Raw genomic sequence first — 55,825 nt, forward strand, 5'->3', positions numbered from 1 at the left:
GTTGGCGATGACCTGCCACGTCGTCCCGAGGACCGAGTCGCCGCTCTTGAACGCCTGGACCTCCTTGGTGTAGTCGGACCAGTACTCGCCGACGAGCCCGTGCTGGGTCTTCAGCAGCTCGACGGCCGCGTCGAACTGCTTCTGGTCGAGCGCGTACGGGTCCTTGATGCCGAGCTCGGGCTTGGCCGTCTTCAGGTAGAGGGCGGCGTCGGCGATGTAGATCGGCGAGTCGTAGGCGGTGATCTTCCCCTTGTACGGGGAGTTCGCGTCGAACACCGCGCCCCACGAGTCGGGGACCGTCTTGACCTTGTCGGTGCGCCACATGAGCAGGTTGGCGCCGCGGCCGTGCGGGATGCCGTAGGCGACGTTGTTCACCGAGTTCCACGGCTTCATCTTCAGCCCGGCGAAGATGTCGGCGTAGTTCGGCACGAGCCCGGTGTTGACCGGCGCGACCGTCCCGGAGGCGATCAGCCGCAGCGAGGCGTCGCCGGAGGCGGAGACCGCGTCGTACTCACCGGTCTTCATCAGGGTCACCATCTCGTCGGACGTGCCGGCGACCTTGGTGTTGACCTTGCAGCCGGTCTGCTTCTCGAACGGGGTGACCCAGTCGACCTTGGGGTCGTTGGAGCCGTCCTCGGCGTACCCGGCCCAGGCGACCAGGTTGACCTGGCCCTCGCCCTGGCCGAGCGACTTCTGCATCGCGACCTTGGGGACCGGGAAGCCGCCCTGCCCTGCTCCGCTCGCCTTGTCGCCCGAGTCGCCGCCGCAGGCGGCGGCCGCCAGTCCGATCGCCAGCGTCGCCGCAGCGGCGGCCGCCATGCGCGTGGACCACATGGGGAACTCCTTATTTTCGGGGGTTTTTTCGGGGGTTTTCTGGGGTGGTTCAGGGGGTGGGGGCCGGCGTGGAGCCGGCCCCCGACACGTGGAACTCGTGGGCCTCGTGCCAGCTGATCCGGACGCGCGCGCCGCGCCGGCCCATGACGTCCATGGAGGAGGTCCGCAGGTTCTGCTCCAGCGCGACGACCCGTTCCCCCGACTCCAGGTCGATCACGAAGCGGGTGACCGCGCCCGCGTAGACGACCTCGGCGACCGTGCCGAGCGCGTGCCGGTCCCCCGCGTCCGGCCCGTCCGCGGCGCCGTCCCCGTGGACGTGGAGCTTCTCCGGGCGCACGCAGACGTCGCCGATGCGGTTGGTCGTCCCGACGAAGCCGGCCACGAACTCGGTGGCGGGCCGCTCGTACACCTCGGCCGGCGTGCCGACCTGCTGGACCCGGCCGCCGTCGAGGACCGCGACCCGGTCGCTGAGGGTCAGCGCCTCCTCCTGGTCGTGGGTGACGAACACGAAGGTGATGCCGGCCCTGCGCTGGATGCTCTTCAGCTCGACCTGCATCTCCTCGCGCAGCTTCAGGTCCAGCGCGCCGAGCGGCTCGTCCAGCAGCAGCACCTTCGGCTCGTTCACGAGGGCCCGGGCGAGCGCGACCCGCTGGCGCTGGCCGCCCGACAGCTCGGCGGGCCGCCTCGCGTGCATCGCGTCGAGCCGGACGCTGCGCAGCGCCTCCAGGGCCCGCTCGCGGCGCTTGGCCTTCGGCACCCGCCGCACCTTCAGGCCGTACTCGACGTTGCGGAGCACGTCCAGGTGCGGGAAGAGCGCGTAGTCCTGGAAGACGGTGTTGACGTCACGGTCGAACGGCGCGAGTCCGGTCACGTCCCTGCCGCCGAGTTCGATCGTTCCAGAGGTCGGCCGCTCGAAGCCCGCGATGAGCCGCAGCACGGTCGTCTTCCCCGACCCGGACGGGCCGAGCATGGAGAAGAACTCGCCGTCCCCGATGTCGAGGTCGACGCCCGCCACCGCCTCGACGGGGCCGAATGTCTTGCGCAGATCGCGGATCCTCACCGCTGAAGCCGGCATGACCGAAAACATATGGATTCATAGGTTTAAGTTCAAGTGATGTTCCGGTATCACTGTGTCGACACCGGGAGGGGGCCCATGGACAGCGCGCACCTCGTCGTGTTCGCTCCCGTCGACAACACCGCGCGGGTGCACGCCGTCGTGCGACGCCTGAGCGACGCGATCGCGCTCGGCCTCCTCGCGGACGGCGAGCAGCTGCCCAGTGAGACCGACCTGTCGGCTTATCTCGGTGTTTCGACGGTCACACTACGCGAAGCGCTGATGGCCTTGCGTCAGCAAGGCCTCATCGAGACCCGCCGGGGGCGCGGCGGCGGCAGCTTCGTCCGGGCTCCTGCCAGGGCATTCGACCTCGGCGAGCGGTTGCGTTCGCTCAGCGCGGAAGAGCTCCGCGATCTCGGCGACCACTACGCCGCCGTCGCCGGCGCCGCCGCCCGGCTCGCCGCCGCACGGTCGCTGCCCGGCGACGTCCGGCGGCTGCGGCGGTCGCTGGAGGAGATGGCCGGGGCGGACCCCGGCGCCGGGATGTGCCGGCTGGACGGCCGCTTCCACCTGGAGATCGCCGCCGCCTCCCAGTCCGGCCGGCTCACCCGGGAGGAGATCCGGCTCCAGGCCGAGATCGGGCCGCTGATCTGGGCCGCGCACGACCTGCCCGAACGGCGCGGGCCCGTCGAGGCCGAGCACGCCCGGCTCGTCGAGGCGATCGAGGCCGCCGACGGCGCCGGAGCGCGCGATGTAGCTGAAAGCCACGTCTCGAATGCGGTAGAACGTCTGATTGAACGACGGCTCGCACTCTGAGACCCCGAGGGGGACCCATGCCCGCCGAGCCACCGGCCGTCGGCGCGGCGGCGGCCCACGTCCGCGCGACCCTGGACGGCGTCTTCACCACCGTGGCCCAGGTGCGCGACGCGACGGCGCGCTGCCTCGATGACGTCCGCCGCGCCGGGCGCGCCCCTGCCCGCGCCGACCTCGCCGCGCTGCGCCCGCTGCTGATCTCCCATCTCGGCCCGCTCGTCTGCGGCCTGGGGTTCATCGCCGCGCCGGGCCTGCTCGCCGACGCCGCCTGGTACATGGAGTGGTGGCAGACCGGCCCGGCCGGACGGCCGTCCCAGCTGCTGCGCGACCTGAACCCCGAGAGCAGCGTCCTGTACGACTACACCGACTGGGAGTGGTTCACGGGACCGCGGAGCGGCGCCGAGAAGACCGTCTGCGGCCCCTACGTCGACTACCTGTGCAGCGACGAGTACGTCCTGACCCTGTCGGCGCCGGTGCGCGCCGGCGGGGAGTTCGCGGGCGTCGCGGCCGCCGACGTGTTCGCCCGGACGTTCGAGAACGAGGTCGTCCCGGCGCTGCGGGAGATCCCCGCGCCCGCGTTCGTCGTCAACGCCCCCGGCCGCGTGATGGCCTCCAACACCGCCAACTGGCCGCCGGGCGCCGTGTACCGCGAAGCGCCCGGCTACGCCGCCCGCCCCTGCGGAGGCGGCATCGACCGCATCGCCCTCGTCGTCGGCGCCTAGTCTGTGTGCTCACAGTCCCGGCCCACTTCGCTCGCCTGGCGGCTCGCTACGTGACCGGCACTGAGCGAACGCGGCATCGCTTCGCGATCTGGCCGGCTCCGCTCGCCTCCGGCCTCGCTCCACCGGCCAGCTCACGCGTTCGCGAGCATGACCGAGGCCACTTCTAGACAGGCCCTGGCCGCAGAGTCAGTCGGCGTCGGGGAGGCCGAGAGAGAAGGCCTGCTCCAGGTCGTGCTGGGAGTAGGTGCGGAACGCGATGTGGGTCTCGGTGCCGGCGATGCCGGGGACCTTGTTGATGCGGCCCGGGATCACGTCGTTGAGCTCCTCGTGGCGGCGCACCCGGACCATCACCATGAGGTCGTGGTCGCCGGTGATGGAGTACACCTCGCTGACGCCGTCCAGCGCGGCGATCGTCTCGGCCACCTCGTGGATGCGCGCGACGTCGGCCTTGACGAACACGATCGCAGTGACCACTGCACCCCTCCCCCACAGAAACGGACGCTCCGACCCTATCGGGGGCCCGGCGGCGCGAGCGCGAGGGGAGGCCCGGTGGGGGCGGGGACCCGCGCCGGGCGGGCCGCGGGACGGTCAGCCGCGGCTCAGCGCGGCCAGGCGGTGGGCCGGACCGGCGCGGCGGGCCAGGAGCGCGAACACCACACCCGCCACGAAGCCGTAGATGTGCGCGGTGTAGGCGACATTGCTCTTCTGGTCGCCCAGGGACAGCCACTGCAGCACGAACCAGTAGCCGAGCACCACCCACACCGGCAGGCGGATGAAGATGACCGGCGGCACCCAGCTGACGACGCGGCCCCGCGGGTTGAGGATCACGTAGGCGCCCATCACCCCGGCGATGGCACCGGACGCGCCGATGAGCGGGACGGTGGAGTCGGGCGACGTCCACGCGAACCCGTACACGGCGACGAGCCCGAACACCAGGTAGGCGAGCAGGTAGCGCCATCGCCCGAGCCGGTCTTCCACGCCCATGCCGACGACGAACAGAAAGACCAGGTTGCCGAGCAGGTGCATGGCGCTGGAGTGCAGGAACATCGAGGTGAACGCTGCAGTCCAGGGCGCCTTGCGGAACTTCGAGGGCCCGCAGTCGTGCACGACCCCGGCCGGCAGCGGCTGCTGGTCGCCGGTGGTCAGCTCCTTCGGCACGGCGCCGTACTCGAACGTGAACTGAGTGGCCCTGCACTCGCGGACCGAGCCCTTGCCGTACCAGGCGGCGAAGTTCGACATCGGGGTGAGGAGGAAGACCACCACGTTGACGGCGATCAGCAGGTAGGTGACCCAGGGGACGCGCCGCGCAGGCTGACTGTCGTAGAGAGGCAGTGCCATGCGGGGTCGTCCTCCGGTTGCCGGGTGTACACGGTCACCTTAGTGGGCGGCGGGGCCCGCGATGGGCCCCCTCGGGCCGCTCGTAGCTCCGGTCGTAGGCCTTGTCGATCCACTCGCGCAGCCCCTCGGCGCCGTGCAGCGGGCACGTCCACGGGCCGTCGACCTCGACCAGGCGGACGCCGGGCAGGTCGAGCCAGCGCAGGACGCACTCCATCTCCTCGGCGGTCGCGCCCTGCGAGGGGGGCGCGCCGAGCGCGACGCCGCCGGGCGCCTCGCCGGAGGGCGGGAAGACCGTCTCGGCCGTCGCGATGAGCGCGTCGACGTAGGGCCGGGGCCGGGCGTTCGCGGGGACGGTTCCGGCGGCGGCGAGCCGGCCGTACCGCACGACCGACAGCTCCCACCCGCCGTCGAAGGCGGGACGGGCGGCCACGAGCTGGGGCAGCCGCGCCAGCGCCGCGAGCCGCTGCCCGCGCGCGGCGGCCCGGACGAACGCCGCGAGCCGGTCGCGCTGGGCGGCGGCCTCCTCGTAGCGCAGCTCGGAGGCCAGCCGGTCGATGCGGACCTGCGCGGCGGCCACGACGGGCCGGACGTCGCCCTCCATGATCGAGCGGGCCGTCCCGGTGTGCACGGCGTAGGCGTCGGCGGACTCGCGGCCGTCGCACGGCGCGCCGCACCGGCCGAGGTCGGCGAGCGCGCACGAGCGCGCCTTGCCGCGCTCGATCAGCCGGAGCGTCAGCCGCTGCGTGCACTGCCGCAGCGGGACGGCCTCGTGCAGCGCGGCGCGGGCCTCCTCGGCCTGCCGCCGCGAGGAGATCGGCCCGAGGTAGCGGGCGCCGTCGGCGCGGCACTCCCGCACGATGGACAGCCGCGGGAAGGGCTCCACGGTCAGCTTCAGCCAGATGGCCCGCTCGGGCCACTTGGAGCGGCGGTTGTAGCGCGGCTTGTGCTCGGCGATCAGCCGGAGCTCGCGGACCTCGGCCTCCAGCCCCGTGGCGCACACGATGGTGCGGACGTTCTCGGCGAGGCCGACCATCTCCCGGACGCGCCAGCGCGTCTCCGAGCCGGTGAAGTAGCTGCGCACGCGCGAGCGCAGGTCGCCGCTCTTGCCCACGTAGAGCACCTCGCCGGCGTGGTCCTCGAACAGGTAGACGCCGGGGGTGGAGGGGACGTCGTCGGCGAGGTGCCGCTTGCGGCGCTGCTCGGGGGTGGGCGCCTTGGCGAAGCCGCGCATCTCCTCAAGCGAGGTGACGCCGAACGAGCCGAGCCGCTCGATCAGGCCGTGCAGCACCTCCACGGTGGCGCGGGCGTCGGCGAGGGCCCGGTGCGTCGGCTCGTTGGACGTCCGGAAGAAGCGGGCCAGCGTGCCGAGCTTGCAGTTGGGAACCTCGTCGCGCGACAGCACGCGCCGCGCCAGGTCGACGGTGTCGACGACCGCGAACGCGGGCCAGGCGTAGCCGTTGGCGGCGCACGCGGCCTTGAGGAAGCCGATGTCGAACGAGGCGTTGTGCGCGACGAGGACGCAGCCGCGCGCGAACTCCAGGAACGCCGGCAGCACCGACTCGATCCGCGGCGCGGCCGTCACCATCGCCGTGGTGATGCCGGTGAGCGCGGTGATGAACGGCGGGACCGGACCGCCCGGGTCGACCAGCGTGCCGAGTTCGCCGAGTTCCTCTCCGCCGCGCACCTTCACCGCGCCGATCTCGGTGATGGCCGAGTCGGCCGCCGAGCCGCCGGTGGTCTCCAGGTCGACCACCACGAAGGTGACGTCGCGGAGCGGAGTGCCGAGGTCGTCCAGGGTGCCCTGGACGCCGTGCCCCTGAACGCCGTCCCCCGGGGCTCCGCGCCCCTGGACCCCGCGCCCTTGGACACCGTGCGCAGCCGTCATGTGCGCGACCGTAGAGGACCCCACCGACAGAACTTCGGGCCGCTAGGGTTGGGGGGCGCCGGGACGTCCCGCCGGGCGGGGGCCGCGAGGACGGGCGGGAGGCATCCCGCCGAGGGCCGGGCGCGATCCGTCCGATCGCACGTCCGCCCTGGTTAGGGCGGGTTGCGCTCGGGAACACACAGCCCACCGGCGGCGCAGCCCGGAAGGAGCGGGGTCATCGACAGCGGTCCCGGAGCGACCCCCGGCGACGGGGCGCCCGCGCAGAAGCCGACCCGCCCGCTGCCCGAGGCGGTGCGGCAGGGCGTGGTGGAGGTCGCCGCCGAGCTGATCGGGTCGCTGCCCCCGGACGAGGTCCCCGTGCCGCTGCGCCGGTTCGCCCGGTTCGAGCGCCGCAAGCGCGCCAGGCTCGCGGGCCAGCACATCGCGGCGGTGCTGGAGAAGGACGGGGAGTTCCGGCGCCGGGTCGCCGTGCCGCTGCGGGAGGCACAGGCCGACCTGGTGGAGGCGGTCGAGGACGGGAACGTCCCGCCCGCGGCCGACCCGGTGCGCGTCGCGGTGCTGGCCTACCTGCTGCGCCCGGAGGGCTGGACCGCGCTGGTGGAGTCGGCGCGCGAGGAGCTGGCGCGCTCGGCGACCGCCTCGGAGGAGCAGGAGGCCGAGCGCCGCGTCGCCGCGCTGAAGGCCGAGCTGGCCGCGACCCGCGACGCCCGCGGCGCCGAGCTGGCCAAGCTGCGCGCCGAGTTGCGCGAGACCAAGACCGAGGTCTCGGAGCTGCGCCGCAAGCTGCACGACGCGCGCACCCGGTACCGGGCCGCGGAGGAGCACGCCCACGCGGTCGCGGCGGAGGCCGATCGCGAGCTCGCCGCCGCGCGCGAGTCGACCGCCGCGTCGGAGAAGGAGCTGCGCAGGTTGCGCGCCCGGGCCGCACGGGCGGAGGAGGCGGCGGAGGCCGCCAAGCGGGCCGCGCGCGAGGGGCGCAACGTCGACGACGTGCGGCTGCGGATGCTGCTGGACGCGCTCGTCGACGCGGCGCAGGGCGTCCGCCGGGAGCTGGCCCTGCCCTCCACCATCGGCCGCCCCGCCGACGCGGTCGGCGGGCTGGAGCCGGACCGGCTGGCGCACCGCGCGCTGCCCGGCCGGGCGCTGTCCGACAGCGATCCGCAGCTGCTGGACCGGCTGCTGACGCTTCCGCAGGTTCACCTGGTGGTGGACGGCTACAACGTCACGAAGACCGGGTACGGGGAGCTGCCGCTCGCCGACCAGCGCAGCCGGCTGCTGTCGGGGCTCGGCGGGCTGGCCGCGCAGACACGCGCCGAGGTGACGTGCGTGTTCGACGGCGCGGAGCTGGAGGCGCCGGTCGCCATCGCGGCGCCGCGCGGGGTGCGGGTGCTGTTCAGTCGCCCGGGCCAGACGGCGGACGAGCTGATCGGCGAGCTCGTGCGGGCCGAGCCGCCGGGCCGGTCGGTGGTCGTGGTGTCGTCGGACCGGGAGGTCGCCGACGCCGCGCGGCGCGCCAGCGCGCGCCCGTGCCCGTCCTCTCTGCTGCTGCGGAGGCTGGGCCGTTCCTAAGGCTCCCATAAGGCTCCGATAAGGCAAGCCTCGCCGTACGTGATCATGGCGTCACTAAAAGTGGACAATATCCATAGATGTCAATCAAAGAGTGATGAATCGGTTGTGACGGCTGTTGCCCCTCGCTAGTGTCGTCCGCTGACGTCGTGGACGAGAGGGGCGAAACTGACCGTGGCCAATGATCACATCGGGGCACCGGCGCAGCGGCCTGGCCGCAGGGCAGGCTCTGCGGGCAGAGGCGTCTCCCGTCGCCTGGCGGCCGTCGCCGGCCTGACCGTGACGGTCTCCCTGACCTGCTCCCCGGTGGTGGCGCACGCCGAGCCCAAGCCGACCCGGGCGCAGGCCCAGAAGACGCTCGACAAGCTCAACGAGAAGATGGACCAGAAGGTCGAGCAGTTCAACCAGAACCGCGAGAAGCTCAAGGTCGCCAAGAAGAAGTTCGACTCGGCGACCAAGGCGAGCAAGCAGGAGCAGGCCAGCTTCGAGGAGCAGCGGTCCAAGATCGCTACGATGGCGGCCACCGCCTACAAGAACGGTGACTCGACCGACGTCACCGGCTTCGTGGGCAGCAACGACCCGCAGTCGATCCTCGACCAGGCGGCCGTCTTCTCGCACCTGTCGCAGGAGCGCAGCTCCCAGCTCACCCAGTTCCTCGCGACCGCCCAGCGGCTCCGCCGGGAGCAGGCTCAGGCGAAGTCCGCCTACGACGAGGTGAAGTCGAAGCAGGACGAGCTGAAGAAGCAGAAGCAGGAACTCGACAAGCAGGTGCAGAAGCAGAAGTCGCTCGTGCGCCGGCTCGGCGGGGGCACGACCAAGACCCCGGGCGGTGGCGGCAACACCGGCGGCACCTACAACGGCCCGGCGAGCGGGCCGGCGCGCTCGGCGCTCGACTTCGCCTACGCGCAGCTCGGCAAGCCCTACTCCTACGGCGCCGAGGGGCCGAGCTCCTACGACTGCTCCGGCCTGACCATGAAGTCCTGGGCCGCCGCGGGCGTCGGCATCACCCGCACCACCAACTCGCAGTACGCCGCGACCAAGCGGGTGGCCAAGGAGAACCTGCAGCCGGGCGACCTGGTGTTCTTCAGCAACCTCGGCCACGTCGGCCTCTACGTGGGCGGCGGCAAGATGATCCACGCCCCGCACACCGGCGACGTCGTCAGGATCGCCGACATCACCTCCGGCTACTACCTGAGCAACTACTACGGCGCCGGACGCCCCTGACACACGGCCCTGACGGTCCCCCTCGGGCGGGCTTGACGGACCCTCGTCGACAACGGACCAGGCTTGACCTGGTCCGTTGTTGATTTTGGGGGGGTTTGCCTTCTTTTGGGGTTTTGGTACGTTGTCACCACTCACGGCGCCCTCCAGACGCCGTGGCCCCGCGGCGCCCACCAGGCGCCCCGGCCCCACGCGGCGCATCCAGCACCCGCGTGACGGCGGCGCGAGCCACGCGCCGCTCCCCCCAGGGCGGCACGCCCCACGTGCCGTCCCGCGGCGCCCGAAGGCGCCGCACGGTCTCGAAGCAGACCAGGCCGACCCCGTCCACCGGGCGCACGCCCGCAGCGTGCATGGCGCTGAGCGCGCAGCCGCGGTGGCGTACACGGGGCAGGCCCCGGGCGGTCCCCGGAGACGGGACGCCGTCCGCCCACAACATCAGGCGCCGCTCGTTCGCACGCGGGAGACAGGTCCCGCGCCGGGCCCCATCTCGCCCCCAGGATCGCAGCGGCAGCGCCGAATCCGCCTCAGCGCGGAGCCGGGGACCCACACCGCCGGAGTCCGGAGAACCTCTCCGGACGGGCATTCCGGCACCCGGGGTGAATCGGCGCGTCTCTCCCGGCAGTCCGGTGAGAGCCGCCGTAGGGCCACTTCCACGCCCGAACCCGTCAGCTAACCCGGTAGGCGTCTGGAAGACAAGGAGTGAATCCCGCAGCGTTACCTGGGGCGTGGCCGCCACGCGGTCACGCCCCCACCCCCCTTTACTCCGCGGGCGCCATCGCCCGCCGAGATTCCCATCCGAACCGGCGTGCCCGCTCTCGGGCGCGTCACCGCCGAGTCCGCGGACCGCCGTGCCCCTGTGCGCGGCCCGTCGCGGAACCGGGGACCCACTGCGTCCTTTCGGGGTGAATCGGCCTGCCTTCGCGGGCCGTAGGGCGGCTTCCACGCCCGAACCCGTCAGCTAACCCGGTAGGCGGCATGGAAGTCGAGGAGATCCCCCCGTGCCACGCGCGCACTGCAAGAAGACCCCCGGCAGGCACCGCAAGCCGAACTCCCTGTCCCTCGCATGGCGGACGACCGGCGGCGTCGTCGTCGGCGCCGCCGTGCTCGGCACCGCCGCGGCCACCGCGAACGCGTCGGTCCTGCCGTTCGGTTCCACCCCGGTGAGCTCCGCCGCCGCCGACCTGGCCCCCGGCCTGACGGCGCGCGGCGCCCCGTCCGGGCGCACGTCCGGGCGCACGTCCGGGCCCGCGTCCGGGAAGGCGCCCAAACCCACCGCCTCGAAGGCCCCGGCCGCCAAGAGGGACGCCCGTCCCGAGCAGCCGCGGGCGAAGACCTCCGAGAAGGCCGCCGCGAAGTCGCGGCCCACCGCCGCGCAGGCCATCAGGCTCGCCCGCTCGCAGGTGGGCATCGAGGAGGACGGCGGCGGCGAGACCAAGTTCCAGGAGTGGTATATGACCACGTCCCGCGCGCGGGAGACGCTCGCGCGCGACGGCGGCTCCCTCGACGGCTACGGCGACGCGAACTGGTGCGACATGTTCGTCTCCTGGGTGGGCGAGCAGATCGGCTTCAGCGAGCAGGTCGGCAGCGATGCCTGGACCGTCGCCCACGCCCGCTGGTTCCAGGAGCACGGCCGCTGGGGCACCGAGCCGAGGCCCGGCGCGATCGTCTTCTTCGCCTGGGACGGCGGCGAGTCCGTCGACGACATCGAGCACGTCGGCATGGTGGTCGAGAAGGTCGACGACGGCACGATCGAGACCGTCGAGGGCAACGCCGACAACGCCGTCCGTGTGAAGGAACGTTCCACAGACGTCGTCGTCGGCTACGGCTACCCGGACTACCGGTCGTGACGGCGCCCACCGCCCCGCGTCCTGCATAGGATCGCGCCCATGGAGGAAGGCCCCGGGCAGGACGCCCCCGTGACGCGGCGCAGGGTCCTCGCCCTCGGCGCGGGCGGGGCCGCCGTCCTCCTCGCCGGGGGCGCCGGCCTGGCCGGCTCGCGCTCCGGCGGCGGGGCGCCGGGCTCCGGAGCCCCCACCTCCCCGGCCGCCGGGACGTTCAGCCCGGACACGGCCGCCGCCGTGCTCGCCAACCGCGCCCGCGCCGTCCGCGACGGCGACCGCATGGCGTTCCTCGCCACGGTGGGCAGCGCCCCCGCCGCCTTCCAGGACGCCCAGTCCCGCGTGTACGGGAACCTCCGGAAGCTTCCCCTGGAAGGCTGGCGGGAGCGCCTCGTCGACACCGAGGCCATGGACGGCGCGACCGCCGTCGTCCGCGTCGAGGTGCGCTACCGGCTGCGCGGCTTCGACCGGGGCGACGTGGCCCGCACCCGCTACCTCACGCTGGCCCCCCGGGCCGGGACGTGGACGATCGTCGGCGACGGGACGTCCCGCGGCCTCGCCGACGACACCGACATCTGGGACTGCGGCCCCCTGGCGGTGGTCAGGGGGCGCTCCGGCCTCGTCATCGGCGACGGCGCCGGCCTCGGCGGCATCGCCGAACGGCTGGACGCCGCCGTCCCGGTCGTCACGTCCGTGGTCGGCAAGGCGTGGGCGCAGCGGGTCGTCGCGCTCGTCCCCGCCGACGCGACCCTCGCCTCCGCGCTCGCCGGCCCCGGGCAGAGCCTCGGCCAGATCGCCGCGCTCGCCACCGTGGCGCCCGCCGCCGGGGCCGGCCACGGCGAGGACCGCGTCATCGTCTCCCCCGGCACCTTCGGCCGCCTCAACGAGCTCGGCCGCGACGTCGTGCTCACCCACGAGCTGACCCACGTCGCCACCGGCGGCGCCCGCGACCGGCGCACCCCGCTGTGGCTGATCGAGGGCTTCGCGGACTACGTCGGCTACCGGCGCGTCAAGATCAGCACCCGGACGGCGGCGGGCGAGCTGCACCGCGAGGTCTCCGCCGGGCGCGCGCCGTCCGCGCTCCCCGCCGCCGACGCCTTCGCCGGCGGCTCCCCCCGCCTCTCCCAGGCCTACCAGGAGGCCTGGCTCGCCTGCCGGATGGTCGCCGACCGGTACGGTGAGGCGGCGCTGGTGCGGCTCTACCGGGCCGCCGGGCGCGCCCCGGAGGCCGCGGCGCTGCGCGACGTGCTCGGCCTCACCCGGGAGCGCTTCACCGCACTGTGGCGCGACTACGTGAAGGAGGAGCTCGCATGAGCGAGGCGGAGACCGACGAGGGACGGGCCGAGGGCGCCGCCGCCCGGACGCCCGGCGCCGCCCCCGCGCGGCGGCCCCGGATCGCCGCCGCCGTCAGCGCCGCCGTGCTCTTCGCCGGGGTCGCGACCGTCCTCGCGAAGACCACGCCGTGGAACCCGCTGCCCGGGCACGTCCCCGGCGGCCGCGTGACACCCGATCCCGCGCTGGACTTCACCCCCGCCGAGATCGCCCGCTCCCGCGCGTTCGACTCGGCCGTCAACCCGCCCGCCTACACCGGGCTCCTCGTCGGCCTCGCCCTGATCCTGGTCCTGGGCCTCACGCCGCTGGGCGCCCGGTTCCTCGGCTGGGCCACCGCGAAGACCCGCCGCCGGCCGCTTCGGATCATCCTCGGGACCATGGCCCTGACCACGCTGCTGCGCGTCGCGGGGCTCCCGTTCGACGTCTGGGGCGAGTCCGTGCTGCGCCGGTACGGGCTGTCCACGCAGAGCTGGCCCTCGTGGCTCGTCGACCAGGCGAAGTCCCTCGCCCTCACGTGGGTCATCTACACGATCGCCCTGCTGCTCCTCTTCACCCTCACACGCCGCTTCCCGCGCTACTGGTGGACCGGCGCCGCCGCGGGCGGGTTCGTCCTCGTCGTCTTCGCCTCGTTCGTCTACCCGCTCGCCGTGGAGCCGGTGTTCAACAAGTTCCACTCGCTGCCGGCGGGGCCGCTGCGAAGCGACCTGCTGGCGATGGCCCGGCGGGACGGCGTGCCCGTCAAGGACGTCCTCGTCGCGGACGCCTCCCGCCGCACGACGTCGCTGAACGCCTACGTGTCGGGGTTCGGCTCCACGCGCCGCATCGTCCTCTACGACACGCTTCTGAAGTCGCCGCCCGCCCAGGTCGAGTCCATCGTCGGGCACGAGCTCGGCCACGCCAAGCGCGACGACGTGCTGTGGGGCACGCTCGTGGGCGCGCTCGGCGTGGCCGGAGCCCTGTGCCTGCTGTACCTGCTGACGACGTCCCCGCGCCTGCTGCGGCGCGCCGGGCTCGATCCCGACGCGACCGGCTCCGGCGCCACCGGACGTGACGCGCGCAGCGGCGGCGGGGCGGCCGACCCGAGGTCCATCGCGCTCCTCCTCGCGCTCGTGACGGCCGGGACGACGCTCGCCGCCCCCGTCCAGAACCTCGTGAGCCGCCGCATCGAGGCCCGCGCCGACGCGCACGCGCTGAACCTCACCCGCGACCCGGCGACGTTCGTGTCGATGCAGCACGCGCTGTCGGTGCGCAACATCTCCGACCTGGACCCCGACGCCGCGGAGTACCTGCTGTGGCTCACGCACCCCTCGGGCCCCGACCGGATCGCCATGGCCCGCGACTGGGCGCGCCTGCACCGCGTCCAGGTGCCGCCGCCGCTCCGGTAGCCGCCGCTCAGTTGCCCTCGGCCCGCTGCTTCTCGGGTGCCTTGGGCTTGGCGCCCCGCTGGGCCGACAGGGTCGCCGCGTCCACGTGCGCGGCCGTCGTGACCGACCGCTTCAGGGCGCTGCCCTTCACCCAGTCCTGCCACTTCACCTGCCAGTACCCCCAGCCGTTCTCCGCGTCCAGCTCCCGGTCGCTGCCGGTCACCGTGATGGGGTCGCCCCGCTGGGAGAGGTTGTAGAACCACTTCGCGTTGGACGGGCTGACGTTGATGCAGCCGTGGCTGACGTTCTCGCTGCCCTGGGAGCCCACCGACCACGGGGCGCTGTGGACGTACTCGCCGCTGTCGGAGATCCGCACCGACTTGTAGACGGTGAGGCTGTAGTACCCGGCGCAGCCGGGGCCGCAGCCGTCCCACTCCGACGTCATGATGGTCGGGTCCTCCTTGCCCATGGCGAGGTGGACGCCGTTGGTGGTGGTGTACTTGCGCTCCCCGCCCTTCCCCATGCTCGTCGGGATCGTGCGGGCCTTCTTGCCGTTGATCCTCACGACCATCTTGTGGCTGTCCTCGCCGGCCGTGGAGACGTGCGAGTCGCCGACCTTGAAGTCGACGCCGTAGTCCTTCCCGCCGTACACGCCCTGCCCGGTGCGCACGCCGCTGAGGTGCGCCCGGAACGACACCTTCGTGTGGGCCGGCCAGTAGCTCCTCGTCCGGAACACCGCCTCCTGGCTGCCGAACCAGCTCCAGCCGCCCTCGACGGTCTTGTCGGCGGTGACCTCCAGGGCCCGCTCGACCGCCGCCCGGTCCTTCACCGCGCGGGCGAAGTGCACGATGATCGGGATGCCGACGCCGACGGTCTCCTTGTTGAACGGCGCCTCGATCGTGACGTCGTTGGTCTTCTTCACCTCGGCCGTGGAGAAGCCGCTGCGGACCGTACGGGTCCGGCCGTCCCGGCCGAGGGCGGTGGCCTGGACGGTGTACTCCGTGCCCGGCTTCAGCGTCCACCGGGACCGCCACCGCGTCCTGTCGGCGTTCAGGTCCCCCTCGACCGCGCCGGCCCTCGTCGCCACCGTCACGTTCTCGATCGTGCCCTGCCGCGCCTCGACGGCGATGGGGCTGTCCGGCCGCAGCTTCCCGCCCCCGTCCGGCGACACCGCGAGCTTCACCTCGTCCTTGCCCTGCGGTCCGGCGCCCCCCGAGCACGCCGCGGCACCCGCGCCGACGAGCACACCGCCGACGACGAGCGCGGCGGTACGCCGCCCCCGGTCTCCCGGCCTTGAGCCACTCACCCGCATGTGGACCCCCCGGTCGTCCCACTGGGCGATCTGTCGGTTCCAGCCCGGTCGCTGGAAAGGCGCCCAGTATGTTCGAAAGGGCCGGTACCCGCTAGAAAGCGGACACCGGCCCTTGATGGGGTTCTTTTACTGATCAGTGGGCGAAATGACCCCGGTAGTACTCGAACACCAGACCGACGGACGTGAGAATGGCGGCAGCGGCACCGAGGATCACCAGCCACCAGCCGAACACCACACCCAGCGCCACGGCCGTGGCCGACAGCGCGACGAACAGCGGCCACCAGCTGTGCGGGCTGAAGAAGCCCAGCTCGCCCGCCGCGTCCGCGATCTCGCCTTCCGGGTCGTCCTCGTACAGCGGCCCCGCGTTGGCGCGCTCGAGGCGCCGGACCGTGAAGTGGACGTAGAACCCGATGAGCCCGGCGAGGCCGACCGCGAGCGCGAGCGCCGTCGTGCCCGTCCAGTCGTTGGACCAGAGCCAGTACACGACGTCGGTGGCGAGGAAGAAGACCGCGCACCCGTAGAACATGAACGCCTGGACGCGCATCGGCTACTCCCCCTTCGCCCCGGCCAGCTCGCCCTTGGCACCCACGTGCGGGTGGTGCAGGTCGAACGCCGGCCGCTCGGAACGGATCTTCGGGATCGAGTTGAAGTTGTGCCGCGGCGGCGGGCAGGACGTCGCCCACTCCAGCGAGTTGGAGTAGCCCCACGGGTCGTCGACCTCGACGCGCGTGCCCCGCTTCCACGTGATGTAGAGGTTGTAGAAGAACGGCAGCATCGAGGCACCGAGGATGAACGAGAAGATGCTGGAGATCTCGTTCAGCCCGTGGAACTCGCTCGGGTAGTCGGCGTACCGGCGCGGCATGCCCGCGGCGCCCAGCCAGTGCTGGAGCAGGAACGTGCCGTGGAAGCCGATGAACAGCAGCCAGAAGTGGATCTTCCCGAGGGTGTCGTTCAGCATCTTGCCGGTGAACTTCGGCCACCAGAAGTAGAAGCCGGCGAACATCGCGAACACCACGGTGCCGAACACCACGTAGTGGAAGTGCGCCACGACGAAGTAGGAGTCCGACAGCTGGAAGTCCATCGGCGGCGACGCCAGGATGACGCCGGTGAGCCCGCCGAACAGGAACGTCACGAGGAAGCCCAGCGACCACAGCATCGGCGACTCGAACGTCAATTGTCCTCGCCAGATGGTCCCCACCCAGTTGAAGAACTTCACCCCCGTGGGAACGGCGATGAGGAACGTCATGAAGGAGAAGAACGGCAGCAGCACCTGGCCGGTGACGAACATGTGGTGCGCCCACACGGTGATGGACAGGCCCGCGATGGTGATGGTCGCGAAGACCAGGCCGATGTAGCCGAAGACGGGCTTGCGGCTGAACACCGGGAGGATCTCGGTCACGATGCCGAAGAACGGCAAGGCGATGATGTAGACCTCCGGATGCCCGAAGAACCAGAACAGGTGCTGCCACAGCAGCGCCCCGCCGTGCGCGGCGTCGAAGATGTGCGCGCCGAGCTTGCGGTCGGCCTCCAGCGCCAGCAGCGCGGCGGCGAGGACCGGGAACGCCAGCAGCACGAGGATCGAGGTGAGCAGCGCGTTCCAGGTGAAGATCGGCATCCGGAACATCGTCATGCCCGGCGCCCGCATGCACAGGATCGTGGTGATGAAGTTGACCGCGCCCATGATGGTGCCGAAGCCCGACATCGCCAGGCCCATCACCCACATGTCGCCGCCGACGCCCGGCGAGCGGACCGCGTCCGACAGCGGGGCGTAGGCGAACCAGCCGAAGCTGGCGGCGCCGCCCGGGGTCAGGAAGCCCGCGATGACGATCAGGCTGCCGAACAGGAACAGCCAGTACGCCAGCATGTTCAGCCGGGGGAACGCCACGTCGGGCGCGCCGATCTGCAGCGGCATGATGACGTTGGTGAAGCCCGCGAACAGCGGCGTCGCGAACATCAGCAGCATGATCGTGCCGTGCATGGTGAACAGCTGGTTGTACTGCTCGTTGCTGACGAACTGCAGGCCCGGCTCGAACAGCTCCATACGGATCAGCAGCGCGAGCACGCCGCCGAACAGGAACATCACGAACGAGGTGATCAGGTAGAGGTAGCCGATCACCTTGTGGTCGGTGGACGACATCCAGGACGCGATGATGCGCCCCTTGCTCGTCCGCGGCGCGGCGATCGGCGCGCTCGGTGCGTGACTCGTCGCGGTCACTTGGCACCTCCCGCGGCCAGTGCTTGCTTCGAATCGGCGATGAACTTCTGGTACTGGTCCGGCGTCACGACCTTGAGCTGGAACAGCATCCGGCTGTGGTCGACCCCGCAGAGCTCGGCGCAGCGGCCCTCATAGGTGCCGAGCTTGTTCGCCGTGAACTCGAACTCGTTGGTGTAGCCCGGCATGACGTCCTTCTTGTAGATCAGTGCCGGCACCCAGAACGAGTGGATGACGTCGTTGGCGTGCAGGCGCACCCGCACCGTCTTGCCCGAGGGGATCGTCATCACCGGCTTGGCGGCGGCGGGCCCGTTCGGGGCGACGGGCTGGCCGACGACGGAGGCGACCGTCCTCTCCTTGCCCGCGGCGTCCTTCTCCTTGTAGTCGAACTGCCAGCTCCACTGGAAACCGATCACGTCGACGACCACCGCGGGATTCTTGGTGGTCTTCTCGACGAAGTTCTCGTCCCTGGCGGTGAAGTAGAACAGGACCGCGATGATGACGAACGGGACCGCCGTGTAGAGGATCTCGATCGGCATGTTGTAGCGGACCTGCGGCGGCAGGTCGTTGGAGCGCTTGCGGTGGAACAGCACCGCCCAGATGATCAGGCCCCAGACCACGGCCCCGACCGCGAACGCCGCGATCCAGGAGCCCTGCCAGAGCTTCAGCATGCGCTCGCCCTGGACGCTGATCGGCTCGGGCATGCCCAGGCGGCTGCCGCTGCACGCGGTCGCGGAGAGCGCCAGCAGCCCTAGCGCGCCGGCGCTTTTCAATGCGCGGCGACTGCGCACAGGCGTACGCCGCTCCCTAGAGCGGGTCGGACTCACGGAATGCCTTCCCCACGGATGAAAGCCCGGTCGGCCGGGCGGAGAGATCGGTGTTTACACGTGTGGTGGACACCCTAGCGCGAGGGTCGCGCGAACCCCCGATCGGGTGCCCGGTTAGTGTTCTCACGTGGCAGGATCGAGCACTCCGGGCGGCTACTTCGACGCCGCGTCCACCGAGCCTCCGCACCCGGCGGCGCGAGCCGCCCTGCTGGAGGCGCTGGACGCGGCCTGGGCCGACCCCGCCCGGCTCTACGGGGCGGCCCGCGGCACCCGGATGCTGCTCGACCGGGCGCGCGCGCGTGTCGCCGGCGTCCTGGGCGCCCGTGCCGACGAGGTGTCGTTCACCTCGTCGGGCACCCAGGCGGTGCACCTGGCGGTCCTCGGGGGGCTCCAGGCGCGCCGGCGCACCGGGCGGCACCTGGTGGCGAGCGCCGTCGAGCACTCCAGCGTCCTGCACGCCGCCGAGCTGCACGAGCGCGACGGCGGCGAGGTCACCCTCGTCGGCGTCGACCGGGCCGGCCGCGTCGACGCCGCCGAGTTCGCCGCGGCGCTGCGGCCCGACACCGCGCTGGCCTGCCTGCAGTCGGCCAACCACGAGGTCGGCACCCTCCAGCCCGTCGAGGAGGTCGCGCAGGCCTGCCGCGCGGCCGGCGTGCCGCTGTTCGTCGACGCGGCGCAGTCCCTCGGGCGGGCCGAGGTCCCCGGCGGGTGGTCCTACCTCGCCGGCAGCGCCCACAAGTGGGGCGGCCCGGCCGGCGTCGGCGTGCTCGCCGTCCGCAAGGGCACCCGGTGGCGCTCGCCGCTGCCGGCCGACGAGCGCGAGGCGCGCCGGGTCCCGGGGTTCGAGAACGTCCCCGCCATCGCCGCGGCCGCGGCCGCGCTGGTGGCCTACCGCGCCGACATGGCGGCGGACGCGCCGCGCGTCTCCGCTCTGGTGGACCGCATCCGGACGGAGGTACCGCAGACCGTCCCCGACGTCGAGGTGATCGGCGACCCGGTCCGCAGGCTCCCCCACCTGGTGACGTTCTCCTGCCTGTACGTGGAGGGCGAGGCGCTGCTGACCGAACTCGACCGGCTGGGTTTCGCCGTTTCCTCCGGCAGCTCCTGCACGGCGGATACGCTGCGTCCGAGCCATGTGCTGGAGGCGATGGGAGTGATTACGCATGGGAACGTGCGGGTATCGCTGCCGCGAGGCGTCGGTTCGGAGGACGTCGGCCGCTTCCTCGCCGCGCTCCCCGATGCCGTCGCCCGCCTCCGCCGGACGACGATGAACACCTTCGAGACAGGGAGGCGGTCGCGCCCATGAGGTTCCGAGGCCGTGCCAGGACCGGCGCACCGCCCGTCGACGCGGCGCCGCCCCCCGCGGAGCCGGAGGGCCCGCCGCCCGTGCTCGTCATCGACGCGCTCGGCCGCAAGTGCCCCATCCCGATCATCATGCTGGCCGAGCGGATCCGGGAGGTCCCGGTCGGGCAGGTCGTGGCCGTCCTCGCCGACGACGCCGCCGCCCGCACCGACATCCCCGCCTGGTGCCGCATGAAGTCCCAGGACTTCGTCCGCGAGGAGACGCTCCAGCAGGGCGGCTGGGGCTTCCACATCCGCCGCACCTACTAGGCGGTATTTCAAAGCCCCGGCCCACTTCGCTCGCCTTGCGGCCCGCTACGTGACCGTGCCTGGGCGAACGCGGCATCGCTTCGCGATCCGCCCGGCTCCGCTCGCCTCCGGCCTCGCTCCACCGGCCAGCTCACGCGTTCGCGCGCGAGGTCGAGGCCACTTCGAGACCGGCCCTAGTCGCGAGCGCCGGGGACAGGGAGAAGGCCGCGCCGGTCCGGCGCGGCCTTCTCCGTGCGCCCGTGTCACGGGTGCGCGGGCTCTACGGGGTCGGGCAGGTGACGTGGGGCTCGATCTCGGCCGCGGCGTCGGCGCCGTAGGCGGCCGCGAACCGGTCGAGGAACGCGCGGCGGCCGAGCGTGTACTCCTGAGGCCCGGCGGCTTCGAGAGCGTGCGCGGCGATGGCGTTGCCGACCTGGGCGGCGCGTTCGAGCGGCAGCCCCCAGGCGGTCGCCGACAGGAAGCCGGCACGGAACGCGTCGCCGACGCCGGTCGGGTCGACGACCGAGTCGACCTGGACGCAGGGGACGTGCACGCCCTCCTCGCCCTGGCGGTCGATGACGACGCCCTTGGCGCCGAGGGTGGTGACGCGGACGCCGACGCGGGAGAGGATCTCCTCCCCCGACCAGCCCGTCTTCTCCTCGGCCAGGGCCTTCTCGTACTCGTTGCTGAACAGGTAGGCGGCGCCGTCGATGAGGCGGCGGACGTCGGCGCCGTCCATCCGGGCGAGCTGCTGGGAGGGGTCGGCGGCGAACGGGATGCCGCGGTCGCGGCACTCGTCGGTGTGCCGCAGCATCGCCTCCGGGTCGTTCGGGCTGACGACGACGAGGTCGAGGCCGCCGACGCGGTCGGCCACGGGCCGCAGCTCGATGGAGCGGGCCTCGCTCATCGCGCCGGCGTAGAACGTGGCGATCTGGTTCTGGTCCTGGTCGGTGGTGCACAGGAACCGCGCCGTGTGGTGGATCTCGGACACGTGCACCGAGGCGGTGTCGACCGTGTGCCGTTCGAGCCAGGAGCGGTAGTCGGCGAAGTCGTCGCCGACGGAGCCGACGAGGATGGACTCCTTGCCGAGGCTGCCCATGCCGAAGCAGATGTTGGCGGCGATGCCGCCGCGGCGGATCTCCAGCTCGTCCACCAGGAAGGACAGCGACACCCGGTCGAGCTGGTCGGGCAGGAGCTGGTCGGTGAACCTTCCGGGGAAGGTCATCAGATGGTCGGTCGCAATGGAACCGGTCACGGCGATGCGCACGGCGTCGCTCTCCTCGTCGTGGTCGTCCGGCTGTTTCACCGGCTGTTCGAACCCGTCAGGCTACTCACCATCGCACCACAGATCGCCGCCGCACGACACTTCGCCGCGATACCGCCGGGCAGCCTTGAGGGGCGGGCCGGACCCGTGGGTCCGGCCCGCCCCTCCGGGCCGTGCGCTCGACCGGCGCCGGCGTGCTCGCCGCGCGTCAGTTGAAGGAGTCGCCGCAGGCGCAGGAACCCGACGCGTTCGGGTTGTCGATCGTGAAGCCCTGCTTCTCGATCGAGTCGACGAAGTCGATGGTGGCGCCCGTGAGGTAGGGCGCGCTCATCCGGTCGACGCGCACCGACAGGCCGTCGAAGTCCTGGATCTGGTCCCCGTCCATCTCCCGCTCGTCGAAGAAGAGCTGGTAGATCAGGCCGGAGCAGCCGCCCGGCTGCACGGCGACACGCAGCGCAAGGTCATCGCGGCCCTCCTGCTCAAGCAGGCCCTTGGCCTTCTCGGCGGCGGCGTCGGTGAGGACGACGCCCTGCTGCGTGGTCTCCTGCGTGGTCTCGCCTGAAACCGTCATGTGTTCAGCTCCCGGGTCTCGCTGCGCCGCGCTAGCGGCGGACTGTCGCTTGTCCTCGAAGACGTCTATGCCTCTTCCCGTAGGACAACGTACCTCGCTACATGGCCATTCCGCTTATCGGCGGTCTTTAACGCCCCGGACGGGTGCGGTCTACGTCACACCGCCGATCCCCCGTTGGATATGCCATCATTAGTCGTCAAAGCGACGATAAGTCCCGTCGCGAAGGGAGACCGCCGTGACCACCCCAGTGCGCGACCTACCGCTGCTCCTGCTCGGCAGCGGCGCCGACCCCGCGAGCGAGCGCGGCGTGGACTGCCCCGGCGAATTGCCGGCGGCGTCCGACCCCGCCCTCGTCGAGCGGGCCCGCGCCGCCAAGGCGGCGCTCGGCGACCGCGTGTTCGTGCTCGGCCACCACTACCAGCGCGACGAGGTCATCCGGTTCGCGGACGTGACCGGCGACTCGTTCAAGCTGGCCCAGCAGGCCGCCGCCCGCCCCGAGGCGCCCTACATCGTGTTCTGCGGCGTCCACTTCATGGCCGAGTCGGCCGACATCCTCACCGCCGCCCACCAGCGGGTGATCCTCCCCGACCTCGGCGCGGGCTGCTCGATGGCCGACATGGCGACCTTCGACCAGGTCGAGGAGTGCTGGGACGTCCTGGAGGACGCCGGGATCGCCGACGACGTCGTCCCCGTCACCTACATGAACTCCTCGGCCGACATCAAGGGCTTCGTCGGGCGGCACGGCGGCGTGGTCTGCACCTCGTCCAACGCCAGGCGCGCCCTCGACTGGGCCTACGGCAAGGGCAAGAAGGTCCTCTTCCTGCCCGACCAGCACCTCGGCCGCAACACGGCCGTGCTGGAGATGGGCCTCTCGCTGGACGACTGCGTCGTCTACAGCCCGCACCGCCGCGAGGGCGGTCTCACGCACCGGCAGTTGCGGGACGCCAAGATGATCCTCTGGCGGGGCCACTGCTCGGTGCACGGCCGGTTCAGCAAGGAGTCGGTGGACGACGTCCGCGCGCGGGTGCCGGGGGTGAACGTCCTCGTCCACCCCGAGTGCCGGCACGAGGTCGTCACGGCCGCCGACCGGATCGGCTCGACCGAGTACATCATCAAGGCGATCGAGGCCGCCGAGCCCGGGTCGTCCTGGGCCGTCGGGACGGAGCTGAACCTCGTGCGGCGGCTGGCGAACGCCCACCCGGACAAGAACGTCATGTTCCTCGACAAGACCGTCTGCTACTGCTCGACGATGAACCGGATCGACCTGCCGCACCTGGTGCTGTCGCTGGAGACGCTGGCCGCCGGGAAGGTCGAGAACGTCATCGAGGTGGACGAGGAGACCGCGCACTACGCCCGCGTGGCCCTCGACCAGATGCTCGCCCTGCCCTGACCGGGCGCGGGCGGGTGCCGCAGGAGGGGATCAGAGGCCGGGGGCGCCCCAGACGGGGAACCACCGGCCGAGGTCCTGCTCGAACCGCAGGTCCGCGCCGATCGCCCCCCGCACCTGGAGTTCGAGCGCGTTGTCGCGCTTGTCTCCGGGGAGCGGGGCGAACGGGTAGAACGTTCCGCGCTTGTAGAGGTAGACGAGCGCGAGGGGACGGCCGTCGGGCCCTCTGAAGCCGGCCAGGGAGCACAGCAGGTGCGGGCCGAACCCGCCCGCCTCCAGCGTCGCGTTCACCGCGTGCAGGTCGGTGACGAGGTCGGGCAGCTGGTCCGGCCGCTGCTCGGCGAGCAGCCACGTGTAGCCGTAGCCGTCGGTGCTGATCTGGACCTTGGGCCCCTCGTCGGCGTCCAGGAGCTCCTGGACGTCGCTCTGGAGCCGCGCGAACGCGCCGCCCTCGGCCGCGCGGAAGCACACCGAGCCGAGCCCGGTCGGGGTGAAGCCCGTCGCCGCCTCCAGGGTGACGGCCGCCGTCGACAGCCCGAAGATCTGGTCGAGGTCGGGTTTGGCCGGCTTGGACCGGCCGAGCAGGGTGTCCAGGAACCCCACGGATCACACTCCCCTGCTGAGCTGGTCGGAGATCTTCGACAGCTGCGCGAGCCGCCGGTCCAGCGACGGGTGGGTGGAGAACAGCGCGGAGACGCTGACCCCCCTGCCGAGCGCCGGGGTGAAGAAGAACGCGTTGAACGCCTGCGAGGACCGCAGGTCCTCGGTCGGGATCCGCGCGATCTCGCCGCTGACCTTCGTCAGCGCGCTGGCCAGGGCGGAGGGGCGGCCGGTCAGCAGCGCGGCGGCGCGGTCGGCCGACAGCTCGCGGTAGCGCGACAGGGCCCGGGTGAGCAGGAAGCTGACCGCGTAGGCGAGCGCGCTCGCCGCGACCACCGCCAGCAGGATCAGCCCGGTGTTCTGGTCGTTGCTGCGGCGCCCGAACCCGCCCCACAGGCCCCACTGGAGCCCGAACCGGGTGATCAGGCCCGCGAGGATGCCGAGGAACGAGGCGATCGTCATGACCGCGACGTCCTTGTGCGCGACGTGCGCCATCTCGTGCGCGAGCACGCCCTCCAGTTCGACCGGGTCGAGCCGGCGCAGCAGGCCCGTGGTCACGCAGACGACGGCCTTCTTCTGGTTGCGGCCGGTGGCGAAGGCGTTCGGCACGTCGGTGTCGGCGATCGCGACCCGCGGCTTCGGCGCGTCCGACATCGCGCAGATGCGGTCGATGACGCCGTGCAGTTCGGGCGCCTCCTGCGGGGAGACGACCCGGCCGTGCATGGCGAACAGCGTCATCCGGTCGGAGAAGAAGTACTGGGCGATGAGGAACAGCACCGCGAAGACCAGCGCGACGCCGGCCCACTTCGGCACAAAGACGAAAAAAGCCCCCACGAAGACGACGTACACCAGCCCCAGCAGGAACATCGTCACGAGCATCCGCGATGTCAGCCCCCGGTCGGAGGCGTAACGCGTCCTGGCCATCCGGCCACCCCCAGTCCTTGCTCCTCTTCACTTGTACGAACGCACAGGCCACGGGTTTTGTGCCCGGATGTCCATAACGTGCCCCGGGCCCCCGCGCGTCGCCCGGGGACGGCCCGAGGACGCGCCGTCAGTCCGGGATGAGGCCCTCGTCCCCCAGCATGGAGCGCACCTCGTCGATGTGCGCGTCAGCCGGGGGCAGGATCAGCTCGGACGGCTCCAGGCTGTCGGCCGGCAGCGCCTTGCCCACCTTGCGGACGTTGTCCAGCAGGGCGTGCAGCGCGGCACGGAACGCCGTCTCGTCGCCCGACTCGATCGCCGCCTCCAGCTCGGCGTCGAGCGCGTTGAGCGAGGACAGGTCCTCCTCGGCCACGTCCAGCTGGCCCTCGCCCATCAGGCGGACGATCACTGGGCACCCCCGGGGTTCTGCGGCCACGGGGCCTGCTGGGGGGTGTCCTGCTGCTGGTGCGGCGCGGCGGTCGGCGAGCCCTGGTTCAGCTCCTTGGGCGCGGGGCCCTGGCCGAGTTCGGCCTTGAGGCGCTCCAGCTCCATGTCGACGCCGGGGCCGGAGCCCATCCGGTCGAGCTCGGCCTGGATGTCGTCCTTGGGACCGGAGAAGTCCTCCAGGGCGCCGGAGGCCAGCAGCTCGTCGATCGCGCCGGCACGGGCCTTCATCGTGTCGGTCTTCTCCTCGGCGCGCTGGATCGCCAGGCCGACGTCGCCCATCTCCTCGGAGATGCCGGAGAACGCCTCGTTGATCTTGGTCTGCGCCTCGGCGGCCGTGTAGGTCGCCTTGATCGTCTCCTTGCGGGTGCGGAAGGAGTCGACCTTGGCCTGCAGCCGCTGGGAGGCGAGCGTGAGCTTCTCCTCCTCGCCCTGCAGCTGCTGGTACTGCCCGCGGAGGTCGCCCAGCTGGCTCTCCAGGCCGGACCGCCGGGTCAGCGCCTCGCGGGCCAGATCCTCGCGGCCCACCTGCAGCGCCTTCTTGCCCTGGTCGGTCAGCTTGCTCTGCTGCTGTTCGAGCTGGTTGATCTGCAGCTCGAGACGCTTGCGCGAGGTGGCGACGTCGGCGACCCCGCGACGGACCTTCTGCAGCATCTCCAGCTGGCGCTGGTAGGAGTAATCGAGGGTCTCCCGAGGGTCTTCCATCCGGTCCAGGGCCTTGTTCGCCTTGGACTTGAAGATCATCGACATTCGCTTCATCACGCTCATCGCGCGGCGCCGGTCCCTTCGTGCTGTCGCCTCAGTCGTGAACTGGGCTCAATGACCACTGCTGGGGTTCTTATCACCCTACGCGTTAACGCGCGAGGCAGCCACGATGTTCGCAGCCGGTAGGCTGATCCCTGTGTTCAAGCGTCGTACCCCGGAGGCCCCGCCGGATCCTCCTCAGGTAGTAAAGCCCGGCGGCAAGGGCCGTCCCACGCCCAAGCGGAGCGAGGCCGAGAAGCGCCGCCGGCAGCCGATCACGGCTCCGGCGACCCGCAAGGAGGCCTACAAGAAGGTGCGGGAGCGGCAGGCCACCGAGCGGGCCAGGGCCCGCCAGGGCATGGCCAAGGGCGACGAGAAGCACTTGCTCAAGCGGGATCGGGGCCCGGTGCGCCGGATGGCCCGCGACTACGTCGACTCGCGCCGCACGGTCGGCTCCTACCTGATGTACGCGATGTTCGCGATCGTGCTGCTCAGCCTGCTGCCGATCCCGGCGGCCCGGCTGCTGGTCCTGTTCGCGCCGCCGGTGCTGCTCGTCGTGGTGTTCGCGGAGGGCTTCCTGCTGAGCCGCGGCATCAAGCGGCTGGCCGCCGAGCGCTTCCCCGGCGAGGACGCCAAGGGCGTCGGCATGTACGCCGCGATGCGCGCGATGCAGATCCGCCGGCTGCGGATCCCGAACCCGCAGGTGCGCCTCGGCGAGAAGGACAAGGTCTGACAAGGACCGTGCCCCGAAGGGCCGGAACCTGAGGGCCGTGCCCTCGTGTCGGTCGCGGTGTCCGGCGGAAGCGTCCGCCGCGCGTCGCACGATCGACGCGGGGCTAGGGTCGGGGCCATGGAGTTCCGAAACCTGGGCCGGAGCGGTCTGAAGATCAGCGAGATCGCGTACGGCAACTGGCTCACCCACGGTTCGCAGGTCGAGGAGGACGCGGCGCGCGCCTGCGTGCGGGCCGCCCTCGACGAGGGCGTGACCACGTTCGACACCGCCGACGTCTACGCCGGCACGCGCGCCGAGACGGTCCTCGGCCGGGCCCTGAAGGGGCAGCGCCGCGAGGGGCTGGAGATCTTCACCAAGGTCTACTGGCCGACGGGTCCCGGGGTGAACGACCGGGGCCTGTCCCGCAAGCACGTCTTCGAGTCGATCCACGGCTCCCTGCGCCGCCTCGGGACCGACTACGTGGACCTCTACCAGGCCCACCGGTTCGACTACGAGACCCCGCTGGAGGAGACCCTGCGGGCCTTCGACGACCTCGTCCGGCAGGGCAAGGTCCTGTACGTCGGGGTGTCGGAGTGGCGGGCCGAGGAGATCGAGCGCGCCCTGAAGATCGCCGACGAGATGGGCTTCGACCGGATCGTCTCCAGCCAGCCGCAGTACTCGATGCTGTGGCGGGTCATCGAGGAGGAGGTCGTCCCGCTCTGCGAGCGCGAGGGCGTCGGCCAGATCGTCTGGTCGCCGATCGCGCAGGGGGTCCTGACCGGCAAGTACAAGCCGGGGCAGCCCCTGCCCGAGGGGTCGCGCGCCACCGACGACAAGGGCGGCGCCGACATGATCAAGCGCTACCTGGACGACGACCTGCTGACCCGCGTGCAGAACCTGCGGCCGGTCGCCGACGACCTCGGCCTGTCGATGGCGCAGCTCGCGATCGCCTGGACGCTGCAGAACCCGAACGTCTCGGCGGCGATCGTGGGCGCGTCCCGCCCCGAGCAGGTCGCCGACAACGTGAAGGCGGCCGGGGTGAAGCTGGACGCCGGCGTGATGGAGCGGATCGACGAGATCCTCGGCGGGACCGTCATCCGCGACCCGGCCAAGACCGTCAGCCCGCGCAGGCGCCCCTGAGCCCGGCGAGCGCCCGGGGGCCGCGGAGCTCGGCGCTGCGCGGCCCCCGCTCTTGCCGGCCGGTCACTCCGGGTCGTGCAGGCTCATCGCGTACACGACGGTGTCGCCGTCCAGCAGGGTCACCTTGTCGACGTCCTCGGTGCGCAGCCCCCGCCAGTTCTCCCCCAGCCAGCTCTCCGCGTCCGCCTGGGTGGAGAAGGTCTCCTCCGACATGCCGATCGTCCGCCCGTCGGCCTTCTCCAGCCGCCAGCTCCACGCCATAGCCCTCGACCTCCCTCGTCGCGGTGAGACTAGCCGGTCAGGCGGCGGCCTCTATCGCGCGGCGCAGCGCGTCGGGGCTCTCGGTGTCGGACTGGGCGAGCGTCCGCCCGTTGACCCGCACGCTCGGCGTCCCCTGGATCCCGGACGAAACGTAGCCCTGGCTGACGGTCTTCACGCTGGCGGCGTGACGCTGGCTCTTCACGCACGACGTGAAATCGTCGCTCGTGAGCCCCAGCGGCTCCGCGTAGGAGAGCAGGTCCCGGGTCAGGTAGCCGGTGGCGCTCTCGTTCGGGGGCTGATGCGCGTAGAGGGCGTCCTGGTAGGACAGCCAGTGGGCGCCGTCGGTGACGCAGCGCAGAGCCGCCGCGGCCCGCAGCGAGTTGTCGTGGGCCGGCTGCGTGGCCTCACCGAAGATCAGCATCGGGTGGAAGACGACCTTGGCGCGGCCCTCGACGGCCAGCTGCTTGAGCATCGGGTCGTGCCTGCGGTCGAAGGCGCCGCAGGGCGGGCAGGCGAAGTCCTCGTAGATGTCGACGACCGGGGCGGTGACGCCCGGCCGGGCCATGGTGAGGCTCCCGTCCGCGAGGGGCGTGGCCTCCGCACCACCGGCGATCTTGCCGACCGTCAGCTGCTGCGCGCCGCCGTCTCCCTCGTCGTCGCCTCCCCGGACGAGGAGGACGACGACCGCCGCCACCACCAGTACCAGGACGAGCCCGCCCCCGACCAGCGCGATCACCAGGCCGCCGCCGCGGCGCCCGGGCGGGGGCGCTGGGGGCATGCCGTGCGGCGGCCGCCATCCGGGACCCGGAGGCGGACCCGGTGCGGGCCCGCCCGGCGGGACGGGGGGCGGGCCGTAGGGCGGCTGCTGCCCGCCCCGGCCCGGTTGCGGTGGCCAGGGCGCGTTCGGGGGGTTGCCCACCGGAACTCCTCCAGAGGGGGCGTCGTGATCCTTCCAGCCGAGGGTAACCGTAGAGTTCGCGGCGGGATGGACATCGAGCTTCGCGGCGTCGCCGCCGCACAGGGCTGGCCCGCTCCGGGGTGCCGGTGCGCGTCGTGCGGCCGGCTGCGCGCGGCGGGAGTGCGGCACGAGCCGTTCGCCGCCGCGATCGACGGCGTCGCGCTGGAGGACCTGCCGCGCACGGAGGTCCCCGGCGGGTACGAGGTCCTCGCGCCCGGCGGAGGGCGCGCGCTGGTGGCGGCGGGCCCGGGGGCCAGGCCCGAGCCGTCCGCGGGTGTCGAGTACGGGGCCGTGCTCCTGGACATGGCCGGGTCCCCGGACCATCTGGGATACCTGCGCCACACCGGTGCCGTGACGCCGCTGACGCAGGTCGTGGCCGTTCACGTCGACCACCGCTTGCCCTCGCCGTCCGAGCTGGAGCGGCGCACGGACTTCTGGAAGCGCTCCGAGCAGGGCCCGTTCCGGACGCTGCTCCTCGGCGGGAGCAGGTCGGGCAAGTCGGCCGAGGCAGAGCTGCGCCTGGCCGCGTGCTCGGACGTCCTCTACATCGCGACGGGCCCCCTCCGGGACGACGACCCCGAATGGGCGGAACGCGTCGCCGCGCACCGGCTGCGCCGTCCGGCATGGTGGCGCACCACCGAGACGACCGAGCTCGCCGGCGCACTCGCTTCGGCCAGCGGCCCGGTGCTGGTGGACGGCGTCGGCACCTGGCTCGCGGCCGCGATGTCCGAGACGGACGCCTGGGAGGAGCCGTCGCGGGTGCTGCCGCTCGTGGACGGCCTCGTCGCCGCCTGGCGGGGCACGGCGGCGCGGGTGGTCGCGGTGAGCGACGAGGTCGGGCTGTCGCTGGTGCCGACCACCGTGTCCGGGCGCGCGTTCCGCGACGTCCTCGGCCAGGTCAACCAGCGGCTCGCGGCCGAGTCGGAGGAGGCGGCGCTGGTGGTCGCGGGCCGCGTCATGGAACTCCGGTGACCGTCAGGAACGTCCCGATGCCCGACGGCCTGCGGCTGGCGGTCACGCTGCTCACCGTCGTCCCGCTGGGCACCGGCCGGGTCGACCGGGGCACCGCGCGCTCGGCGATGCTGCTCGCCCCCGCCGTCGGCCTGATCCCGGGCGGGGCCGCCGCGCTGGTCCTGCTGGCGGGCGGCCCTCTCGGCCTGTCCGGCCTGCTCACGGCGGCGCTCGCGGTGGCCGCCTCGGCCGCTGTCACCCGCGCCCTGCATCTGGACGGTCTCGCCGACCTCGCCGACGGCCTCGGGAGCGGGCGCCCCGCCGCCGGGGCCCTGGAGATCATGAAGCGGTCCGACATCGGCCCGTTCGGCGTCGTCACGCTGCTGCTGACGCTGCTGGTCCAGGTCGCCGCCCTGGCGTCGGCGCCGCATCCCGCCCTCGCCGCGATCACCGCGGCGGTCACCGGCCGGCTGGCGCTCGCCTGGGCCTGCCGCACGGGCGTGCCGTCCGCGCGGCCCGGCGGCCTCGGCGCGCTGGTCGCGGGCACCGTGCCGGCGCGCGCGGCGGTCGCCGCCACGGCCGCCGTGCTGGCCGCCGCGGCGGCCGCGGGCCTGGCCGCCGGTGGCACCGGCGGCGCCCTGCACGGCGCGGCGGCGGTGGCCGCCGGGACCGGCGCGGCCCTGGCGGTGCTCCGCCGCGCCGTCCGCCGCCTCGGCGGCGTGACCGGCGACGTGTTCGGCTCCCTCGTCGAGGTCGCCGCGACGGCCGCGCTGGTCGCCCTCGCGGCGCTGCCCTGAGGGCGCGGCGGCCGCCGGGAGGGCAATGCTTGATCCAAAAGGGCGAAAGCGGTCACCAGGAGGACTAACATCGGGCTACGTGACGAGCATCAGCCTTGACAGCGCAGACCTGGCCGGCCTCGACGTCGACGCGATCGTGATCGGCGTCGCCCCCGCCGGGGCGGGTGCCGCACCGGCCGACGGCGCGGAGGCGATCGACCGCGCCATGGACGGCAGGCTCGCGGACGCGCTGGGCGCGCTCGGCGCCACCGGCAAGGCCGGCGAGGTGACCCGGCTGCCCTCGCTCGGCGCCGTCCCAGCCAGGGTCATCGTGGCCGCCGGGCTCGGCGAGGACCCCTCCGCCGAAGACCTGCGCCGCGCCGCCGGGGCCGCCGTCCGCTCCCTCGCGGGCACCGCCCGGGTCGCGGTCGCGCTCCCCGCCTCCGGCGCCGAGGGCGTCGAGGCCGTCGCGCTGGGCTCGCTGCTCGGCGCCTACTCCTTCGACGCCTTCCGCACCGGCGACGGCCACAAGAGCCCCGTCGAGGAGATCCGCCTGATCGCGCCCGCGTCCGAGGAGGCCGCCCTCGGGCGCGCCCGCACCCTCGCCGCGTCGGTCACGCTCGTCCGCGACCTGGTGAACACCCCGCCCTCCCACCTGTCCCCCGAGGACTTCGCCGGCGAGGCCGAGCGGGTCGCCGCCGAGACCGGCCTCGCCATCGAGGTGCTGGACGAGAAGGCCCTCGTCGAGGGCGGGTACGGCGGCATCGCGGGCGTCGGGCAGGGGTCGGTGAACCCGCCGCGGCTCGTCCGGCTCGCCTACACCCACCCGGAGGCCGGCAGGACGCTCGCCCTCGTCGGCAAGGGCATCACGTTCGACTCCGGCGGCCTGTCCCTCAAGCCGACCGACGCGATGGACTGGATGAAGTCCGACATGGGCGGCGCGGCCGCGGTGCTCGGCGCGCTCGCCGCCATCGCCGAGCTGCGCCCCGCGGTCAACGTCGTCGGCTACCTCGCCCTCGCCGAGAACATGCCGAGCGGCACCGCGCAGCGCCCGTCCGACGTGCTGCGCATCTACGGCGGCAAGACCGTGGAGGTCCTCAACACCGACGCCGAGGGCCGGCTCGTCATGGCCGACGCCCTCGTCCGCGCGGGCGAGGACTCCCCCGACCTCATCGTGGACGTCGCCACCCTGACCGGCGCGCAGCTCGTCGCGCTCGGCACCCGGACCACCGGCGTCATGGCCAACGACGACGACGTGCGCGAGAAGGTGGTCGCGGCCGCCGGGCGCGCGGGCGAGCCCTCCTGGGGCATGCCGCTGCCCCCGGAGCTGCGCAAGGGCCTCGACTCGGCGGTCGCCGACATCGCCAACATCAGCGGCGAGCGCTGGGGCGGCATGCTGGTCGCCGGGACGTTCCTCAAGGAGTTCGTGCCGGACGGCGTCAAGTGGGCGCACCTCGACATCGCGGGCCCCGCCTTCCACAAGGGCGAGCCGTACGGGTACACGCCGAAGGGCGGCACCGGCGCCGCCGCGCGCACCCTGGTCCAGATCGCCGAGGACGTCGCCGCGGGCGTCCTCTAGGAGGACACCGGGCCCCGCCCGCTGTGAGCGGGCGGAGAACAGAATAGGTTTTCTTGTGGCGGTGGGGGCCCGGTCTGCCGGTGCGCCCCGCCCCGCCCAGGGCGCCGCGATCCACGCGGCGCCACAACCGGGGAAAGGGAGCGTCCAGTGGCCAACAACGGCCCCTTCGACATCGTCGTCCTGGGTGCCGGCAGCGGCGGCTATGCGTGCGCGCTGCGCGCCGCCGAGCTCGGCATGTCGGTCGCGCTCATCGAGCGGGACGAGTCGCTCGGCGGAACGTGCCTCAACCGCGGCTGCATCCCCACCAAGGCGCTGCTGCACGCGGCCGAGGTGGCGGACCAGTCCCGCGAGGCGGCGAAGTTCGGCGTGAAGGCCACCTTCGAGGGCATCGACGTCGCCGGGGTGAACGCCTACAAGGACAAGGTCGTCTCGACGACCGTCAAGGGCCTCACCGGGCTGATCAAGTCCCGGGGCATCGAGGTCGTGCACGGCACCGGGCGGCTGACCGGCCCCACCGCGGTCGAGGTCGAGACCGCCGAGGGCACCCGCCGCATCGAGGGCGGGCACATCGTGCTCGGCACCGGGTCGGCGCCGAAGTCGCTGCCCGGCCTGGACATCGACGGCGAGCGGGTCATCTCCAGCGACCACGCGCTGCGGCTGGAGCACGTCCCCGGCTCGGTCGTCATCCTCGGCGGCGGCGTCATCGGCGTGGAGTTCGCCAGCGTGTGGCGCTCGTTCGGCGCCGAGGTCACGATCGTCGAGGCGCTGCCGCACCTGCTCCCGCTGGAGGAGGAGACCAGCTCCAAGCGGCTGGAGCGCGCCTTCCGCAAGCGCGGCATCAAGTTCGAGCTCGGCACCCGGTTCCAGAGCGCCAAGACGACGCAGGGCGGCGTCTCGGTCACCCTGGAGGACGGCAAGACCATTGACGCGGAGCTGCTGCTCGTGGCGGTGGGCCGCGGACCGGTCTCCGACGGCATCGGCCTGGCCGAGGCCGGCGTCGAGACCGAGCGCGGGTTCGTCAAGGTCGACGAGTACTGCCGGACGAGCGTCCCCACGATCTCCGCGGTCGGCGACCTCGTCCCCACCCCCCAGCTGGCCCACGTCGGCTTCGCCGAGGGCATCCTCGTCGCCGAGCGGCTGAGCGGGCTGACCCCGCCGCCGATCGACTACGACGGCGTCCCTCGCATCACCTACTCCGACCCCGAGGTGGCCTCGGTCGGCATCACGTCCGCCGTGGCCCGTGAGCGCGGGTACGAGATCAAGGAGGTCACCTACGACCTGGCCGGCAACCCCAAGAGCAAGATCCTGGGGACGCAGGGCGAGGTCAAGGTGATCGCGGCCGTGGACGGCCCCGTCCTCGGCCTCCACATGGTCGGCGCACGCGTCGGCGAGCTCATCGCGGAGGGGCAGCTCATCTACAACTGGGAGGCCCTGCCCGGCGAGGTCGCCCAGCTGATCCACCCCCACCCGACCCAGTCCGAGGCGGTCGGCGAGGCGCACCTCGCCCTCGCCGGCAAACCACTGCACGTGCACGGCTGAGAAGCCGCACAAGTATTCCGAAGGAGTGCGCTGAGACATGCCGGTCTCCGTCACCATGCCCCAGCTCGGCGAGAGCGTCACCGAGGGCACCGTCACCCGCTGGCTCAAGAAGGAGGGCGAGCGCGTCGAGACCGACGAGCCGCTCCTGGAGGTGTCGACCGACAAGGTCGACACCGAGATCCCCTCCCCAGCCTCGGGCATCCTCACCAGCATCACCGTCGCCGAGGACGAGACCGTCGAGGTCGGCGCCGAGCTGGCCGTCATCGGCGATGAGGGCGAGGCTCCGTCCGGCGGCGGCGCCCCGGCCGCCGAGGAGCAGGAGCCCGAGCCGCAGCCGAAGGCGGAGCCCCAGCAGGAGGCCCCGCAGCAGGCGCAGCCCCAGGCGCAGCAGGCACCGCCGCCCGCCGCGTGGCCGCCGCCCGCGCAGCAGCAGCCGGCCGCCCCGCCGTCCCCGGCGCCGCAGCCGCAGGCCCAGCAGCAGCCGCCCGCGCCGGCCCCGGCGGCCAAGCCCGCCCAGCAGCCTTCGGAGCCGGGCGAGGGCCCGTACGTCACGCCGCTGGTCCGCAAGCTGGCCGCCGAGCACAGCGTCGACCTCGGCACGGTCAAGGGCACCGGCGTCGGCGGCCGCATCCGCAAGCAGGACGTCCTGGAGGCGGCCCGCGCCGCCCAGCAGCAGGCCGCCCAGCAGCAGGCCGCGCCCGCCGCCCCGCCCGCGCCCGCCCCGGCCCAGGCCCAGGCCCCCGCCGGACGGCACGCCGCCCCGGCGCCCGCCGGCGCCCCCGCCGAGCAGATGGCGCTGCGCGGCCGGACCGAGAAGATGTCGCGCATGCGGCAGACGATCGCCCGCCGCATGGTCGAGTCGCTGCAGGTGTCCGCGCAGCTCACCACCGTGGTCGAGGTGGACATCACCAAGATCGCGCGGCTGCGGGAGCAGGCCAAGGCCGACTTCCAGGCCCGCGAGGGCGTCAAGCTGTCGTTCATGCCGTTCTTCGCGATGGCGACGGTCGAGGCCCTCAAGGCCCACCCGAAGCTGAACGCGGTCATCAACGGCGAGACCAACGAGGTCACCTACCACGAGGTCGAGAACCTCTCCATCGCGGTGGACGTGCCCGAGCGCGGCCTGATGGTCCCGGTCGTGCACAACGCGGGCCAGCTCAACCTCGGCGGCCTCGCGCAGCGGATCGCCGACATCGCCGAGCGCACCCGCACCAACAAGGTGAGCCCGGACGAGCTGGCCGGCGGCACGTTCACGCTGACCAACACCGGCAGCCGCGGCGCCCTGTTCGACACGCCGATCCTCAACCAGCCGCAGGTCGGCATGCTCGGCACCGGCGCCGTCGTCAAGCGCCCGGCCGTCATCGACGACCCGGAGCTGGGCGAGGTCATCGCGGTCCGGTCGATGGTCTACCTGGCGCTGACCTACGACCACCGCCTGATCGACGGCGCGGACGCGGCCCGCTTCCTCGCCACGGTCAAGCACCGCCTGGAGGAGGGCAACTTCGAGGCCGAACTCGGCCTCTGACCCCTCCCGCACGTCCGCCGGACCCCGCCGCGCCCGCACGGGCGGCGGGGTCCCGCGCGTCCGGGGAAACGCGGGACCCGCCGGGGAGAACCGGCGTCCGGCGGCTCCGTCCCTCTACGCTGGGGATATGAGGATCACCGTCACGGGCTCGTCGGGCCTCATCGGCTCGGCGCTGGTGGAGTCGCTCCGGCGGGACGGCCACGACGTCGTCCGGCTGGTGCGCAGGGAGCCGTCCCGGCCCGACGAGGCGCGCTGGTCGCCGGCCGACGGCTGCGTCGACAAGCAGTCGCTGGAGGGCGCCGACGCCGTCGTGCACCTGGCGGGCGCCGGGGTCGGCGACCGGCCGTGGACGAAGGCGTACAAGCAGAAGATCCGCGACAGCCGCCTGGTCGGCACCCGCACGCTCGCCGAGGCGATCGCGGCGGCCTCGCCCCGGCCCCGCGTGCTGGTCTGCGGGTCGGCGATCGGCTACTACGGCGACACCGGCGACCGCGAGGTCGACGAGGACTCCCCCGCCGGGGAGGGCTTCCTCGCCGACGTCGTCCGCGACTGGGAGGCCGCGGCCGCGCCCGCGCGCGAGGCCGGGGTCCGGGTCGTGCACCCGCGGACGGGCGTCGTGCTGGCCCGCGAGGGCGGCGTCCTCGGGCGCACCCTTCCGCTGTTCAGGTTCGGCGTCGGCGGCGACCTCGGCGACGGCCGGCAGTGGACGAGCTGGATCTCCCTCCCCGACGAGGTCGCGGCCCTGCGGTTCCTCGTCGACACCGAGATCGCCGGGCCGGTCAACCTGACCGCCCCGAACCCGGTGACCAACGACGCCTACACCAAGGCGGTCGGCCGCGCCCTGCACCGCCCGGCGCGGCTGTCGGTCCCGAAGTTCGCGCTGCGCGCCGCGCTCGGCGGCTTCGCCGACGAGGGGCCGCTGGTCAGCCAGCGGGTCCTGCCCCGCCGGCTGCTGGACGCGGGGTTCCGGTTCGCGCACGAGGACGTCGACTCGGCCATCGCCGCCGTCCTCTGAGTCCCAAGAATCGTCAAAGTCCCACCCGCTCCCGTTCGGTAGTCATACGGTGACAATGAGACAGATGGCCTACGAGGGGGATGCATGAGCACCGACGGACAGCCGCACATCCTCGCGATCGGCGGAGGCACCTTCGTGCCGGACGGCCGGGAGGGGCTCGCCCCGAGCCCGCTGCTGCGCTACGCGTTCGATCTGACGGGCCAGGACCGCCCCCGGGTGTGCTTCCTGACGACGGCGGTCGGCGACGGCGCCGAGTACATCGCGCGCTCCTACGCCGCGTTCTCCTCGATGGACGCCGAGGTCAGCCATCTCGCGCTGTTCCCGATGCCGAACGTCGCCGACGTCCGGGCGCACCTGCTCGGCCAGGACCTGCTGTACGTGTCCGGCGGCAGCGTCGCGAACCTGCTGGCGCTGTGGCGGCTGCACGGCCTCGACGAGATCATGCGCGAGGCGTGGCAGGAGGGCGTCGTGCTGTCCGGGCAGAGCGCGGGCGCGCTGTGCTGGCACTCCGGCGGCAACACCGACTCGTTCGGGCCGCAGCTGCGGCCGCTGACCGACGGCCTCGGTCTCCTGCCGTACTCGTGCGGCGTCCACTACGACAGCGACCCGCAGCGGCGCCCGCTGCTCCAGCAGCTCGTCGGCGAGGGGACCCTGCCGGGCGGGTACGCGGCCGACGAGGCGGTGGGCCTGCACTACGTCGGAACCGAGTTCGTGCAGGCGGTCTCCTACCGGCGGGAGGCGGGCGCCTACCGGATCGAGCCGGACGGACCGGGGACGGCCAAGGAGTACCGGCTGGAGCCCCGGCTGCTCGCCGCGTTCTGAGGAGCGGTCCGGGCGATCACGGCATAAGCTGGCCCGTGTGAGCGATGTGGACGTACGCGAGCTGGTGGTGGTGCACGCGGGGTTCGGCACGGCTGCCGTCCCCTACGAGGACGGGTGGGAGCTGCAGAAGCGCACCCACGCGCTACGGGTGGACGACGCGATCCCCGACACCGTCCTCCTGCTGGAGCACCAGCCGGTCTACACGGCGGGCAAGCGGACGGAGGCGCTCGACCGCCCGTTCGGCGACCCCGGCGCCCCGGTCGTGGATGTCGACCGCGGCGGGAAGATCACCTGGCACGGCCCGGGGCAGCTGACCGGGTACCCGATCGTCCGGCTGCCCGACCCGGTGGACGTCGTCGGCTACGTGCGGCTGCTGGAGCGGATGATGATGGACGTCTGCGCCGACCTCGGGCTGGAGACGCAGACGGTGGAGGGGCGCAGCGGGCTGTGGGTCCGCGGGACCCCGGACCGCAAGATCGGCTCGATCGGGATCCGGGTGGCGCGCGGCGTCACGATGCACGGCTTCATGCTCAACTGCGACAACGACATGGGCTGGTTCGACAAGATCGTCGCCTGCGGGATCCGCGACGTCGGGTCGACCAACCTCACCCGCGAGCTGGGCCGTGAGGTGACGGTCGCCGAGATCGTCCCGCTCGTCGAGCGGCGCCTGGCGGCGGCGCTGGGCGCGGCGGAGACGCTCCACCGCACCACGGCGCAGCTCGGGGTCCTCGGTCAGGCCATCACCTTGTAGACGGCCTGGCCGTCGGTCGCGGCGAGCCGGAAGAACTCGGCCAGCCCCGCGTAGGCGGGCTGGAACACCCTCTCGCGGGCGGCGTCGTCCAGCCGCCCGGCGTCCTGGACCCCTGCCCGGACCATCGCGGGCGGGTCGTAGCGTCCGGCGATCTCGGCGAACGGCGTCGCGGCCAGATGGTCGGCGGCGGGCTTGACCCGCTCGGGGGCGAGGTAGATGACGTCCATGCCGAGCTCGTCGGCGCCGTCCTCGGTCAGCAGCCGCCCGCCGCACACGACATCGGCCTCGGGCTGGCGGCCCTCCCACGGGTCGCCGGTGACGAGGTAGTGCATCGCCTGCCACGCCCGGCCGATCTCGAACAGCGCGCCCGCGCCGCGCCGCCGCCAGTTGGCGTCGCCGAAGACGTGGCGCGCTATCCGGCCGGGGTCGGGCTCTCCCTCCAGCACGGGCGGCACCCTGAGGTACGACATTGCCAGACCCACGGTGGTCCTCCTGCTGACGCTGTTGCGTGACGACAGGGAGTCACCCTAGAGAGATCCATTGCCGGAGATGGCCGAAACACGCGAATCGGCTGCACCGGCGGAGTACCGTCATACGTTCGAGATCGGTCCGATACGGCTTCGATGCTGCTCGCGCCGCCGGACCGCCGGTGTGCCGGTACCGCTGATCGCGACGTACCCTGGGACCCGTGACGACGGTGACACCTGAGGGACGCAAGCTCCTGCGCGTCGAGGCGCGCAACAGCCAGACCCCGATCGAGCGCAAGCCCGAGTGGATCAAGACCCGGATGAAGATGGGCCCGCAGTACCGCGAGCTCACCGGGCTGGTGAAGTCCGAGGGCCTGCACACGGTGTGCCAGGAGGCCGGCTGTCCCAACATCTTCGAATGCTGGGAGGACCGCGAGGCCACGTTCCTCATCGGCGGCGACCAGTGCACCCGGCGCTGCGACTTCTGCCAGATCGACACCGGGAAGCCCGCCGCGCTGGACCGCGACGAGCCGCGCCGCGTCGCCGAGTCCGTCGCCACGATGGGGCTGAAGTACGCGACCATCACCGGCGTCGCCCGCGACGACCTGGAGGACGGCGGCGCCTGGCTGTACGCCGAGACCGTCCGGCGGATCCACGCGGCGGTCCCGGGCTGCGGCGTCGAGCTGCTGATCCCCGACTTCAACGCCGTCCCGGAGCAGCTCGCCGAGGTGTTCTCGTCCCGGCCGGAGGTGCTCGCGCACAACGTGGAGACCGTCCCGCGGATCTTCAAGCGGATCCGGCCCGGGTTCCGCTACGAGCGGTCCCTGGAGGTCATCACCCGGGCGCGCGAGGACGGCCTGGTCACCAAGTCGAACCTGATCCTCGGCATGGGCGAGACGCGCGAGGAGGTCTCCCAGGCGCTGCGCGACCTGCACGAGGCCGGCTGCGAGCTCATCACGATCACCCAGTACCTGCGGCCGAGCCCCCGCCACCACCCGGTGGAGCGCTGGGTCAAGCCGGAGGAGTTCGTGGAGCTGTCGGCCGAGGCCGAGGAGATCGGCTTCGCTGGCGTGATGTCCGGGCCGCTGGTGCGCTCCAGCTACCGCGCCGGGCGCCTCTACAAGCAGGCCGTCTCCGCGCGCGGCTGACGACCGGGCTGTCGGGACGGCGGCCCGGCCGGACTATCCTTGGTTTCATGTCGAAAAAGCCCACGGACGGGGCCCAGGAGAGTCCAGGGCGCCTCAAGCAGATCCGCATGGTCGCTCAGGTGCTCCGGCAGGCCGACCCGAAGGCCCTGCCGATCGTGTTCGCCTCCGCGATCGGGACGCTGGTCGTCGTCATCCTCATCGGGCTGCTCATCGGCCAGCTGTGGTTCTTCATCCCGCTGGGCATCCTCGCCGCGTTCGCCGTCGGCATGATCGTCTTCGGGCAGCTGGCGCAGCGCGCGCAGTACAAGGTGATCGCCGGGCAGCCCGGCGCCGCCGCCGCGATCCTGAAGAACATGCGCGGGAACTGGTCGGTGACCGAGGCGGTCAGCGGCAACCGCAACCTCGACATGGTGCACCGCGCCGTGGGCCGCGCAGGCGTGGTGCTGGTCTCGGAGGGCCCGCGCAGCCGCGTCGGCCCGCTGCTCGGCGCCGAGAAGAAGCGCATCTCCCGCGCCGCCCAGCAGGTGCCGATCTATGACGTGCAGGTCGGCGACGACGAGGGCCAGATCCCGGTCGACAAGCTGCAGCGGCACCTGATGAAGCTGCCCCGCAACCTCACCAAGGGGCAGGTCGCCGAGCTGAACGACCGGCTCCAGGCGCTCCCCCGGTCGATGCAGATGCCGAAGGGCCCGATGCCCAGGGGCGCGAAGATGCCGAAGGGCCCCAAGCCCAAACTGCGCTGACGTCCCAAGAAAAAGCGCCCCCTCGGGGGCGCTTTCTCGTTTCCGGCCGGCTTTCCCGTCCAGCTAAGCGGAGACGACGACCGTGTTGCCGGCCCGGTCGTGCATGCCGCGGTGGTCGCGGTCCCAGATCAGGGCGGGAATGACCAGGAGCAGCAGCAGCGTCCGGGCGAGGCTCCAGCCGAGGCCGACGGGGCGGCCGTCCAGCCGGGCGACCCTGATGCCGCACAGCCGCTTGCCGATCGTCGTGCCGAGGAACGCGGTGAGCACCCACGCCTGGAGGCCGAAGATGAGCAGCGTCCACGTGCTGCGCTCGGCGGGCTCCCACCCGAACGAGCGCGCGAGCAGGCTCGCCACCAGCATCGACAGGCCCCAGTCGATGAACAGGGCGAGGAGCCGGCGGCCGTAGGGGGCGACGGAGCCGCTGCCGCTCTCGGGCAGGCCGATCCGCTCCCCGGGCTCGCCGAGGTCGGCCCCGGCCGAGCGCGCCCCGCCGAGCCACGTCTGCGTCCACCGCGGCCCGGCCGCCTTACCACCGCTCATGGCCCCTACGCTATCCCGTCCCTCCGGAGGTTCGGACGCGGCTCCCAGGGGGAGGCCCGAAGTGACCCGTAACACACTGGAAACACATGAGACATGGTCGGGAAACGGCGTGGACATAACGTCGGGAAGCCGAGAACCGCCCTGAGGAGGCTGGATGTTCAGCAGCGCCGAAGAGGTCCTGAGCTACATCAGGAACGAAGGTGTGAGATTCGTCGACTGCCGGTTCGTGGACCTGCCTGGCAAGATGCAGCACTTCACGTTCCCCGTCGAGAGCTTCGGCGAGAACGTCTTCACCGACGGGCTGATGTTCGACGGGTCCTCGGTCCGCGGCTTCCAGGAGATCCACGAGTCCGACATGCTCCTGCTGCCGGACCCGGCCACCGCCGTCCTGGACCCCTTCCGGCAGCACAAGACGCTGATCCTGAACTTCTTCGTGCACGACCCGCTGACCGGCGAGCCCTACAGCCGCGACCCGCGCAACATCGCGCGCAAGGCCCAGGACTACCTGCGCGGCACCGGCATCGCCGACACCTGCTACTTCGGCCCCGAGGCCGAGTTCTACATCTTCGACGACGTCCGCTTCGAGACCAAGCAGAACGCCGGCTACTACTACCTCGACTCCGTCGAGGGAGCCTGGAACACCGGCCGCGAGGAGCCCGGCGGCAACCTCGGCGCCAAGCCCCCCTACAAGGGCGGCTACTTCCCCGTCCCGCCGATGGACCACTTCACCGACCTGCGCTCGGAGATGGTGGCCCAGCTCCTCGAGTCGGGCATCCACGTCGAGATGCAGCACCACGAGGTCGGCACCGCCGGCCAGGCCGAGATCGACTTCCGCTTCGACACGCTGCTGAAGACGGCCGACAACCTGATGCTCTACAAGTACATCGTGAAGAACGTGGCGCGCGCCGCGGGCAAGACCGTCACGTTCATGCCGAAGCCGATCTTCGGTGACAACGGGTCGGGCATGCACTGCCACCAGTCCCTCTGGAAGGACGGCTCGCCGCTGTTCTACGACGAGGTCGGCTACGCGGGCCTGTCCGACAACGCCCGCTACTACATCGGGGGCCTGCTCAAGCACGCCGCGTCCCTGCTGGCCTTCAGCAACCCCACGGTGAACAGCTACCACCGCCTCGTCCCCGGCTACGAGGCCCCGGTGAACCTGGTCTACTCCCAGCGCAACCGCTCGGCCTGCATCCGCGTCCCGATCACCGGCTCGAACCCGAAGGCCAAGCGCATCGAGTTCCGCGTCCCGGACCCGGCCTGCAACCCCTACCTGGCCTTCTCCGCCATGCTGATGGCCGGCCTGGACGGCATCAAGAACAAGATCGAGCCCGCGGAGCCGGTCGACAAGGACCTCTACGAGCTGCCGCCCGAGGAGGCCCGCGCCATCCCGCAGGTCCCCGGCAGCCTCCCCGAGGTCCTCGCCGCCCTGGAGGCCGACCACGACTACCTGCTGGAAGGCGGCGTCTTCACCCCGGACCTCATCGAGACCTACATCACGATGAAGAACGAGTTCGAGATCGACCCCATCCGCCTGCGCCCCCACCCCCACGAGTTCGAGCTCTACTACGACATCTAGGTCGCGGAGTCGCAGAGGCGCGCTGACGTGTTCGTCAGCGCGCCTCTGCCCCTTTCCGGCCCTGTTCTGGACGAGCACCGGGGTGGCGGCCTCCTTGGTCCGGCGACAGACAAGTATCGCAACCTGTTGGTTGTGATAGCTTTTATGGCAACCGATTAGTTGCCATAGGGGGTGCCGTGCCCGTCCCGGATCGCATCGAGCGGACGCTCGAACTCGCCCACCCGCCCGCGCGGGTGTGGGCGGCGTTGACCACCGCCGAAGGGCTCGGCGGCTGGTTCGGCTCCCACGCGGAGATCGACGACCTGCGCCCCGGTGGCGAGGCCCGGGTCCGGTGGGACGGCCAGGGCGAGTTCACCCTCTGGATCCAGGTCGTCGAGCCGCCCCGCCGGTTCGCCTACACGTGGGCGATCGAGGGGCTGCCGGCGGACGATCCGCGGCGCACCTACGTGGAGTTCACGCTGGAGCCGACCGGCACGGGCACCCGGGTGACGGTCGTGGAGAGCGGCTTCGCCCAGCTGCCGGACGAACTGGCCGGCGCCTACGAGGGCAACGCCAACGGGTGGCGGACGGAGCTGGCCGAACTGGCCGGATACCTCGATGCCGCATCCTGACCAAGAACCTGTCGCCCAGGCGGTCTTCACCGCGCTGGCCGACCCGACCCGGCGCGGCATCCTCGCCGAGCTCGCCGCGCGCGGCCCCGCGACCGCGACCGACCTGGCCGCCCGGCTCCCCATCTCGCGCCAGGCGATCGCCAAGCACCTCGACCTGCTGTCCGATGCCGGACTGGTCCGGGGGGAGCCCGGGGAGCGGCGACGGATCCGCTACCGGCTGCAGACCGGACCGGTGGCCGTGGCCCAGTCGTTCCTCACCGCGCTGGCGCGCGACTGGGACGGCCACCTGAGCGCACTACGCGACCATCTCGACCACAACGGGGGGAACGAAGCATGAGCCCGACATTCCGTGGCGGCCACAACATCGCCATGAAGCTGCCCAAGGCGCAGTTCGACCGCACCGTCGCCTTCTACCGCGACGTCCTGGGCATGGAGGTCACCGACGAGAACAGCGGAGGCGTCGTGGACCAGTGCGCCAAGGTGCAACTCGGCCCGGTGACGCTGTGGTTCGACCGCGTCGACAACTACGCGCGGGCCGACCTGTGGCTTGAGCTGTTCACCGATGACGTGGACGCCGCGACCAGGCACCTGGCCGCGCACGGTGTCGCCGTCCAGGACGAGCTGGAGGCGTTCCCCGCCGGCATGGACGCCCACTGGATCAGCAACCCGGTCGGCATCCCGCACATCGTCCGCCTCGCCGACGAGGACCAGACCCCCTCCTGACCGGTTCCACGCGCGGCCGTGCCCTGCCACTGGCGGGCCAGGCGCTCTGACGTGGTGATTCGTCAGAGCGCCTCGGGGTCCGGCTCATGGCCGGGCCGTCAGGAGACCGACGAGCACGACCTCCGCGCCGGTGATGTCCGTGGCCTCGGCGATCGGGTCGCCCCAGTGCGTCCAGAACCAGTCGCGGTCCTCGTCGGTGGGCCGCACCTCACAGGTGATCCGCACGGCGCGCGGCGTCCCGCCGTCGGCGGTCACGGTGATCTCGGGGGCGCCGATGTCCACGCGGTAGCCGCGCACACCCATGCGCCGTGCGAGCGCGGCGAGTTGCGGGTGGAGCTCCAGGCCGAGGAGGCGCGTGATCTTCAGAGCGACCTCGTCCACGGCGTCGAGAGGGCCGAGGTCGAGGCCCGAATCCCAGATGAAGCGCCTGCGGGACGCGCCGACCGTCCGGGCGGTCCCGGTCCGGGTCCTTGTGACGATGCTGACGCTGTGCCGGATGGCCGAGGCGCCGCGCGCCTCAAACTCCTTGCTCAGCGCCAGTAAGGCGCGCTCGCAATCGGCCGTGTCAGCCTCGTACAACAGCCGCCGCAGACCGGAGTACGAGCCCGCGCCGAGACGCTCCCCCTCCCCGCTCGACCGGACGGCGCGGTAGAGGGGCGAGATGTCGGCGCATTCGATCGTCCAGCCGGGGAACTCCGCGCGCAACGCGGCAAGCCGCCCCTCGAAGTCCTCGGGAGCCGGTGATCCTGAGTGAGTCATGGATCACACTCTGGAGTCGGACTGGACTCCCAATGTTCCACATTGGAACCGGAGCCGGGTTGCGGCACCGAGCCTGGCGGATTATGTGGCCATCCGTGCGTGAATGCGACGCAACGGCTCTGGCAGAGTTCGCCGCGCGTCGACCAGATGGGACACGACCGATCGCGCGGTCGGGTGGAAAGTGATCATCTGCGGGGCGATCCGATCCGCGAAGGCGAGGCGCTTCTCGGCCCTGCCGAGGTCGCCGATCTCGGTCATGACCCGAGACATGTCGATCTCATGGTGCGCGCGGCGTTCCGGCGGCAGGCCCGCGAGCGTCTCCTCGCCGATGCGCTGGTCCCGGCGGGCCGCCTCGTCCATGTCGCCAAGCTCGACGGCGACCGCCGCCCCGTGGATCGCCACGTTGGCCGCCGTGAACTCCAGCCCGTGGACGGGCGCACCGCACCCGCCGCGCCTGGTTCGCTCGTCCGCCCGCCCGAAGTACTCCCACGCGGCCGCGCCGTTCCCGCCGCGAGCGGCGCGTGCGGCGACTATCGCGGACCGCAACTCGATCGCCCCCGCCACCTCCCCCGCGTCCGGCAGTTCTGGCTGGACACCCGCCGCGGCCCGATCGAGCAGCGTCAAAGCGGGCCGGTACTGGTCCATGCTCATCATGAGGAGCGCTCGCGCCAGCATCACCAGGTGAGGCAGATTCGGGTCGCCGGACCGGCGGGCTGCATCGGCACCGCGTTCGAGCAGCGCCAGAGCATCCCCCGTGTAGCCAAGTCGGCGCGTGAGGCTGACGGCGTGACCGAACGCGCGACTCAGCAGCAGCCAGGCCCAGGGGTCTCCGGTCTCTTGTGCCCAATAGGTGAGTTCTTCGATCACCGCGGGCAAACGTCCCGCAAGCTTGGTCAACTGCGCCTTGTGAATCAGCCTGTGTGCGGTCGCAACCTCGGCGGCAAGCACGTCGAGAGCGCGCGGCGGGCCGTCAAGTTCGGGACCGATGTCCACGTAGACCAACGTTCGGCGAAGGTCGGGAATGACGGAGTGGACGGCGTAGTCGTGTCCGTACGCACGGTAGGGCTGCCCGTAGAGCTCGGAGGGGTCGACCCGCAGAGCGGCAGCGGCCGCGGAAACGAAGGCCGGTGTCGCCACCTTCTTGCCGGTCTCCACTTGGGCGATGTGGCTGCGGCTGTAGACCGACAATTGCGCCAGCCCGGTCTGTGTCAGGCCACGTCTCTTGCGTGCCCTGGCCAGGCGCGTCCCGACAGTTTCGAGAGCATCATCGGACATTGGGCCCTGCCCTTCTCCCGGAGGCCTCGCAGCTTCCCAGGCTAGGCAACGGGGCCTTCGCGTGTCATGGGACCGCCCACAAGGCCGCGCTCCCTTCACTGCGCCGGATCGGCCGACGCGGGCGGCCCGCAACCGGCTTTCCGGGTCACCGAGTCGGGGGTGGCGGCCGACCGAAAGCTTTGACGTGGTGACTATGTCAAAGTATCGTTATCCTATGCTCTATCCGACGCCGGGCCTGTCTTCAGAGGACACCCGCGTACTTGACGAGATCGACCAGATGCGCAGGCTCCTGCGGCATCAGGTGCACGGCTCGCCCTCCAGGTGGACGCAGGGTCTGCGGAAGTTCCTCACGGCCGACGCCGTCGCGGCGTCCAACTCCATCGAAGGCTTCAAAGTGGCCACGGTGGACGTCGAAGACCTCATGGAAGGCGAGCGGGACGTCGAGGTCTCAGAGGAGAACCGCGAGGAGACCCTCGCCTACCAGCGGATGATGACGTACATCCAGACCCTTCACGACGTGGAGGACTTCACCTACGGCAAGGGCTTGCTCAACGCCCTGCACTGGATGCTCCAAGGCCACCGCCACAGCCCCCGCAAGCCCGCCGGACAGTGGCGCGGGGGCCCCGTCTACGTCACCGATCCTCGGGACCCGAGCATCGCCGCGTACACGGGCCCTGACGCAGACCAAGTCCCCTCGCTCATGGAGGAACTGGTCGACTGGCTCAACACCTGCGACGCCCACCCGCTGATCAGGGCGGCGATGGCGCACCTCCACCTGGTCTCCATCCACCCCTGGGCCGACGGGAACGGCCGGATGTCGCGTTCCTTGCAGACCCTGCTGATCGCCCGGGAGGGTGTCCTCGCCCCTGAATTCTCGTCCATCGAAGCCTGGCTCGGACGGCCGGGCAACACCTGGGACTACTACCGCCAGTTGGCTGACCGCGGCTCACACTACGTCCCCGACCAGGACGTCTCCGCCTGGATCCGGTTCAATCTCACCGCGTACCACCAGCAGGCGCAGACGGTGCAAGGCCGCATCCGACGCGCGGGGAGGATCTGGCAGGCTTTGACATCGTTCGCGGACAGTACTGGCCGCGACGAGCGCGTCGTCACCGCCCTGCATGATGTCGCCATGACCGGACGGGTGCGCCGCCTCCGGTACGAGCGCTCTGAGGCACTCAGCCTTCAGCAGGCCCAGCGCGACCTCCGTGATCTCGTCGCCGCCGAGGTGCTGGCACCCGTCGGGCGCACCCGGGCCCGCTACTACACGGAAGGCCCGCGTTTCCCCGAGGACGCCCTGGAGATCGCGCGCACTCCCATGACTCTGGTCGACCCCTACGCGCCCTGAAGCCCGCCGTCATCGCCCGGCGTTGTCGGTGGGGCGGCCTACCGTGGAGGGCTTGACGGATCGGATCGGATCGGATCGTGCCGGGCGGGCGCCGCGTCGGGCGGTCGGTGCACCGGGACGCGGGTGGCATCATGTGGGCCGAGCGCGCGGGTTAGGGGTCGGGATGGCGCATGAGGCCAAGGACGTCCTGAGGGGCGGGTACTCGCTGCTGGAGGCCGCGCGGGACCTGGTCGCCGACCATCGGCGGGCGCTGGCCGACGTGCACGCGGCGCTGGCGCCGCTGCGGGCGGAGGCGGCGCGGGAGCAGCTGAAGTCGATCCCGCTGGCCCGGCTGAAGGACGTCACGGACGGGCGGCTGCGGCTCGGGCCTCTGGAGGAGGCCGGGTTCACCAGCGTCGTGGACGTGCTGGACTCGACCCCGTACAGGCTCCAGCTACTGCCCGGGATCGGGCCCCAGACGGCGCAGCAGCTCCATGCGGCCGCCGGGAGCCTGGCCGAGGCGGCGGAGGCTTCGACGACGGTGCGGATCGACGTCGACCGGCGGGACGAGGCGATGACGCCCGCCGTCGTCGCGCTGCACCGCCTGGTGAACGCGGGTCCGGAGCTGCCGCGGGCCCGCGCGGCCGCCGACGAGGTGGACGAGCGCGTCGGGCCGCTGGTGCAGGACGCGCGGCCCGCCGGGTCGTGGTGGCGCAGGCTCCTCACGCCGCCGGCGCGGCGGGAGCGGGCGCGGGAGGCGGTCGGCGAGCTGGCCGAGGCGCTCGCCGGCGAGGAGGCGCGCGGCACCCGGCTGCTGATCTCCCAGGCGTCGGTGGACCTGCTGCGGCCGCACGTGCCGGCGGACGAGGCCTGGATCGACTTCGAGCTGCGGGCGGCCGACTACCAGACCCTCCTGGCCGAGCTCGCCGCGGCGGACCCGGAGCGGGAGGCCGCCGAGGGGTTCCTGCCGGGCGACCTCGCGGCGCGGGTCAAGGCCCAGCCGCTCGACGACGGGTTCCGCCGGGTGTCGCTGCGCGGGTACCAGGCGTTCGGGGCGCGGTTCGCGCTCGTCCAGAAGCGGGTGATCCTGGGCGACGAGATGGGGCTCGGGAAGACGGTCCAGGCGATCGCGGCGATGGCCCATCTGCGGGCGCGGGGCGCGACGCACTTCCTGGTGGCGTGCCCGGCGAGCGTCCTGATCAACTGGGTCCGGGAGATCGAGACCCGCAGCGCGATCGCCGCGCACCCGCTGCACGGGTCCGGGCGCGCGGCGGCGCTGCGCAAGTGGGCGGGCGACGGCGGCATCGCCGTGACGACGCTCGCCACGCTGCACTCGCTGAACGTCCCGGAGGACGTCGAGATCGGCATGTTCGTGGTGGACGAGGCCCACTACGCCAAGAACCACGAGACGCGCCGCGCCCAGGCCGTCGCGCGGTGGTGCCGCAGGACGGAGCACGTGCTGTTCCTCACCGGGACGCCGATGGAGAACCGGGTCGAGGAGTTCCGGAGTCTCGTGGCCCACCTGCGGCCCGACGTGGCCGGACGGGTCCGCCCGCACGACGCGGCGATGGGGGCGCGGGCGTTCCGGTCGGCGGTCGCGCCGGTGTATCTGCGGCGCAACCAGCGGGACGTCCTCGTCGAGCTGCCCGAGGTCGTGCACGTGGACGAGCTGGAGGAGTTCAGCCGGGCCGACGCGGCCGCGTACCGCAGGGCCGTGGCGGCGGGGAACTTCATGGCGATGCGCCGGGCCGCCTACGCCGTCCCGAAGCGGTCGGCCAAACTCGACCGGCTGAAGGAGCTGGTGGTCGAGGCCGCCGAGAACGATCTGAAGGTCGTGGTGTTCTCCTATTTCCGCGACGTGCTGGCCGCCGTCGGGGAGGCGCTCGGGCCGCGGGCCCGCGGGCCGATCTCGGGCGAGACGCCCCCGGCGCGGCGGCAGGAGATCGTGGACGCGTTCACCGCCGAGCCGGGGCACGCCGTGCTGCTCGCGCAGATCCAGGCCGGCGGGGTCGGGCTCAACCTGCAGGCGGCGTCGGTGGTGATCCTCTGCGAGCCGCAGGTGAAGCCGACCATGGAGACGCAGGCGGTCGCGCGGGCGCACCGGATGGGGCAGGTGCGGACCGTCCAGGTGCACCGGCTGCTGACGCCCCGCAGCGTCGACGAGCGGATGCTGGAGATATTGCACGTCAAGACCATGCTCTTCGACGAGTACGCGCGGCGCAGCGACCTGGCGGAGCAGACTCCCGACGCGGTCGACATCTCCGAGCGCGACCTCGCCCGGCAGATCGTGGCGCAGGAGCAGGAGAGACTCGGGACGTAGGGAAGAACGCCGGGGGCGTCCGCGTTCACCGGGGGGCGGAGACCGGCCGATCGAAAGGGATGTCATGGCGGAGGTCAGGGTGGAGCGCACCGAGGACGGCTTCCGGGCCGTCAACGGCCGGGGCGCGGCGGTCGCGATCGGGGATGGGGACGCCGAGGGCGCCTTCACGCCGGTCGAGCTGCTGCTGGCGGCGCTCGGCGGCTGCGAGCTGGTCACCGTCGAGCCGCTGACGGCCAAGCGGGGGCACCGGATGGCGCGGCTCGCCGCGACCGTCCAGGCCGACAAGGTCGCCACCAGCACGCTCGGAACGATCACGGTCACCTATGACGTCGAGCTGCCCGAAGGGGACGACGAGGCCGAGGACGTCCTGAAGGCCGTGGCCGCGCGCGTCCACGAGAAGTACTGCACCGTCGGCAACGCGCTGCGGGAGCCGATGAAGGTCGATCAGGTGGTGTAGCGGGCCCGGGTGCGCCGGGGGCGGCGCACCCGGTCCGCCCTCAGTAGCGCAGGCCGTGCCCGTAGGGGTACAGGCCCTTGATCGTGACCGGCAGGCGCCCGCCGGGCTGCGCGCCGAAGACGACGCGTGCGGCGGCCCTGTGCATGGTCAGGTCCACGCGCTGGGTCCGCGCGGTCGTCCCGTAGGTCGCCAGGTAGGCGCGCACGGACGGGTACGAGGCGATGTCGTACGGCAGGCCGGTCGCCACGGCCGCGACCGGCCTGCCCGTCGCCTGGAGGGCCCGGACGAGCCGCGCCTGCCCCGCCGGGAGCGTCCCGGACGAGAAGGTGGCGACGAGGACGCGGTCGGCGGAGCGGGCGCGGCGGACGGCCTCGGCGATCTCGGCGTCGGTGGGGTCGGTGGTCGCGGCCTGCCAGGTCGTCACCGGGCCGCGCGCGAGCGCGGCCACCTCGTTCGCGAACTCCCCGGTCTGCACGACGCCCGCGACCAGCGTCCGCGCGTCCGAGCCGGGGTCGAACGGGAGCACCCGGTCCTCGTTGCGCACCAGTGTCGTGGCGGCGATGCCCGCCGACAGGGCCTGCCGCAGGAAGTCGGGGTTTCCGGAGATCCGCTCGGCGGCCGCGGGGCTGACGTAGCGGTGGTCGAAGACCCGGTACCGGCACTTCAGCGCGAGGACGCGCCGGACGGACGCGTCGACCCGCTCCCGGGCCAGCGTCCCGTCGCGCAGGGCGCCGGCCAGGGCGTCCACGGCCTGCGCGTGGGCCGCGTGGTCGCCGGTCGACATGATCACGTCGGCGCCCGCGCGGACCGCCATCACGGTGGCCTCGCGGGTGCCCCAGTTCGCGTCGATCGCGTCCATGTCCATGGCGTCGGTGACGATGACGCCGTCGAAGCCCAGGTCCCGCCGCAGCAGGCCGGTCAGCACCTTCTCCGACAGCGTGGCGGGCAGGTCGGGGTCGACGGCCTTCACCACCACGTGCGCCGTCATGATCGCGTCGGCGCCGGCCGCGATCGCCCGGCGGAACGGGGGCAGGTGGACGCGGTCGAGCGTGGCGCGGTCGTAGGTCACCGACGGCAGGCCGAGGTGGCTGTCGGTCTCGGTGTCGCCGTGCCCTGGGAAGTGCTTGGGCGTCGCGATCATCCCGGCCCGCCGGTAGGCGCGGACCTGCGTCCCGACGAGCCCGCCGACCAGGCCCGGGCGCTCCCCGAAGGACCGGACGCCGATGATCGGGTTGGCGGGGTTGGTGTTGACGTCGGCGACGGGCGCGTAGTTCCAGTGGAACCCCATCGCGCGGGCCTCGGCGGCCGTGACGGCCGCCGCGGCGCGGGCCCGCGCCGGGTCGCGGGCGGCGCCGAGCCCCATGGCGTTCGGGAGCGGCGTGGTGCCTTCGCGGACGTTGTGGGTCGTGCCGAACTCGAAGTCGCCGGAGACGAGCAGCGGCAGGCCGGACGGGGTGTCCCGCGCCCAGCGCTGGAGCCGGTTGGCGTAGCGGGCGGCGAGGCCCGGCGTGCGCGGCTCGGAGGTGATGACCGAGCCGATCTTCAGTTCCTGGACGGCGCGGCGGGTCCGCTCGGACGGCATCCCGTCCGGGCCGTCCTCGGTGACCGCCATGACCAGCTGGCCGACCTTCTCGGCGTCGGTCATCCGCGCGAGGATCGCGCCGGGGTCGCAGCCGCGGCCCGGCGGCGCCTGCGCCCGGCCGCGGGCGGGCGGGGCCAGGGCGAGCCCGAGGGCCGCGATCGCGACGATGGACGTGATGGTTCGGCCGCCGTTCATCCAGCCTCCTCGATAGACCTCGCGGTCTAGACCAGTCCGAACCAGCGGTCGGTTCAAGGGGCAGATGTTGACAGGATCGGCGCGGCCCGGTGGGCTCGGCGACCGCTAGCCGCAGGTCGCGCCCGCGGCGGGCACCGCGCCGCGCAGGAGGTAGGCGTGCACGGCCTCGCGGACGCAGGGGTCGCCGGTGTCGTAGGAGCCGTGCCCCTCTCCCCTGAGCGTGAGGAGGGTGGCCCGGCCGCCGAGCGCCTCCGTCAGCGCGGACGCCCACGCGTACGGGGTGGCCGGGTCTCCGGTGTTGCCGACGACGAGGATCGGCGCGGCGGACGGGGCGGACACCTCGCGCCCGGCGGGGTCGCCCTTGACCGGCCAGCCCGTGCACTGCAGCAGGCCCCACGCCAGCGACGTCCCGAAGATCGGCGAGGCCCCGCGGAACCGCGGCAGCAGCCGCCGCACGTCGCTCACGGAGGGCCGGTCGGCGCCGTCGGCGCAGGTGATGGCGGTGTTGGCGGCGGAGAGGTTGCTGTAGGTGCCGTCCTGGCGCCGCCCGTTCTGGACGTCGGCGAGCATCAGCAGCAGCGACCCGTCGCGGCGCTTCACCGCGTCGACGAGGCCCTGCGCGAGGTACGGCCAGGCGTCCCGGGAGTACAGCGCGCCGGCGACGCCGGTCGTGCCGAGGCTCTGGGTGAGCCTGCGCCCGGACGAGGTGCGGAGCGGAGCGCGGTCGAGACCGTCCAGGAACCGGCCGATGGACGCAACGACGGACGGGCCGTCGGTTCCGAGGGGGCACCCCTTCTTCCCGAGGCGCGCGCAGGCGGCGCCGAAGCCGCCGAGGGCGCGCTGGAACGCGGCCGCCTGCTGGAGGGCGAGGTCGGCACGGCCGAGCCTGGTGTCGACGGCCCCGTCCAGGACGGCCCGTCCCACCCTGGCGGGGAACTGGTGCGCGTAGTTGCCGCCGAGCCAGGTGCCGTAGGAGATGCCGAAGTAGTGCAGCCGCTCGTCGCCGACGGCGGCGCGGACCATGTCGAGGTCGCGGGCGGCGTCGGCGGTGCCGACGTGCGGCAGCAGCCGCCCCGACCGCGCCTCGCACTGGCGCACGTAGTCGGCGCGGCCGGCCGCGTACGCCCGCTCCTCGGCGGCGGTGTCGGGGCTGTCGTCCATCGCGGCGATCGCGTCCATGCGGCGGTCGTCCACGCAGGCCACCGGGCTGCTCCGGCCGACGCCGCGGGGGTCGAAGCCGATCAGGTCGTAGCGGGCGCGCAGGTCGGCGTACTGGCCGGCGGACTGCGCGAGCGTGTCGACGCCCTCCCCGCCGGGGCCGCCGAAGTTGAACACCAGCGAGCCGATGCGCCGGCGCGGGTCGGTCGCCGGCACCTTGATCAGGGCGAGTTCGATCTTCTCGCCGGACGGCCGGGCGTGGTCGAGCGGCACCGGGAGCGCCGCGCAGCGCAGCCCGCGGGGCGGCTTGCTCTTGGGCGGCGGGGACGGCAGTCCGGTGCAGCGCCCCCACGTCAGCCTCGGGGCCGCCCCGGACGGGGTGTCGATCGCCGCGGACGGGGTATCGCCCGCCACGGACGCGGTACCGGTCGCCGCCGGAGGGGTTCCGGTCGCAGCGCGGAGCCCTCCGGGCGACGTGCGCGCGGAACCCGTCACTCCCGGGAGTGAGAGGAGTGTTAAGGCGGCCAGGGTCGTGGCGCCCGCCGGCACCACGCCTGATGTCCCCCGATACCTGGCCATTCGTCCCTCCGATCGCATCGCCTGAAGCGATCGGGACCTACCCATGGCCCTCTATGCTGACTCCTGATCAACTCGATGGGCTCGATCGGAGGGGCGGGCGGCGCGGGGATCCCCCGAGCGTCCCTGAGGCCCTCCCCCGAAAGTCCGGATACCGCATCAGGGTCGTACTACTCAGGTCTGAGATGAAGACCATTCGTCGCGGTGATCTCATACGAGGCCCCGGCGGCAAAGATAGGTAGCATGGCTCAATCCGCCCCCCCAGCGGCCCGCAGAAGCGAGGCCGGCGCCACCGGAATGCGGCGCCGGATCATCACCGCGCCCCCGGTATGGCGCGAGCTCCTGCTGGTCGTCCTGTTCTACACCGGCTATACGCTGACGCGGATCGTCCTGGTTCAGGACGGCACCGGGCCCGCGTTCGCGCACGCCGACGAGATCCTGCGCGCCGAGCGCTTCCTGGGGCTGGACTTCGAGCTGCACCTCAACCAGACGCTGCTGACCGTGCCCTGGCTGGCGCGGACCGCGAACGTCTTCTACGCCACGATGCACTTCATCGTGACGCTCGCCATCGTCGTCTGGCTGTACCGCTACCGGCCGCAGCACTACCGGTGGCTCCGCACGTCCATCATGATCGCGACCGGGGTGGCGCTGATCGGCTTCTGGCTGTACCCGCTGGCGCCGCCGAGGTTCCTGCACAGCGAGGGCTTCGTCGACCCGGTGACCGCGCTGCACTCGCTCGGCCTGTACGCCAGCGACGCGTCCGGGAGCCTGACCAACCAGTACGCGGCCATGCCGTCCATGCACGCCGGATGGTCGCTGTGGTGCGGGCTGGTGCTGGTCAGGCTGGCGTCGCAGAACTGGGCCAAGCTCCTCGGCGCGCTCTACCCCGCGACCACCGTGATCGTGATCCTGTCCACCGCCAACCACTACGTGCTGGACGCGGTGGCGGGCATGGCGCTCATCGGCGGCGCGCTGTGGGTCTCGTGGATCCTCTACACGCGCTGCCCCGCACCGCTCCTGCTGGCCAGGGCCCGCGTGACGCACCGGCTCCATCAGCGGGCCGGACGGCGGACGGACCGTTCCGGGGCTCACTCGGCTCCGTAGAACACGCGGTCCACGACGGCGCGGGCGCGGCGGGCGTGCCTGCGGTAGTCCTCCAGGAGGTCGCCCGTCCCGGGATAGTCCAGGACGCGGGCGACCGAGCTGCGCTCCCGGTGGTGGTCGGTCGGCAGCAGGTCGGACGCGCGGCCCCGCACCAGCATGAGCGACCCCCGGATCCGGGTGGCCATGCACCACGCCTCGGCCAGGATCTCCGCGTCCTCGGCGTCCAGGAGGCGCGCCCCGACCGCCGCGTCCAGCGCGTCCAGCGTGCGGGTGGTGCGCAGCGCCGGGACCTCGTGGGCGTACCGGAGCTGGAGCAGCTGCGCGACCCACTCCACGTCGGCGAGCCCGCCCGGCCCGAGCTTGGTGTGCAGGCGCCGCTCGACGCCGCGCGGGAGCCGCTCGGACTCCATCCGCGCCTTCAGCCGCCGGATCTGCCGGACGGCGTCCTCGTCGATGCCGTCCTCCGGCCAGCGGACGGGGTCGATCAGCGCGCGGAACCGCTCGCACAGCCCCGGGTCGCCGATCATCGGGTCGGCGCGCAGCAAGGCCTGCGCCTCCCAGGGCTCCGACCAGCGCGCGTAGTAGGCGGCGTAGGACGCGAGCGTGCGCACGAGCGGCCCCTGCCGCCCCTCCGGGCGCAGGTTCGGGTCGATCACCAGCGGCGGGTCGGGGGCGGGCAGGGCGAGGAGGCGGCGCAGCTCCTCGGCGACGGCGTGCGCGGCGCGCCCGGCGGCGCGCTCGTCGGCGCCGGGCAGCGGGTCGTGGACGAACATGACGTCGGCGTCGCTGCCGTAGCCGAGCTCGTGCCCGCCGAACCGGCCCATCGCGACGACCGCCATCCGGGTCGGCAGCGGCCCGCGCGACTCCATCTCGATCTTGTTGACGGCGATCTGGAGGGCGGCCTCGAGGGTGACGGCGGAGATGCCGGTGAGGGCCTCCCCCACCTCCCGGACGTCCACGAGGCCGAGCAGGTCGGCGACGGCCACGCGGAACAGCTCGCGGCGCCGCAGCGCCCGCACCACCCCGGCGGCCTCCTCGGCGGGGCGGCCGCCGGCGCCCTCCCGGTGGCGGCGGGCGGCGGCGAGCGCCTCCGCGCGCAGCGCCTCGTGCGGGCGCGGCGCGAGGCCGGTGTCGCTGCCCAGCAGGGCGACCGCCTCGGGGGCGCGCAGCAGCAGGTCGGTGGCGTACCGGCTGGAGCCGAGCACCCACGCCATCCGCTCGGCGACGGTCACCTCGTCGCGCAGCAGCCGCAGGTACCAGGGCGTGGTCCCGAGGGCGTCGCTGACCTGCCGGAACCCGAGCAGGCCCGCGTCGGGGTCGGGCGCGTCGGCGAACCACCCGAGCATGACCGGCAGCAGCGTCCGCTGGATCGCGGCCCGCCGCGACACGCCCGAGG

The 55,825-nt window shown here is 72.5% G+C and carries 54 protein-coding genes and 2 riboswitches (2 of these 56 only partly in view); of the genes, 30 read left to right on the top strand and 24 right to left on the bottom strand.

The features are described from left to right. Both BJY14_RS07420 and BJY14_RS07425 read right to left on the bottom strand, forming a co-directional pair. Positions 1 to 834, bottom strand: partial view of an ABC transporter substrate-binding protein gene (locus BJY14_RS07420; RefSeq protein ID WP_218905181.1) — the 5' portion only. The gene continues 375 nt to the left of window position 1, outside the view; the window shows 834 of its 1,209 coding nt (coding positions 1-834); the start codon lies at positions 832 to 834; the stop codon falls past the left edge of the window. 49 nt (positions 835 to 883) lie between these two features. Further along, on the bottom strand, positions 884 to 1,909 hold the full coding sequence (locus BJY14_RS07425) for an ABC transporter ATP-binding protein (protein ID WP_179842931.1): 1,026 nt from the start codon (positions 1,907 to 1,909) through the stop codon (positions 884 to 886). 78 nt (positions 1,910 to 1,987) lie between these two features. Here BJY14_RS07425 and BJY14_RS07430 point away from each other — a divergent pair, with 78 nt between their 5' ends. Then, on the top strand, positions 1,988 to 2,704 hold the full coding sequence (locus tag BJY14_RS07430; protein WP_179842932.1) for a FadR/GntR family transcriptional regulator: 717 nt from the start codon (positions 1,988 to 1,990) through the stop codon (positions 2,702 to 2,704). A gap of 17 nt (positions 2,705 to 2,721) precedes the next feature. Beyond that, complete coding sequence (locus BJY14_RS07435; RefSeq protein WP_179842933.1) at positions 2,722 to 3,423, top strand: cache domain-containing protein; 702 nt, start codon at positions 2,722 to 2,724, stop codon at positions 3,421 to 3,423. A gap of 186 nt (positions 3,424 to 3,609) precedes the next feature. On the opposite strand, the gene BJY14_RS07440 is transcribed toward BJY14_RS07435, so the two are convergent. From BJY14_RS07440 to BJY14_RS07450, 3 genes are all read right to left on the bottom strand, one after another. After that, on the bottom strand, positions 3,610 to 3,897 hold the full coding sequence (locus tag BJY14_RS07440) for an Lrp/AsnC family transcriptional regulator (RefSeq protein WP_173395740.1): 288 nt from the start codon (positions 3,895 to 3,897) through the stop codon (positions 3,610 to 3,612). A gap of 114 nt (positions 3,898 to 4,011) precedes the next feature. After that, the gene (locus tag BJY14_RS07445; protein ID WP_179842934.1) at positions 4,012 to 4,761 is read right to left on the bottom strand and encodes a rhomboid family intramembrane serine protease; all 750 of its coding nucleotides are present in this window, start codon (positions 4,759 to 4,761) and stop codon (positions 4,012 to 4,014) included. Between the two features lie 34 nt (positions 4,762 to 4,795). Next, positions 4,796 to 6,646, bottom strand: a complete 1,851-nt coding sequence (locus BJY14_RS07450) for a DEDD exonuclease domain-containing protein (RefSeq protein WP_179842935.1) — start codon at positions 6,644 to 6,646, stop codon at positions 4,796 to 4,798. 162 nt (positions 6,647 to 6,808) lie between these two features. Between BJY14_RS07450 and BJY14_RS07455 the strand changes: the two genes are divergently transcribed. The 5 genes from BJY14_RS07455 (at position 6,809) to BJY14_RS07475 (ending at position 13,988) form a co-directional block, all read left to right on the top strand. Then, positions 6,809 to 8,215 (top strand): NYN domain-containing protein, encoded by a 1,407-nt coding sequence (locus tag BJY14_RS07455; protein ID WP_218905188.1) that lies wholly within the window; start codon positions 6,809 to 6,811, stop codon positions 8,213 to 8,215. Between the two features lie 276 nt (positions 8,216 to 8,491). Beyond that, a complete protein-coding gene (locus BJY14_RS46425) occupies positions 8,492 to 9,436 on the top strand; it encodes a C40 family peptidase (protein ID WP_312879050.1) in 945 nt (314 codons plus the stop codon). 498 nt (positions 9,437 to 9,934) lie between these two features. Continuing rightward, positions 9,935 to 10,132: riboswitch (cyclic di-AMP (ydaO/yuaA leader) on the top strand. A gap of 150 nt (positions 10,133 to 10,282) precedes the next feature. Further along, positions 10,283 to 10,422, top strand: a riboswitch (cyclic di-AMP (ydaO/yuaA leader). 9 nt (positions 10,423 to 10,431) lie between these two features. Continuing rightward, the gene (locus tag BJY14_RS07465) at positions 10,432 to 11,280 is read left to right on the top strand and encodes a CHAP domain-containing protein (protein ID WP_179842936.1); all 849 of its coding nucleotides are present in this window, start codon (positions 10,432 to 10,434) and stop codon (positions 11,278 to 11,280) included. Between the two features lie 39 nt (positions 11,281 to 11,319). Continuing rightward, the gene (locus BJY14_RS07470; RefSeq protein WP_179842937.1) at positions 11,320 to 12,585 is read left to right on the top strand and encodes a hypothetical protein; all 1,266 of its coding nucleotides are present in this window, start codon (positions 11,320 to 11,322) and stop codon (positions 12,583 to 12,585) included. After that, a complete protein-coding gene (locus BJY14_RS07475) occupies positions 12,582 to 13,988 on the top strand; it encodes a M48 family metallopeptidase (RefSeq protein ID WP_179842938.1) in 1,407 nt (468 codons plus the stop codon). The genes BJY14_RS07470 and BJY14_RS07475 overlap by 4 nt, the downstream gene beginning before the upstream one ends. A 7-nt stretch (positions 13,989 to 13,995) precedes the next feature. Here BJY14_RS07475 and BJY14_RS07480 read toward each other — a convergent pair whose 3' ends face one another. From BJY14_RS07480 to ctaC, 4 genes are all read right to left on the bottom strand, one after another. After that, a complete protein-coding gene (locus BJY14_RS07480) occupies positions 13,996 to 15,279 on the bottom strand; it encodes a L,D-transpeptidase (RefSeq protein ID WP_179842939.1) in 1,284 nt (427 codons plus the stop codon). A gap of 133 nt (positions 15,280 to 15,412) precedes the next feature. Next, entirely contained in the window at positions 15,413 to 15,823 is a 411-nt protein-coding gene (locus BJY14_RS07485; protein WP_089312465.1) for a cytochrome c oxidase subunit 4, read from the bottom strand. A gap of 3 nt (positions 15,824 to 15,826) precedes the next feature. Next, the gene (gene ctaD / locus BJY14_RS07490) at positions 15,827 to 17,494 is read right to left on the bottom strand and encodes an aa3-type cytochrome oxidase subunit I (RefSeq protein WP_179842940.1); all 1,668 of its coding nucleotides are present in this window, start codon (positions 17,492 to 17,494) and stop codon (positions 15,827 to 15,829) included. Then, positions 17,491 to 18,318 (bottom strand): aa3-type cytochrome oxidase subunit II, encoded by an 828-nt coding sequence (gene ctaC, locus BJY14_RS07495; protein ID WP_446678444.1) that lies wholly within the window; start codon positions 18,316 to 18,318, stop codon positions 17,491 to 17,493. The genes ctaD and ctaC overlap by 4 nt, the downstream gene beginning before the upstream one ends. A gap of 127 nt (positions 18,319 to 18,445) precedes the next feature. Here ctaC and BJY14_RS07500 point away from each other — a divergent pair, with 127 nt between their 5' ends. Next, the gene (locus BJY14_RS07500; protein WP_179842942.1) at positions 18,446 to 19,624 is read left to right on the top strand and encodes a cysteine desulfurase family protein; all 1,179 of its coding nucleotides are present in this window, start codon (positions 18,446 to 18,448) and stop codon (positions 19,622 to 19,624) included. Further along, a complete protein-coding gene (locus BJY14_RS07505; protein WP_179842943.1) occupies positions 19,621 to 19,929 on the top strand; it encodes a sulfurtransferase TusA family protein in 309 nt (102 codons plus the stop codon). Before BJY14_RS07500 ends, BJY14_RS07505 begins: the two co-directional genes overlap by 4 nt. Before the next feature lie 259 nt (positions 19,930 to 20,188). On the opposite strand, the gene BJY14_RS07510 is transcribed toward BJY14_RS07505, so the two are convergent. Together BJY14_RS07510 and BJY14_RS07515 are read right to left on the bottom strand one after the other, a co-directional pair. Continuing rightward, on the bottom strand, positions 20,189 to 21,175 hold the full coding sequence (locus tag BJY14_RS07510) for a carbohydrate kinase family protein (protein ID WP_179849233.1): 987 nt from the start codon (positions 21,173 to 21,175) through the stop codon (positions 20,189 to 20,191). Positions 21,176 to 21,380: 205 nt separating this feature from the next. Then, on the bottom strand, positions 21,381 to 21,743 hold the full coding sequence (locus tag BJY14_RS07515) for a HesB/IscA family protein (protein ID WP_026405700.1): 363 nt from the start codon (positions 21,741 to 21,743) through the stop codon (positions 21,381 to 21,383). 235 nt (positions 21,744 to 21,978) lie between these two features. On the opposite strand from BJY14_RS07515, the gene nadA reads away from it, so the two are divergent. Continuing rightward, a complete protein-coding gene (nadA, locus tag BJY14_RS07520; RefSeq protein ID WP_179842944.1) occupies positions 21,979 to 23,133 on the top strand; it encodes a quinolinate synthase NadA in 1,155 nt (384 codons plus the stop codon). Between the two features lie 30 nt (positions 23,134 to 23,163). Here nadA and pspAB read toward each other — a convergent pair whose 3' ends face one another. From pspAB to BJY14_RS07540, 4 genes are all read right to left on the bottom strand, one after another. After that, the gene (gene pspAB, locus BJY14_RS07525) at positions 23,164 to 23,733 is read right to left on the bottom strand and encodes a PspA-associated protein PspAB (protein WP_179842945.1); all 570 of its coding nucleotides are present in this window, start codon (positions 23,731 to 23,733) and stop codon (positions 23,164 to 23,166) included. Positions 23,734 to 23,736: 3 nt separating this feature from the next. After that, entirely contained in the window at positions 23,737 to 24,654 is a 918-nt protein-coding gene (htpX, locus tag BJY14_RS07530; protein WP_179842946.1) for a zinc metalloprotease HtpX, read from the bottom strand. A gap of 127 nt (positions 24,655 to 24,781) precedes the next feature. Continuing rightward, entirely contained in the window at positions 24,782 to 25,060 is a 279-nt protein-coding gene (gene pspAA, locus BJY14_RS07535) for a PspA-associated protein PspAA (RefSeq protein WP_179842947.1), read from the bottom strand. Further along, on the bottom strand, positions 25,057 to 25,863 hold the full coding sequence (locus BJY14_RS07540; protein WP_179842948.1) for a PspA/IM30 family protein: 807 nt from the start codon (positions 25,861 to 25,863) through the stop codon (positions 25,057 to 25,059). Before BJY14_RS07540 ends, pspAA begins: the two co-directional genes overlap by 4 nt. A gap of 133 nt (positions 25,864 to 25,996) precedes the next feature. On the opposite strand from BJY14_RS07540, the gene BJY14_RS07545 reads away from it, so the two are divergent. Then, a complete protein-coding gene (locus BJY14_RS07545) occupies positions 25,997 to 26,572 on the top strand; it encodes a DUF3043 domain-containing protein (protein ID WP_258938843.1) in 576 nt (191 codons plus the stop codon). A gap of 117 nt (positions 26,573 to 26,689) precedes the next feature. Further along, on the top strand, positions 26,690 to 27,691 hold the full coding sequence (locus BJY14_RS07550; protein WP_179842950.1) for an aldo/keto reductase family protein: 1,002 nt from the start codon (positions 26,690 to 26,692) through the stop codon (positions 27,689 to 27,691). Positions 27,692 to 27,754: 63 nt separating this feature from the next. Here BJY14_RS07550 and BJY14_RS07555 read toward each other — a convergent pair whose 3' ends face one another. Together BJY14_RS07555 and BJY14_RS47160 are read right to left on the bottom strand one after the other, a co-directional pair. Beyond that, positions 27,755 to 27,952 carry a hypothetical protein gene (locus tag BJY14_RS07555; RefSeq protein ID WP_179842951.1) on the bottom strand — a complete coding sequence of 66 codons (198 nt, stop codon included), beginning with the start codon at positions 27,950 to 27,952 and terminating at the stop codon, positions 27,755 to 27,757. Positions 27,953 to 27,989: 37 nt separating this feature from the next. Continuing rightward, the gene (locus BJY14_RS47160) at positions 27,990 to 28,871 is read right to left on the bottom strand and encodes a DsbA family protein (RefSeq protein ID WP_179842952.1); all 882 of its coding nucleotides are present in this window, start codon (positions 28,869 to 28,871) and stop codon (positions 27,990 to 27,992) included. 66 nt (positions 28,872 to 28,937) lie between these two features. Here BJY14_RS47160 and BJY14_RS07565 point away from each other — a divergent pair, with 66 nt between their 5' ends. The 8 genes from BJY14_RS07565 to lipB all read left to right on the top strand — a co-directional run bounded on the left by BJY14_RS07565 (position 28,938) and on the right by lipB (position 37,865). Then, positions 28,938 to 29,882 (top strand): bifunctional adenosylcobinamide kinase/adenosylcobinamide-phosphate guanylyltransferase, encoded by a 945-nt coding sequence (locus BJY14_RS07565; protein ID WP_179842953.1) that lies wholly within the window; start codon positions 28,938 to 28,940, stop codon positions 29,880 to 29,882. Continuing rightward, positions 29,879 to 30,658 carry an adenosylcobinamide-GDP ribazoletransferase gene (locus BJY14_RS07570; protein WP_312879052.1) on the top strand — a complete coding sequence of 260 codons (780 nt, stop codon included), beginning with the start codon at positions 29,879 to 29,881 and terminating at the stop codon, positions 30,656 to 30,658. The genes BJY14_RS07565 and BJY14_RS07570 overlap by 4 nt, the downstream gene beginning before the upstream one ends. 25 nt (positions 30,659 to 30,683) lie before the next feature. After that, a complete protein-coding gene (locus BJY14_RS07575; protein ID WP_179842954.1) occupies positions 30,684 to 32,216 on the top strand; it encodes a leucyl aminopeptidase in 1,533 nt (510 codons plus the stop codon). Positions 32,217 to 32,363: 147 nt separating this feature from the next. Next, complete coding sequence (gene lpdA / locus BJY14_RS07580; protein ID WP_179842955.1) at positions 32,364 to 33,755, top strand: dihydrolipoyl dehydrogenase; 1,392 nt, start codon at positions 32,364 to 32,366, stop codon at positions 33,753 to 33,755. 37 nt (positions 33,756 to 33,792) lie between these two features. Further along, the gene (gene sucB, locus BJY14_RS07585) at positions 33,793 to 35,277 is read left to right on the top strand and encodes a 2-oxoglutarate dehydrogenase, E2 component, dihydrolipoamide succinyltransferase (protein ID WP_179842956.1); all 1,485 of its coding nucleotides are present in this window, start codon (positions 33,793 to 33,795) and stop codon (positions 35,275 to 35,277) included. A gap of 127 nt (positions 35,278 to 35,404) precedes the next feature. Continuing rightward, the gene (locus tag BJY14_RS07590) at positions 35,405 to 36,292 is read left to right on the top strand and encodes a TIGR01777 family oxidoreductase (RefSeq protein WP_179842957.1); all 888 of its coding nucleotides are present in this window, start codon (positions 35,405 to 35,407) and stop codon (positions 36,290 to 36,292) included. Between the two features lie 84 nt (positions 36,293 to 36,376). Further along, positions 36,377 to 37,114, top strand: coding sequence for a Type 1 glutamine amidotransferase-like domain-containing protein (locus BJY14_RS07595; protein WP_179842958.1), 738 nt, complete (start codon positions 36,377 to 36,379; stop codon positions 37,112 to 37,114). A 37-nt stretch (positions 37,115 to 37,151) separates the two neighbouring features. Beyond that, positions 37,152 to 37,865 carry a lipoyl(octanoyl) transferase LipB gene (gene lipB / locus BJY14_RS07600; protein WP_312879054.1) on the top strand — a complete coding sequence of 238 codons (714 nt, stop codon included), beginning with the start codon at positions 37,152 to 37,154 and terminating at the stop codon, positions 37,863 to 37,865. Here the strand turns inward: lipB and BJY14_RS07605 are convergent. Beyond that, positions 37,847 to 38,347, bottom strand: coding sequence for a YfbM family protein (locus tag BJY14_RS07605; RefSeq protein WP_179842959.1), 501 nt, complete (start codon positions 38,345 to 38,347; stop codon positions 37,847 to 37,849). The two genes, lipB and BJY14_RS07605, sit on opposite strands and share 19 nt — an antisense overlap. 206 nt (positions 38,348 to 38,553) lie before the next feature. Here BJY14_RS07605 and lipA point away from each other — a divergent pair, with 206 nt between their 5' ends. Next, positions 38,554 to 39,480: a lipoyl synthase gene (gene lipA / locus BJY14_RS07610; protein ID WP_173392939.1), complete on the top strand. Its 927-nt coding sequence runs from the start codon at positions 38,554 to 38,556 to the stop codon at positions 39,478 to 39,480. A 47-nt stretch (positions 39,481 to 39,527) separates the two neighbouring features. Continuing rightward, positions 39,528 to 40,223 carry a DUF4191 domain-containing protein gene (locus BJY14_RS07615; protein ID WP_179842960.1) on the top strand — a complete coding sequence of 232 codons (696 nt, stop codon included), beginning with the start codon at positions 39,528 to 39,530 and terminating at the stop codon, positions 40,221 to 40,223. Between the two features lie 63 nt (positions 40,224 to 40,286). On the opposite strand, the gene BJY14_RS07620 is transcribed toward BJY14_RS07615, so the two are convergent. Beyond that, on the bottom strand, positions 40,287 to 40,763 hold the full coding sequence (locus tag BJY14_RS07620; protein WP_179842961.1) for an RDD family protein: 477 nt from the start codon (positions 40,761 to 40,763) through the stop codon (positions 40,287 to 40,289). Between the two features lie 154 nt (positions 40,764 to 40,917). Between BJY14_RS07620 and glnA the strand changes: the two genes are divergently transcribed. The 4 genes from glnA (at position 40,918) to BJY14_RS07640 (ending at position 43,676) form a co-directional block, all read left to right on the top strand. After that, positions 40,918 to 42,342, top strand: coding sequence for a type I glutamate--ammonia ligase (gene glnA / locus BJY14_RS07625; RefSeq protein ID WP_179842962.1), 1,425 nt, complete (start codon positions 40,918 to 40,920; stop codon positions 42,340 to 42,342). A 176-nt stretch (positions 42,343 to 42,518) separates the two neighbouring features. Next, the gene (locus tag BJY14_RS07630) at positions 42,519 to 42,953 is read left to right on the top strand and encodes an SRPBCC domain-containing protein (RefSeq protein ID WP_179842963.1); all 435 of its coding nucleotides are present in this window, start codon (positions 42,519 to 42,521) and stop codon (positions 42,951 to 42,953) included. Next, positions 42,940 to 43,290 carry an ArsR/SmtB family transcription factor gene (locus BJY14_RS07635; RefSeq protein ID WP_179842964.1) on the top strand — a complete coding sequence of 117 codons (351 nt, stop codon included), beginning with the start codon at positions 42,940 to 42,942 and terminating at the stop codon, positions 43,288 to 43,290. The genes BJY14_RS07630 and BJY14_RS07635 overlap by 14 nt, the downstream gene beginning before the upstream one ends. Continuing rightward, positions 43,287 to 43,676, top strand: a complete 390-nt coding sequence (locus BJY14_RS07640) for a VOC family protein (protein ID WP_179842965.1) — start codon at positions 43,287 to 43,289, stop codon at positions 43,674 to 43,676. The genes BJY14_RS07635 and BJY14_RS07640 overlap by 4 nt, the downstream gene beginning before the upstream one ends. An 84-nt stretch (positions 43,677 to 43,760) precedes the next feature. On the opposite strand, the gene BJY14_RS07645 is transcribed toward BJY14_RS07640, so the two are convergent. Together BJY14_RS07645 and BJY14_RS07650 are read right to left on the bottom strand one after the other, a co-directional pair. Beyond that, a complete protein-coding gene (locus BJY14_RS07645; RefSeq protein WP_179842966.1) occupies positions 43,761 to 44,435 on the bottom strand; it encodes a hypothetical protein in 675 nt (224 codons plus the stop codon). Between the two features lie 81 nt (positions 44,436 to 44,516). After that, positions 44,517 to 45,710, bottom strand: a complete 1,194-nt coding sequence (locus tag BJY14_RS07650; protein WP_179842967.1) for a helix-turn-helix domain-containing protein — start codon at positions 45,708 to 45,710, stop codon at positions 44,517 to 44,519. Positions 45,711 to 45,924: 214 nt separating this feature from the next. Between BJY14_RS07650 and BJY14_RS07655 the strand changes: the two genes are divergently transcribed. The 3 genes from BJY14_RS07655 (at position 45,925) to BJY14_RS07665 (ending at position 49,814) form a co-directional block, all read left to right on the top strand. Then, on the top strand, positions 45,925 to 47,058 hold the full coding sequence (locus BJY14_RS07655; RefSeq protein ID WP_179842968.1) for a Fic family protein: 1,134 nt from the start codon (positions 45,925 to 45,927) through the stop codon (positions 47,056 to 47,058). A gap of 163 nt (positions 47,059 to 47,221) precedes the next feature. After that, complete coding sequence (locus tag BJY14_RS07660; RefSeq protein WP_179842969.1) at positions 47,222 to 49,357, top strand: DEAD/DEAH box helicase; 2,136 nt, start codon at positions 47,222 to 47,224, stop codon at positions 49,355 to 49,357. Positions 49,358 to 49,421: 64 nt separating this feature from the next. After that, positions 49,422 to 49,814 carry an OsmC family protein gene (locus BJY14_RS07665; RefSeq protein WP_179842970.1) on the top strand — a complete coding sequence of 131 codons (393 nt, stop codon included), beginning with the start codon at positions 49,422 to 49,424 and terminating at the stop codon, positions 49,812 to 49,814. Positions 49,815 to 49,854: 40 nt separating this feature from the next. On the opposite strand, the gene BJY14_RS07670 is transcribed toward BJY14_RS07665, so the two are convergent. After that, on the bottom strand, positions 49,855 to 51,591 hold the full coding sequence (locus BJY14_RS07670; protein WP_179842971.1) for a glycoside hydrolase family 3 protein: 1,737 nt from the start codon (positions 51,589 to 51,591) through the stop codon (positions 49,855 to 49,857). Between the two features lie 105 nt (positions 51,592 to 51,696). Then, positions 51,697 to 53,163 (bottom strand): alpha/beta hydrolase, encoded by a 1,467-nt coding sequence (locus BJY14_RS07675; RefSeq protein ID WP_218905194.1) that lies wholly within the window; start codon positions 53,161 to 53,163, stop codon positions 51,697 to 51,699. Positions 53,164 to 53,568: 405 nt separating this feature from the next. On the opposite strand from BJY14_RS07675, the gene BJY14_RS07680 reads away from it, so the two are divergent. After that, on the top strand, positions 53,569 to 54,429 hold the full coding sequence (locus BJY14_RS07680; RefSeq protein WP_246395839.1) for a phosphatase PAP2 family protein: 861 nt from the start codon (positions 53,569 to 53,571) through the stop codon (positions 54,427 to 54,429). On the opposite strand, the gene BJY14_RS07685 is transcribed toward BJY14_RS07680, so the two are convergent. Further along, a protein-coding gene (locus tag BJY14_RS07685; protein WP_179842973.1) for a bifunctional [glutamine synthetase] adenylyltransferase/[glutamine synthetase]-adenylyl-L-tyrosine phosphorylase crosses the window boundary here: on the bottom strand, positions 54,414 to 55,825 show its 3' portion. It continues 1,615 nt past the right edge of the window; only the last 1,412 of its 3,027 coding nucleotides appear in the window; its start codon lies beyond the right edge, outside the window; it ends in the stop codon at positions 54,414 to 54,416. The two genes, BJY14_RS07680 and BJY14_RS07685, sit on opposite strands and share 16 nt — an antisense overlap.

Origin of the sequence: Actinomadura luteofluorescens, from assembly GCF_013409365.1 — a bacterium.
Classification (GTDB): domain Bacteria; phylum Actinomycetota; class Actinomycetes; order Streptosporangiales; family Streptosporangiaceae; genus Spirillospora; species Spirillospora luteofluorescens.

Bases quoted from the DNA above. Each gene is read 5' to 3' on its own strand.
- BJY14_RS07425 (WP_179842931.1), bottom strand. From the start codon at position 1,909: ATGCCGGCTTCAGCGGTGAGGATCCGCGATCTGCGCAAGACATTCGGC.
- BJY14_RS07430 (WP_179842932.1), top strand. From the start codon at position 1,988: ATGGACAGCGCGCACCTCGTCGTGTTCGCTCCCGTCGACAACACCGCG.
- BJY14_RS07435 (WP_179842933.1), top strand. From the start codon at position 2,722: ATGCCCGCCGAGCCACCGGCCGTCGGCGCGGCGGCGGCCCACGTCCGC.
- BJY14_RS07445 (WP_179842934.1), bottom strand. From the start codon at position 4,761: ATGGCACTGCCTCTCTACGACAGTCAGCCTGCGCGGCGCGTCCCCTGG.
- BJY14_RS07450 (WP_179842935.1), bottom strand. From the start codon at position 6,646: ATGACGGCTGCGCACGGTGTCCAAGGGCGCGGGGTCCAGGGGCGCGGA.
- BJY14_RS07470 (WP_179842937.1), top strand. From the start codon at position 11,320: ATGGAGGAAGGCCCCGGGCAGGACGCCCCCGTGACGCGGCGCAGGGTC.
- BJY14_RS07475 (WP_179842938.1), top strand. From the start codon at position 12,582: ATGAGCGAGGCGGAGACCGACGAGGGACGGGCCGAGGGCGCCGCCGCC.
- BJY14_RS07480 (WP_179842939.1), bottom strand. From the start codon at position 15,279: ATGCGGGTGAGTGGCTCAAGGCCGGGAGACCGGGGGCGGCGTACCGCC.
- BJY14_RS07485 (WP_089312465.1), bottom strand. From the start codon at position 15,823: ATGCGCGTCCAGGCGTTCATGTTCTACGGGTGCGCGGTCTTCTTCCTC.
- BJY14_RS07505 (WP_179842943.1), top strand. From the start codon at position 19,621: ATGAGGTTCCGAGGCCGTGCCAGGACCGGCGCACCGCCCGTCGACGCG.
- BJY14_RS07515 (WP_026405700.1), bottom strand. From the start codon at position 21,743: ATGACGGTTTCAGGCGAGACCACGCAGGAGACCACGCAGCAGGGCGTC.
- htpX (WP_179842946.1), bottom strand. From the start codon at position 24,654: ATGGCCAGGACGCGTTACGCCTCCGACCGGGGGCTGACATCGCGGATG.
- BJY14_RS07540 (WP_179842948.1), bottom strand. From the start codon at position 25,863: ATGAGCGTGATGAAGCGAATGTCGATGATCTTCAAGTCCAAGGCGAAC.
- BJY14_RS07550 (WP_179842950.1), top strand. From the start codon at position 26,690: ATGGAGTTCCGAAACCTGGGCCGGAGCGGTCTGAAGATCAGCGAGATC.
- BJY14_RS07555 (WP_179842951.1), bottom strand. From the start codon at position 27,952: ATGGCGTGGAGCTGGCGGCTGGAGAAGGCCGACGGGCGGACGATCGGC.
- BJY14_RS07565 (WP_179842953.1), top strand. From the start codon at position 28,938: ATGGACATCGAGCTTCGCGGCGTCGCCGCCGCACAGGGCTGGCCCGCT.
- BJY14_RS07575 (WP_179842954.1), top strand. From the start codon at position 30,684: ATGCTTGATCCAAAAGGGCGAAAGCGGTCACCAGGAGGACTAACATCG.
- sucB (WP_179842956.1), top strand. From the start codon at position 33,793: ATGCCGGTCTCCGTCACCATGCCCCAGCTCGGCGAGAGCGTCACCGAG.
- BJY14_RS07590 (WP_179842957.1), top strand. From the start codon at position 35,405: ATGAGGATCACCGTCACGGGCTCGTCGGGCCTCATCGGCTCGGCGCTG.
- BJY14_RS07595 (WP_179842958.1), top strand. From the start codon at position 36,377: ATGAGCACCGACGGACAGCCGCACATCCTCGCGATCGGCGGAGGCACC.
- BJY14_RS07615 (WP_179842960.1), top strand. From the start codon at position 39,528: ATGTCGAAAAAGCCCACGGACGGGGCCCAGGAGAGTCCAGGGCGCCTC.
- BJY14_RS07620 (WP_179842961.1), bottom strand. From the start codon at position 40,763: ATGAGCGGTGGTAAGGCGGCCGGGCCGCGGTGGACGCAGACGTGGCTC.
- glnA (WP_179842962.1), top strand. From the start codon at position 40,918: ATGTTCAGCAGCGCCGAAGAGGTCCTGAGCTACATCAGGAACGAAGGT.
- BJY14_RS07635 (WP_179842964.1), top strand. From the start codon at position 42,940: ATGCCGCATCCTGACCAAGAACCTGTCGCCCAGGCGGTCTTCACCGCG.
- BJY14_RS07640 (WP_179842965.1), top strand. From the start codon at position 43,287: ATGAGCCCGACATTCCGTGGCGGCCACAACATCGCCATGAAGCTGCCC.
- BJY14_RS07645 (WP_179842966.1), bottom strand. From the start codon at position 44,435: ATGACTCACTCAGGATCACCGGCTCCCGAGGACTTCGAGGGGCGGCTT.
- BJY14_RS07650 (WP_179842967.1), bottom strand. From the start codon at position 45,710: ATGTCCGATGATGCTCTCGAAACTGTCGGGACGCGCCTGGCCAGGGCA.
- BJY14_RS07655 (WP_179842968.1), top strand. From the start codon at position 45,925: ATGCTCTATCCGACGCCGGGCCTGTCTTCAGAGGACACCCGCGTACTT.
- BJY14_RS07660 (WP_179842969.1), top strand. From the start codon at position 47,222: ATGGCGCATGAGGCCAAGGACGTCCTGAGGGGCGGGTACTCGCTGCTG.
- BJY14_RS07665 (WP_179842970.1), top strand. From the start codon at position 49,422: ATGGCGGAGGTCAGGGTGGAGCGCACCGAGGACGGCTTCCGGGCCGTC.
- BJY14_RS07670 (WP_179842971.1), bottom strand. From the start codon at position 51,591: ATGAACGGCGGCCGAACCATCACGTCCATCGTCGCGATCGCGGCCCTC.
- BJY14_RS07680 (WP_246395839.1), top strand. From the start codon at position 53,569: ATGGCTCAATCCGCCCCCCCAGCGGCCCGCAGAAGCGAGGCCGGCGCC.